Below are 51,793 nucleotides of genomic sequence, written 5' to 3'. Positions count from 1 at the left end.
CCTCCCGCCGCGGGGGGCCGCCCGGGCCGCCCCCGCGGGGCCCCCACCGCCTTCTTCTTCGTACCAATAGGCACGAAGCCGGCAGCCCGTTGACATGATCGCCGTCTGCGCCGCCTGGTGGTCACGGAAGGTCCGCGGACACGACCCCCAGAGGACACAAACCGCGATCATGCCGGGCGCCGGTGGCCCGGGAAGGGACCGCCCTCGGCTCAGGCCGCGAGGCGGTCACTCCTGGTCCGGTAGCCGCGGACGGCGAGCACCCCGCAGCCGACGATCAGGACCCCGGACCAGACCAGCGCCTCGATCACCGGGCGGGTGGTGGCGCCGCCATGCGCGAGGGCCCGCATCGCCTCGATGACCACGGAGAACGGGTTCACCCGGGCGATCGGCTGCACCCAGCCCGGCAGATCGGACCGCTGCACCATGCCGGTGGAGAGGAACGAGCAGACGAGCAGGAGCGGGTTGAGCACGGCGACGACGGTCTCGGAGTCCCGGGCGCGCATCGCCACCAGCAGCCCGAGGAAGCCGAGCCCGAGCCCGAACACGAGCGGCAGCAGGAGAAAGCCGATCGCCGCCCACGGCCCCGCCGTGAACCGGAAACCGAGCGGCACGCCCACCACGACGACCACGGCGATCGTGATGGCGCTGCGCGCGGTGTCCGCGAGGACCCGTCCAGCCAGTGGCGCCAGCGCCGAGACGGGCATCGTGCGAATCCTCGCGTCGAAGCCGTCGCGTAGGTCGGTGACGGTAGCGGCGGCGGTGAACGGGGAGGCGAACGCGATGCCCATGAGGACGAACAGCGGCAGGCTGACATCTACGTAGTCGTCGTACCCGGCGCCCGGATAGACGATCTTCGCGAAGCTCACGGTTATCAGCAGGAGAAGGATCAGCGGGAAGAAGACGGCCAGCACGAACGTCGCCGGGTCACGCAGCATCAGCCGCAGCGCGCGTCCGGCCATGGCCAGGGTGTCCCCCACCGGGGCGGGACGAGGAAGCGCGACCTGGCTCACGCGGCGGCCCTCCCGAGTGCCCGGCTCGCTCCCAGCACGCCGACCACGCCCAGCCCGAGCAGCCAGGCTCCGGCGATGAGCAGCGGCCGGGCGAGCGCCGCGTCGTGCGCGGTCAGTGCCCGCAGCGCGTCGGCGACGCGGCTCACGGGCTGCTGCTCGACGACCGGACGCAGCCACGACGGGAACGCGGCGGCCGGCGTGAACGCGCTGGACAGCAGCATGAACGGGAAGTAGATCAGGTTCGTCGCGGTGGTCACGGCCTCCAGCCGGCGGATCGCGAGCCCCAGCGCGATGAAGCAGGTGACCAGGGCGGCGGCGAACGCCAGCATGACGACCGGGAAGCCGAGCGCCTTCCACGGCCCGCCGTGGAACCGGAAGCCGAGCGCGGCGCCGATCGCCAGCAGCACGCCGAGCGAGAGGAGCGAGCGGGTCAGCTCGGCCGCGAGCAGCCCGAGCGCGGGCGCCGGCCGGCTGACGGACATGGTCCTCAGCCGGCGCAGCGTGCCGCCCAGCGCGTCCTCGGCAGCGAGGATGGCGCTCGACATCCCGGTGAAGAACACCGCCTGGATGACGACGGCGGGCAGCAGGTAGTCGATGTAGTCGAGGCCGCCGCGCCGCATCACCCGGCTGAATACGGTGAAGAACAGCAGCGCGAACACGAGCGGCAGCACGATGGCGCTGATGATCGACGCGGGGCGGCGGCTCATCAGGCGCAGGTGCCGCTCGGCGAGCACCGCGACGTCGGTGGCGAACGCCGGCCGGGGCCGTGTGCCCGCCACGCCCGGTGGCGGCGGCCCGGCCAGCGTCCCCGCCACGGCGGCCGGGATGGTCGAGGTCATGAGGCGACCTCGGCGGTCGGCCGCGCTGGCCGGCCGGCCTCGTCGGAGGCCGCGGCCTCACCGTCGGCCTGAGCGTCCGGGGTGGCCGGGTGCCCAGTCAGCGCCAGGAACACGTCGTCCAGGGTCGGGCGGCGCAGGCCGATGTCGTCGATCCGCGCGATGGGCAGGCCACCGTGGCGGGCCTCGTCCAGCTCACGGACGACGGCGACCAGCGTCTCGGGGCCGGTCGCGGGCAGGCTCACCCCGTCGGGTAGGGCACTCACCGGGCCGAGGGTCCCGAGCGTCTCGGAGACCAGTTGGCGGTCGGCCGCGTCGGCGACGGCGATGTGGCACACCGCGCCGCCGACCCGCCGCTTGAGCTCCGCGGCCGTACCCTCGGCGACCACCCGGCCCCGGTCGATGATGGTGACGCGGTCGGCGAGCTCGTCCGCCTCCTCGAGGTACTGGGTGGTGAGCAGGATGGTGATCCCGCCTGCGCGCAGCTCGCGGACGGCCTCCCACAGGGCGAGCCGGCTGCGCGGGTCGAGCCCGGTCGTCGGCTCGTCGAGGAACAGCACGGCCGGCTCGCGGGTGATCGACGCGGCCAGGTCGAGGCGGCGGCGCGTCCCGCCGGACAGCGTGCCGGTGCGCTGGTCGGCCGCCTCGGTCAGCGTGAACCGCTCCAGCAGCTCGGCGGCCCGCCGACGGGCCTCGGCCCGGCCGAGCTTCATCAGCCGGCCGAACAGCACGAGGTTCTCGCGCGCGGTCAGCCCGCTGTCGAGAGCCGCGAACTGGCCGGTCACGCCGATCGCCGCCCGGACGAGTGCCGGCTGTTCGACCACGTCGTAGCCGGCGACCGTGGCGCGCCCAGCGTCCGGGCTCAGCAGCGTGGTCAGCACGTTGATGGCCGTCGTCTTGCCAGCCCCGTTGGGTCCGAGCAGCCCGAGGATCGTGCCGGCCTCGACCCGCAGGGACAGCCCGTCGAGTGCCCGGATGTCGCCGAAGGTCTTCACGAGCCCGTCGGCCTCGACCGCCGCGGTCACGGTTCGGCCCGCTGACGCGACGTCGGGTGGCAGGTCGCCATCTGTCGTCCTTCCTGACGTGAGTACTGGCTGGTGCGGGTCATCCGGCAGTCGTCACCGACCACGCGGGAGGCGCGGGCCGGTCGGGTCCCCTCCATTGCTCCGTGCCGCGCGCTGTGGTGAGATGCCGAAGATATGGAAGGTAAGGCTAACTTAAGGCAAGAGGGCCGCGCCTTCCACACCTGGGCCGAGGCGGACGGAACACGAGGAGCGGGATGTCGATCCACCAGGTAGGTCCGGGCACGAGACCGACGGCCCCGCAATCGCCCCGACCCCGGCCGAGGCCGAGGCCGAGGCCGGGGTCGGGGCTGGGGCTGGGGCGGCCGTGGTGGCTGGCGTGACCGAGCAGGTGACCGGCGCGAACCGGGTCGCCCTGCGCGACCGGGCACCCCTCGGCGACGGTGTCCACACTCCAGCCGCGCTGGACGCGCTGATGGGGCGCGCGCGGGCGGCGGGCGAGTCCACGGACCACTGGGATCAGGCACGCGTCGACCAGGTGGTACGCGCCGTCGGACGGGCGTGCTACCGCGAGGACCTCGTCCGGGCGCTCTGCACGCTGGTCGTCGCCGGCACCCGCATGGGGACCACCGAGGACCTGGTCGAACTGCACCGACTGCGCGTCCTGGGGACGATGCGCGACCTGCACGGCCAGCGGACGGTCGGCGTGATCGCGCGGGACGACGAACGGCGCACCGCGACGTGGGCCAAGCCGCTGGGGGTGGTCGCCCTGGTCACGCCGGCGACCGCGCCCTGCACGGCGTTGGCGACCGGCGTGCTGTCCCTGCTCAAGACCCGCAACAGCGTCGTCGTCACCCCCCATCCGGCGACCGCCGAGCCCCTGGCTCGCATGGTCGAGGCCGTCCGGCACGCGCTGCGCGAGGTCGGCGCCGAGGAGGACCTGGTGCAGCTGGTCGTCGGCGCCGACCGGAACGGAAGCCGGGAACTCATGCGCGCGGCCGACTTCGTGGTGGCGACCGGCGGGGCCGGGACCGTCACGCGCGTCTACACCAGCGGCACACCCGCCGTCTCCTCCGGGCCCGGCAACGCGACCGCGGTCGTCGACGAGTACGCCGACCTGGACACCGCCGCCGAACTGATCAACAAGGGTGCCTGCTTCAACAACGGGACGTCCTGCTCCTCCGAGAGCAACGCACTGGTCGACGCGCGGGCGCTGGGCGCCTTCCGGGAGCGGCTGCGCGCCGGCGGAGCGCTGCTGCTGTCGGACGAGGAGGCGGTCCGGCTGGAGCGCCACCTGTGGCCGGACGGCCGGCCGGATCGTCTCCTGGTCGGCCGGAGCGCGGTCGAGATCGCGCGCGCGTGCGGCATTCCCGTCCCCACCGGCCGTGCGGTCACGACACTCGTCGCCACGATGCCGGCGGTGGAGCCGGGCCGGCCGCTGTTCACCGAGAAGCTGGCACCCGTGCTCACGCTCGCGCCCTACCGCACGTTCGACGGCGCCGTCCGCGACGTCCAGGACGTCCTCGCGCACAGCGGACGCGGCCACAGCTGCGCCCTGCACACCGGCGACGGCCCGGTGGCCGAGGCCAGGGTCGACCGGCTCGCCCGCGCCACGAAGGTCTGCCGCGTGCTCGTCAACCAGTCGACCATGGGCAACGCCGGCAGCTTCGGCAACGGCATGGAGTTCACGTCGGTCGTGTCGACCGGGTCCTGGGGCGGCTGTGGCGTCTCGGAGAACGTGACCTGGCGCCACCTGTTCAACCGCACGACGGTGTCCCACCCCCGGCCGACCCGCGTCCCGAGCCCCGCCGAATTGTTCGACGACCCGAACCCGGCGGCCACCCCGCTTGATCCGTGGTAATCGGGCGCCGCTCGATCCAGCGCACCGGCTGCCGGACGGCGGGCCGCCAGACACCCGCCAGCCGGCGGCCGCAGCAGGTTAACGGCGTCATGGACGAGCAGCCCTGTGAGCCAATCAAGGCGGTCATGGCCTATCGGAAGATGACGGATCGCGGCGGAACTGTTTCCTTAAAGCACGAACCGCGCCTTCTCCTGTTTGAGGATCTGGAATGAGTTCATCCAGCGGACGCCTGGCAACCGGCCGGTGTAGGTACGATACGCGTTAGCCGGCTCGCCAGGCGGAGCCCTGTCGTCTGGCCTTCGTCTCCGACGGGCTCACACCGTGCATGCCCGAGGTGCGCGACCGTCAGGTCTCGAAGCCCTCTGGGGGTGCCTGCATATCAAGGGCGTCCACGCTCAGTGCGTAGTCGTCGGGATGCTGCGCCAGATGGTTCGCCGCCTCGTACAGGGCAGGGAGTGCCGCGAAGTCCTTCGACCGACCCGCCGTCTCCTTGGAGCGGATGATGTCCTCGAGGCTCGCGACATAGATCGAAACACCGAACTCGGCGACGTCATAGCGCCGAGCATTTCGCATGATCGCATCGAAGGGGCCGACACCCGGAAGCTCGATCAGCACATCAATAGCACCGTACCGAATTCTATACATCGCGAAATACTCCGCGTAGAACTCCTCTGGCCTCACCTCGGGGTGGGACACATACTCAGTCGAGTTCGCGGTCTTCTTCAGCGTCGCGACGCCGCTGAGCGCGGCCGCGAGTCGAGCCAGGTTCCCGGGATCGGGATCGGGAACGACGTCCAGATCACCAGTGACGTACGGCGTTCCCTGCAGCCTCGCACCCACCCCACCGACAATGATGTAACGGACACGGTGCTCGGCGAGCATGCCAAGCATCCTCGGCAGTTCGAGCTGGAGCGAAGCTGTCGACTCCTCAGCCGTCACTCGACAACCAGCCGGGCACTGGCAAACACCGCATGTTCCGCCATCAGCATCCGCAGGCGCTGCTCCGGCGGCACCGAGAGGATCGCCTTCACCTGGACCAGAAGCCCAGGATCCGACTGCCAGGTCTCCCTGGTCAACGTCCTGAAGAGATCCTGGGCGCGTACGCGAGCCTGCGCCGCCCGCTCGCGTAGGTAGACAGCCCGCTCGACAGGGTCCTGGGGCGGGTCAAAGGGATCATCCAGGCTCATCGCCGAACCTCCCACGCGACCGGCATCGGACTGCCACAAGAGTGCCCCACGGCGCACAACCACCCCACGGCCTGACCCGCACGGACGACACTACCAGCAACGCCGCGACGGAGATCAACGAGCACGCCCGGCCGACGTCGCGGGTGAGAAGCGCCTGCTCCTCGGGCCACCCTACGCGTGATCGATGATCTAGCACTCGGACGCGGCATCGCGGCGACACGGCAGATGGGCCTCGGGTCAATGCGGCCAACCATGTCGGACCTGTCGGATAATCTTGGACGGTGCGCGGCGGGTGAGCCGGTGCCCGAGAACAGGCGTGGACAGCATCAGAAGGCAAGCCCGCGCTACGGAATGCCTCCTCGCTGAGGCACGGCCGGCGGCCGCCGGCCGTGCCCGGATGGCGGCGGTCGGCGCGGGAAGTGGCTCGCCGGGATCGCCGCGGTCGAGATGGGGGCTCGATGGCCGACGGGTGGGTACCTCCGAGTGAGCCCATCGAGTGGGACATCGCGATCCCGACCGATGACGTCTCCATCGCCCGGCGGCGGCGTACGCTGGCGCCGATTCAGGTGCTGACGGACATCGAGCGCACCAAGTCGAGCTTGGACGGGGATTTCTGGTCCCGCTACGACCTGTTCACCGTCGCGCTGGCCGTCATCGACCAGGTCGCGCTCGCCATGGGCATCTCGGCGGGCCGGACCTGGGACGAGACCGTCGAGTACGCCGTGGCGCAGGCGACGCGCCAGGTGCCCGACGGCACACCCGAACAGTGGCGGGTCGTCGCGGAACGGGTCGTCGTCTCCCTGGTGACGACCGACGTCGAGACCGTTCCCTACCTCGTCCACGCGGCCGGCGGCGCGACCTGGCTCGCGCAGCGTTTCCGGCTGCTCTACGCGCAGGCGAGCCCGGAGGGCGGGGAGCACCTGCGGGCCTCCGAGCAGGCCATCAATATCTTCATCGACGCGCTCGACCTGGACATCGAAGCGGCTCAGATCGCCAACGAGGCGCAGCTGCGGGCCCTCATCGGCCGTGGTGCGATCGAGTCCGCGGTCGCGATCGCCCGCCACGCCCGGTATCGGAGTATCCAGCTCCAGGAACGGGTCCGCCGGATCGTCGCGGACACGCTCATCGACCCCGACGCGCATGACTGGGCCGACGACGTGCCGGTCGTCCTGGACACGGCGCTGCGACATGTGGCCGAGCGCCTCACCGCGGAGACGGAGCTGCTCGACGCGGTCGCCGACCGGCGAGGTGACGTCACCGACACCGCCCGGCTTGCCTCCGCGAACCAGCTCGTGGAGATCCTCCGCGAGTGCCGGCATCGGCACAATGAACTGCACAGCCATCTGATCGGGGCGCGTGGGCGGCTTCGGGAGGCCCTCGACGACCGGTTCGCCCGGCCGGCCGGCGCCGCGCACCTGGCGAACATCGGGTCCGACCTGCTCGATCCTTACCTCCTTCGCCCCACCGACCAGGCAGCGGCGATAGCTCCCCGGCTGCTGGCCACGGTGGGCGGGATCGCGGCGCGCTGGTGGCCGTCGCTCGCGACGCTCGTCGACGAGCTGTGCGCCGCGGCGCGCGAGCCAGGGCAGGGCGACGAGATCGAGGAGCCGCAGTTCGACGAGTCCGCGGAACGGGCCTGGTGGGAGTCGTACGAGGACACGGTCGACGCCATGCTCGACGGGGTCGAGGAACCGATCCGGCTGTCCCAGCTGCTGGCCCGCGTCGACGAGATCGCGGCCGCGGCGCAGGACGACGAGGGCGAGCCGCTGGACCCGTCGGTGCTCGCCGCGGCGACCGTGCACGCGGCGCATCGCGCGTGGACGACCCGGTTGGCGGGGCGTGCCAACGGGGAGCGCGTCCTGCTCGCCGTCGACACGGGGAACGCCCTCGACACCAACAAGATCCGCTCGGCTGACCTGCTGCTCGTCCCGGCGACGGTGACCGCCGACATCGACGCTCCGCAGCCGGCCGCGGCGCGCGCGGCCACGCCGGACCTGCCCTGGCAGTCGGACGGAGCGTCCGACCATCCCGACGACCTGGAACCTGACAACCTGGAAGCGGAGATGGCTGGATGACCCTCGCAGCTGACGCCCTCGACCTCGGCCGGCTCCTCGCCTGGTCCGCACGCCCGCGGGAAAGCCCCGCCCGGCACGACGACTATCACCGGGTGGTCACCCGCTACCTGCAGGATCCCGACTTCGCGCAGGCGGCCGACGCCCTGTTCACCGGCGCGGGCCTCCAGGTGATCGTGACCGCCGCCGACGGTGTGATCGTCACGGCGGAGGCCACGTCGCCGCTGCGTCTCCCCGTCGGCGACGTCGTGAAGCGGGCCTCGCCCCATCACCGTGCCGTAGTCGGCGCGGTGGTGCTCGCGGTCGCCCGCACCGCCTATCCAGAGCCGTCGATGCTGAGCGATCCCGACCGGGTCGCCGTCTTCACGGCCCAGTCGGTCGTCGACACGCTCGACCGGGCCGCGCAGGCGCACGCGGAACGCAACGGCCAGGACGGCGAGCTCGACGAGGACCGTGTCGAGATGTGGCGCCGGTGGCAGGCGCTCGCGGCCGCGCGCCCGAACGCGCGGCGCAGGTCGGTGAGCGACCGTCAGGGCGTGGTCGCCCGGGTGTGCCGGGTGCTCACCGAGGCGGGCTATCTGACGGCCCGTGGCGAGACCGACGGCGGGACGTGGATGAGTCGTCCCCGTTTCCGGCACGCGGTCGCCGAGCTGTGCGTGGATTCGGACCTGTACGCCCTGGTCAACGGGTTCGCCGAGCAGGAGCCCGACCGGCTGGACCCGGCGAGCGGCCCGGAGCAGGCGGACCCCGACGGCGACGACGACGGGCTGGGCTAGGCGATGAGCTCCGCCCGTGGTGAGCAGGCCGGGTTCTCCTGGGACGAGCCGGAGGCGCCGTCCGGGCCGGCGGCGCTGCCGACCCCGCCGCTGCGGCTGCGCCGTGTGCATCTGCGTGGTGTCGGCCCGGACGGGGCTCGGTTCGATCCGCTGGACCTGGACTTCACCGCCCGCGACGGGGCGGCATCAAGGGTGCTGTTGTCGCTGACGAACACCGGTGGCAAGTCGACGCTGATCACGCTGGTGTCCAGCCTCGTCGTACCGGCCGCCCGTGCCCAGGTCGGCGGCAAGAACCTCGGCGACTACGTGCTGACCGGCGACACGTCGCATGTGATCTGCGAGTGGGAGGACGCGACCAGCCGTAGCCGCACCGTGACCGGCACGGTGATGGAGTGGCGCGACGGCCGTCGTCAGCCCGGCCACAAACAGCGGTCGACGACGCAGATGCGCCGCGCCTGGTACCTGTTCCGCACAGGGCCCGGCGACTACGGCGTCGACGACCTGCCCTTTGTCACCGATGGCCGGCGGACGACGTTCGAGGCCTTCGTCGGGCAGGTCTCCAGCGCCCTGTCGGCGCGGCCGCGCGCCCAGTGGGCGATGACGCAGACCCAGCAGGAATGGACCGAGACGCTGGAACGGCTCACCAGCATCGACCCGGTGCTGTTCGGTTACCAGATGCGGATGAACGACTCAGAGGCCGGCGCCGAGAAGCTGCTCGCCACGTTCGACTCGCCGGACAACGTCATCCGGTTCTTCGTCGCCGCGCTCAACGACGACCGCGAGCTAGCCGACTTCACCAGCACTCTCGCGCCGTATGCCGCCCTCGCCGTCCAGCGGCCAGGTCTGGAGGCACTGGCCGAGTTCGGCGCGCGGATCGGGCCGCGGGTCGAGATCGTCGGAGCACGTGCGGGCGCCGCGGAGGAGGCCGGTGGCCACACGGTACGGGCACGGCTCGCGGGCGGGGAGCACGCGGCGGCGCTCGACAACCGGGTCGACCGCGACCGACGCTCGCTCACGGAACTGGAGAGGTCGGCGCAGGCCGCGGTCGTGGCGCTCCAATCCGCCCGCCGCGAATACGGCCAGATCAGTGACATCCGCCTGCAGCTACTCCTGGAGGACGCCAGGGCGCGCCTCGCCAGCGCGGGCGAGACCGTCGAGCGCACGACGGCCGTGGCCCGCGCCGCGGCGGCGCAGGCCGACGCCTGGGAGGCCGTCGACCTCGTGCTCGACATCGCCCAGGCACGGACCGCCCGCGACGCGGCCCAGGCCGCATACGACGCGGCCGACGCCGGTCTGGAGCCGCTGCGGGCCGGCGCGCGGGACGCGAAGGCCGCGCTGGCCGGTCGCCTGCAGGCGCTCGCGGACGAGGCGCTGAGCAGCGCACGGACCGCCGACACCGAGGCCAAGGCCGCCGACGACGCCGCCGAGCAGGCGGTGACACGACGCACCGACGCCGGGCGCCGCGCGGACGACGCGAAGCGCCAGCTGGCCACGATCGACGAGGAGCGGGCGGCGGCCCAGACCGCGACCAGCGCCGCGGTCACGGCCGGCTGGCTGCACGACGGGGAGCGCCCGCAGCTGTGCCAGCGCCGGTGGGCGGACGCCGTCACGTCCGCCGAGGAGCAGGCGACGGCCTGGGACAAAGCAGCCGACGACGCGGAGAAGGCCCACCAGGCCGCGGTCACGGCCCTCGACGCGCTCGACCGCCGGCTCGGGGGCCTGCGCGCCGAGGCCGCCGACGCCGAGCGGACGCTGCGGGACTTCGACGACGACGTCGCCGGCCTCGCCGCTCACGAGACGCTGCGGGTACTCGTCGACGAGGGCCTGCGTGGCACCGACGAGGTGGCGCGGGCAGCGGCCGCGGCGGACGCCGCCGCCCGCAGTGCCGACCTGCGCGCCGCCGAACAGGAACGGCTGGCCGCCGAGGCGTCCGCCGAGCTCACCCACCTGGACGGAACAGGCACCGCGCCCGCCGGGGCAGATGCCCTCGCGGTCCTGGCCGCACTGGTCGACGCGCATGTCGGCGCGGTCACCGGCCTGGAGTGGATCGAGCACAACGTCGTCGACGCCGACGCCCGCCCGGCCTTCATCGCGGCCAACGCAGAGCTCGCCGGCGGCGTGGTCGTCCTCGACGCGGCCCGGTTCGACGCCGCCGCGTCGTCACTGGCCACCTCCGAGCTAGTCACGCGGACGCCGGTCACCGTCGTCACAGTGCCACAGTCCGCCGCGGCGGAGGCCGCGCTGACACCTGACGAGTCGCGTCGACACGTCGTCCTCCCCCATCGCGCGACCTGGGACCGGGCCTGGGCCCGGACCCGGCGCGACGAGCTGGAGACCGTCCGCTCCGCGGCCGCGGCGGCGGCGGGCATGGCCCGCGCGGCGGCGAGCGACCACCGGCGTGCTGCGGCGGCTGGCCAGCAGTTCGTCGCCCGCTGGCCCGGAGCGGACCGCGACGAGCTGGCGCGGCGTTCCCGCACCGCGGCCGACGAGGTCAACGCCGCCGAGGGCCAGCAGGAGACACTGCGTGCCGACCGGGACGGACATCTCGCACAGGCCGCCGACGCGCGCCAGCAGCGCGACGACGCCCGGGCCCGTGGCGTCACGGCCCACGCGAACGAGCAGGCCGCACAGCGGCTCATGACGGTCTGCACGCAGGCCGACCAGGCAGCCGAACGGCGGCCCGCGGCCGAACGGGACCGCCAGCGTGCCCTACGGGACGCCGACGACGCCCAGGAGGCCGAACGGTCGGCGCGCACCCGGTCCAAGGCGGCGACGGAGCTGGCCGCGCGGACCCGGGCAAGCCGCGACCCATGGCTGCGGGAACGGGCCGAGCTCGGCGTCGACGTGGCAGCCCCCGACCCAGGCGGCAGCCTCGAGGTCGTCCGGCGCGGCTGGACCGCCCTGCGTGACGAGCTCCACGACGCCGAGCGGGGCCTGGTGGAGGCCGGAGTCCTCGAGCGCGCCGGCCGGCACCTGGGCGAGCTGCAAGCTCGTCTGCCTCGGCACACCCCCGCGGCCATCGAGCGTGCCGAGGTCCTCGCCGGGACGATCGAGGCCTCGTCCGCCGAGTTGCGGACCGCCGCCCAGCGGCAGGCACGGCGGGACGCCAGCACCGCCGAGTCCGACCAGCTGCGCGCCGAGAGCGACCAGCGCGCAGCCGCCGCGACGGAGCGGTCGGCACGGCCCGCGGACCGGCCCAACCACGTCGACCTGGCCAACGTCCCGGAATGGCGGCCCGCGGACCCGGCGAATATCTTCGCGATCCTGGAACGCCTGGAGATCCGCAACGCCGAGCTGCTGGCCGCGCGGGAGGCCGCCGAGCGGGCCGAGACCGACGCCCGCGAGCTCCACGACCTCGTCGCCGCGGACGTGTCCGCCCTGGCCGACACCTCGGCGATGTGGACCGCCGACAAACCGCCGACCGTCGCGCTCTTCGACGCGACGAAGGACGCCGCCCGCACCCGCATGCGTGACCTGATCGCGACCCTGAACTCAGCGGAGAAGGCGGAGCGGCAGGCCCGCGACGCGCTGCGCGACGCGGTCGCAGACACCCGCGCCGCGGTCGCCGACCCACGCTGGCGCGACCTCGACGCCCCCGTCGCCATCCGCCTGCGCTCGCTGCGCGACGGCGAGCTGGTCACCGAGGCCACGGCCCTCACTCGGAAGATCGACATCATGACCCGGTCGGCGCGCGGCGACCTCGACTCCCTCGACACGCACCGGACCGTGATCCGGGACGGGCTGGTGTCGCTGTGCCGCGACCAGCGGCGCCTCCTGCGGGAGGTATCACGCTCATCGCGACTCCCCGACGGTCTCGGCGAGCTGTCCCTACGGCCCGCGGTGAAGATCCTTTTTGACGAGGCGCCGGCCGACGCCGCGGTCGCGAAGCTCTCCCAGCGGGTCGATGCCTGGGCCGTTGAGCTCGCCACGAACCCGAAACGCGCCTCATCGTCCGAGGTACGCGCCCGATGGCTCGCCGACGCGGTCCGTGACACCGTCATCGACCGTCCCAAGGCCGGCCCGTGGACCGTGGAAATCCTCAAGCCGCGCATCGACGGGAAAGTGCTGTACTGCCCGCCGGACCGCATCCCCCACGAGTTCTCCGGCGGCCAGGTCCTCACCCTCGCAGTGCTGGTCTACTGCGCTTTGTCCGGCGTCCGCTCCGCCCACCGCCCCGGCGGCGCCCGACCGCCCGGAACGCTGATCCTCGACAACCCGTTCGGCGCCGCGTCCGCCGAGGCATTGATCGCGATGCAGCACCGCCTCGCCGCGCACACCGGCCTACAACTGGTCTGCGCGACCGGGCTCAACGACGCCGGCGTCGACGCCGCGTTCACCGGCCCAGGATCGGTGATCGTCAAGCTGCGCAACGACGGTGACCTGCGACGCAACCTGTCGTTCCTGCGCCTGCGCGCCACCGTCGTCGACGGCATCGACATCGCCACCGCCCTCACCTCGGGACGCGACGTCGACGCGCAACGGAACTGGGTCGACGCGAGCGCCTACCGGATCGGCGGGTGAGCCGATGCTCGTCCGACAGACCGAAGTCGACGCGCTGCGCTCGGCACTGGTCGAACGCGACCAGGTGCGGGTACCGCTGGAAGCGTTGTGGCCGCTCTGGGCGATGGCCGCCCCACGCCTGGTCGGGAACGTCGGCCAGGTTGAGGGACTGTTCGTCGCGTTGAAAGCGCTGGAAGAGGCCGGCGTCGTCACCCTGCCCCTGCACGCCTGGGACACCACTACCAGGCCGGCGCTGCCTAAATCAATCACCGTTCCGGGCGCGCGGAAAGCCCCCGGCCAGCGGCCCTGGACCCGTTTCCCGTGGTGCGCCCGGATGGGCTGGGCCGCCTCGCTGCCGGCGCTCTCCGACGCCCAGTTCCGTGACCTCACTGCTGTCAACGACTGGCTCGTCCGCGCCGAGGCCTCGGGCGAGCCGCCGCAACAAGTGCTCCTGCGCTACCGGTCGGTCGAGCTGTTCGGCGACGAGAAACGGCTCGAAGCCCTCGCCCGGACAGAACTGTTCGGACCAGGACGACTCAGCCTCGGCCTCCTGCGCTGCCGACGTGTACCGGCGCCGCTGCCTGCCGCCGCGGTCGGACCAGGCACGGACCTGCTGGTCGTCGAGAACAGCGACACCTACTGGACCGCGGTCGACGTCCTCTCCGCCGCCGACAGACACCCCGTCGGCGCGGTGGCCTGGGGATCCGGGAAAACATTCCCCTCGCAGGTCGCCGCGCTCACGGTCGACGTCGCCGGCCGCGGCCCGGTGCAGGGGACCGTCTGGTACTGGGGCGACCTCGACCCCGCGGGCGTCACCACGGCCGCCGACGCGGCCGCCGCGGGCGCTGCCCACGAAATACTCGTCCGCCCGGCCGAGAGCCTGTGGGCAGCTATGGCGGACCGCCCGGTGCAGAACTCCGGTGGAGTTCCGTGGCCCCCCGACCTGGGGCGAGACTGGCTGGGGCCCGCGCTCTGGGCCCGCCTCAGCACGGTCCGGGACACATCGGGACGCGTCGCCCAGGAATCCGTACCAGCCGAAAGTCTCGCCGCCTGGGCGACAGGCCTCGGCCGCCCGCGGCGCTGAGGCCCGGTCCGGCACCGGACAGATAGCCAGGCGTTCCCCCAAACACGCTCCCGCGTGGCCACACTCTGTCCACAGCTCGAGGCACGGCGCCACTGAATTTCGTCCCCGACCCCGCCCCGCCGCAAGGCTCAGGAGCGGCGACGCCAGCGCGGGTTCAGAACTCGAACCATTACCCCACCGCCGGCCACTCTCACCAGTGAGCTCGTTCTCCCAGATCAGACGGAGGCAGGCCGGTGACGAACGCCCATTCCACTCCCCGCCCAGCCCGAGAACACAGCGGATGCTATCCGTGACGCAGTGGTGCTGATCTCCGCCGCTGTCGCCAACAGCAGACCCAGCCCCTACCAGCCAGCCACCGACCGCCACAACAGCCACCCCAGCGACCCCACCTCGAACGCAAGATCACGCCCACCCGGGGGGCTCGCAGATTATTAACGCGCTGTTTTGATCTTCGGTGTGAGGTTGATGGGACTGCCGCAGCCGGCCGGCGCAGCGGTCTGGGCTACCCATCAGCATGATCGATTGGTGTCTCGAGGTGTCCTACCGGTCCCTGCTTCCAGGGCTGCGACCACGATCGCGATCATGTCGACAGACGATGCGCGGCGACCGATGGTGCGAGAATCGGGTCATGGTTGAGCGGGACATCGCCGTGGTGGTCGTACGGCTCGCGGACTCATCTCCGCGCGAGGCGCACGACCTCGTGGTCGCCAACCCGTGGCTGTTTGACAGCGGCGTCGACGAGGCGATTGATGCCCTGCTGACCGTGGCCCGCCGGCAGGGCGACGGGCGTCGCGCCGAGAGACTGGAGCGAGGGCGAAGCGCGCTGCGGCGGTGCCGGGAATACGGAGCCGAGCGGGCGCTGATACGTGACGTTCTCGACCGCATCGAGTCGCTCGGCCCCACGGAGCTGGCCGACGCAGTGCGCGTGGTGACGGACGAGGACCTTCAGGCAGAGCTGCGCCGACGGATCGACGGGGCGATCGACATCGGCGATGTGCTCGCGTGGGATCACTGGCTGAGTGTGAGCATCGCGCTGGAACAGGCCGGCGGTCCACATTCGTCCCAGGTTGTCGCACCGGCCGGCATCGCGTGGGACGACGCCGAGCGCGACGTCTGGTGGGCGAGGCAGTTCCTCGATGAGCACGACGTCGAAGGGCAGCGGCAGATGCTGCGGGACGGGACGCTGCCGCTATCGCGGTCACGGCTCGAGCGGGTTCGGCTACGGTTTCGGGCCGCGCACCTGATCGCGGCACGTGAGCGGGATGCGCTCGAGGTCATCCACCTGCGCCGGAGTCTCGCCATGGCGCAGGTGGCAGCCGAGGCCGATCGGGATCCGGGCCTCGCCGAGGAGGTCCTCGCAGGGCGCCAGGACGTATTCGTCGAGGGGTACGTCCTGTGAACGTCGAAGGGCTGGTACTGCACGCGGAGGCGCTCATGGGCGTCGCAGACGAGCAGGACGTCCCGTGGCCGGAGCGCACCGCCGCGTTCGAGGAGGGCGCCAGCATCCTCATGGACGCGACGACCATGTCGGATGAGGTGGGGCACCTGGACCGTCTGCTCTACGTCGGCGACGGAGTCGTCACCACGCCATTGTTACGAGGCGAGCGCCTCGCCCCGCCGAGTCCCGATCTGATCAGCGCCTATCTGTGGATGGCCGAGGCCAACCTGGAGCTGTTCGAGTTCCGGATGCGGGTCACCGACCTGAGACAGGCCGCGACCGCGCTGCGAACCGCGGCCGACCTCCAAACCCTCCAGGGCGAGAACGACCCGGTTGTGGGCATGCGGTGCGCTGTCGTACAAGCGCGCCTCGCGGCCTACCGTACAGAGACTTTTGAAACGGACGGGGACCTGGCGGCGGCGACCGAGGCCCTGGACGCGGCCGGTGCCGACAACGCGGTCGCCGCCGGCTGGCTGGCCCGGTGCCTCCGGCTGCAGGCGGCTGCCTGCGCCGACCCGGAAGGCACCTTGCGCGGTGCGGTGCGGCTGCTGCAACAGGTGCTCCAGGCGCCGCTGCCGCAAACCCCCGTCCTGCCATGGCTAGAGGCCGCCTGGGGTGCCGACCTGGCGCGCTGCCAACTGGACATCTACGCGCTCACCGGCCTGCAGACCGACCTGAACATCGCCTTCAACTGGGCAACGCAGGCATTGGAGAAGCAGCGATCATCGGTACCGGCTGGCTGCGCGATGGCGCGAGCCGCGCGCATCGCGCTCGGCACCAAGATTCCCGTCGGCATCGAGGACGTCGAAGAGTGGCACGACGCGCTCATCCTGCTAGGCGGGCGGAACTGGCACGGCTGGCTGCTGGCGAGGGAGTACGCCGCCTGGTGCGGGAACGCCGGTCGGCCGGAAGGTGTCGTCCAGGCACGGTACGTCTACGACACCGCCCTCCAGACGGCCGAGGCCGAGTCGGGTCCGGCGGAACGTCGTACCTGGCTGCGCGAGATTGCCGCCCTCGCACCGCTGGTCACAGATCGGCTGTTCGCCGATGACACACCGGGAGCCACGGGCTACCGACTCGAACGCGGGCGGGCGTTGATCCTCCGCGAGCGGTTCGCCGACGAGTACACCGAGCTTCGCGAGGTCATCGCCGCCGGAATGGGGGGCCTCGCCTCGGAGCTGCGAGAAGCGTTGAACGCAACCAGGTCCGAGCGTATCGGCGTGCGCGGCCGCGACATCGCCGCCACCCGGCTGGCGCAGCTGACCGACCAGCTGCGCCGAGTGGTGGGGTTCGAGCGCTTCCGCGGCTGGCTCGAACCCGACGAGGTCGCCGAGTCAGCCGGCGGCGAGCCGCTCATCTACCTCCTGCCCGGGCCCACCGGCGGCTGGATGGTCGGGCACGACCCGGACAGCGGGTGGTTCCATCAGCACCTGCCGCTCTGCCGGACCGACGAGATCCCGGCGTCCGTGCGGCGTTTCCACAAAGTCATCCGCACCGCCACGCTCCCGGCGGGAGCCCGTCGGCATGCGGTGACCGCTGTCAGCAACTGGCTGTGGGACGCCGTCTACGTGCCCCTGCGGCCCCATATTGAGCGCCGAACGTGCCACGTCGTCGCCCACGGCTATCTCGCCAACCTCCCCATCCACGCGGCCCAGCGCGCGGATGGGTCCGCTCCCGCGGCGGTGCACGAGTCCGACATCCGCTACGTTCCCTCGGCGCGGTCGCTGGCGCACTCTCGCCGCACCCTCCAGGACGCTGACCCCCACGACCAGGTGTTCCTCGGCGTGCCGCCACCCAGCGGCGCCGCGATCGCCGCGGCCGAGCGCGAGATGGCCTTGGTCGCGCAGTGGTTCCCTCGGGCCGTCCTTCTTCGGGCCGGGGAACGGTCACGCGCCGACGTGGTCCGGGCTGCCCAGACCGCCGGCTGGCTGCACGCCTCCTGTCATGGCGTCGCGGATGCCAATGACCCGCTGAACTCCGGACTTCTGCTCGCTGGCGAGGAGCGGCTGACCCTGGGAGACCTCGCACGCGCGACCATCGGTCACCTCACTCTCGCCGTGCTGTCCGCCTGCCAAACCGCGGTCCCTGACCCCGAACTACCCAACGAGGAGCTCAGCCTCGCCGCCGGATTCCTCACGGCCGGCTGCGGCGCCGTCGTCGCCTCCTCCTGGCAGGTCCCCGACCAGGCCACCGGCGCGCTGATGACCCACTTCTACCGCGCCTGGCGCCGCGAGGGCCGGACACCGGCCGAGGCGCTGCGCACCGCGCAGCTGCGTCTCGCCGAGACTGGTGAGGACGCCGATGGGACGGCCGTAACCGCCTGGCGTGACCCGTACTTCTGGGCCAGCTTCCGTTACCTCGGCTGGTGAGCTCGGGCCCGCGACAACCGGGCCGTCTGCCTGCCACACTTGGCGCGTGAGCGAGCCCGAGACGCTGACCATCTACCTCCAGGCTGAAGGCGACGCCGACCTCATCGCCGACCAGCTTCGCGCGGCCGCCGCCGAGCTACCCGGCGCCGGCGCAGCCAGCGTCGAGATCGACGACGTCGAGCGCTCGACAGTCGACGTGCTCCAGTCGATCACACTCACCCTCACCGCCGCCGGAGGCGTCGTCGGCGCCACCAACCTCCTCATCGGCCAACTCACCGACCTGATCAAATCAGTGAAGGGTATCCGCGCCGCCTGGCGCGACACTGAAGATGGCCCGGTCCCGATCGACGTCACAGATACCGACAACGCGGACAGCGGCCAGTCGTAGAGCCGTTGGCGGGCGGCGGCGGTGTCGATACCCTGCCCGACGAACCCTGCCCGACGACAAGCAGCCCGATCGCTCGGTGGGCTCCGACCGGCTGGCCGTGCAGCTACCCGAACCGATCAACGACCCGGACCGGCTCACTCATCTCGACATCCGCCGACGTGACCGCCTCGGCGGCATCCTGCACGAGTACGAACATGCAGCCTGACCAGCCCGGACGTATTTGTCGGCAGGTACAGGGACAGGAGGTTCGAGATCCGCGCGGTCTGCCTGATTCCTCATCCGAGGAGGTCAGGCAGGTGTGCCAGACTCGCGGCTACCGGCGCCGCGCGGACCCAGCCAACAGCGCGACCGCGTCGAGCAGGTGGCCGCCGAGGACGTCGAGGTCGGCCGCGGCCAAGACGTTGCCGTTCGCGCGCAGCGTCGTCACGAGCGCCGCGGGCGAGCCGGGGCCTTCGACCGAGCCGACGGCGCAGATGACCTCCAGGTCGTAGCGCAGCGGCAGGTCCGGCTCGGGGTCGGCCGGCAGCAGGTCGTGCAGCGTGCGGTCGGTGACGGCCGCCCAGCCGCCGGCGGCGTCCGGTCGCTGGTCAAACCGGCCGAGGTAGTTGAACTCGATCGGGGAAACCGCCGCCGCGCGCAGCCGCGGATCGTCGCGGACGCTCTGGGCGAGCCCGAAGTCGAATCCCTGGTTCGGCACCGCCGCGAGGCGCCGCGCGGTCGCCGCCGCGGCCCGCCACAGGGCCGCGCCCTCGTCGGCCGCCGGCTCCTCGGCTCCCCCACTCCCCCGCGCGCCGTCGGCCTCGGCCGCGCCGTCGGGCGTGCCCGCGCCGTCGGCCTCGGCCATGCCGTCATGCGCGCCCCCGCCGTCGGGCTCGGGCGTGCCATCGGCCTCGGGCGCCGTGGGCACCCGGAACGGGAAGACGCTGGTGAACCAGCCCACCGTCGCCGACGTGTCGACATCGTTGGCATCGTTCGCCGGGGGGCGGTCGGCTCCCGCCGCCTCGTCGCCGGCCGCCGCGACGAGATGGTCGAACCGACCGTGGGACTCCAGGTCGACGACCACGTCGGGCAGCGCGGCGCGCCAGTGGCGGACCGCCCAGCCCAGCGCGGCGAGCAGCAGCTCGCGCAGGCCGACCTCGCGGCTCACCGCGCCGACCAGGGCCGCGGTCGCCTCCGGTGAGGCCGCGAACGTCGCGACCGTCAGGTCGGCGGCCCGGTCGCGTGCCGGGTCGGTGCGCCGCGAGCCCAGCGGCCGGTCCGCCCCGGCAAGCTCCGCGGCCCAGTAGGGCACCTGGCCCGCGACCTCGTCGGTTTGCGCGCGCCGGCGCGCCAGCTCGCCGAAGCGCCGGTAGCTGGTCAGCTCACCGGTCGCCTCGCTCGGTCGGGCCAGCGCCCGGAGCATGATCGCCCAGGACACCGCGTCGACGGCGAGATGGTGCACGGACAGCTGGAGCAGGTCGGCGTCCGGCAGGTACAGCGCGGCCAGCATCCGCCCACGGCCGGGGTCGACCCGGTCGATGGTGGCCCGGGCCTCGGCGCCGAGCGCGGACGCCGCGTCGCCGGGCACGACCCGCAGCACGTCGGCCGCCTTGACCGCCCCGACCGGATGGGTCTCCAGCGCGTCCCCTGCCGGCGCCAGCGCGGCGCGCAGCATCGGGTGGCGATCGAGCAGCATCTGCAGTGCCGCCTCGACGCCCGCTGTCCCGGTGCCGGGCGGCACCGCCAGCAACTGCGTCTGCGTGAAGCGGCGGAAGGAGCGAAGCTCCAGCAGCCACGTCGCGATCGGCAGCGGCGGCACCGCGCCCAGCCCCTCGTCCGCGAGCCCCGCCGGTCCGTTCGCCCCGCCGGCCGCGGTCCGAGCCGCCAGCGCGTCGGCGGCCTCGGCCAGGTCGCGGATGCCGCGGCTGACCGCCACCAGCCGCGGCGTGAGCACGACACCGACGGCCCGCGCCCTGCTCACCAGCGCGATCATCGAGATGCTGTCGAGCCCCAGGTCCGCGAGGTCCGCGTCGACGCCGGCGGGAGCCGCGCCGAGCAGCTCGGTCGCGACCGCCCACAGCGCGCGTTCGGTCGCGGTGGCCGGCTGCGCCTCGGCCGCCTCGGCCGCACCCACGCCCACGCCGCCCGGACCGCCGGCGGCGAGCGCCTCGAGGGCGCGGGCGTCCACCTTGCCGTTGGCGGTCATCGGCAGCGTGTCGACGAGCACGAACCGCGCGGGCACCAGGTGCGCGGGCAGCCGGTCCGCCAGCTGGGCGCGCAGGGTGGCCGGCGACGGCGAGGCCGGGGCGGCGACGCCGCCGGCCGGGACGACGAAGGCGACGAGGGCCTGGCCGGCGCCTCGCGCCACCGCCCGGACGACGGCCGTCGACACGCCGGGCACCGCGCGCACCGCCGCCTCGATCTCCGCCGGCTCGACCCGGTAGCCCCGGATCTTGACCTGGTCGTCGTCGCGGCCCAGGTACTCCAGCGTGCCCGCCGCCGCGCGGCGCACGACGTCGCCCGTGCGGTACATCCGTTCCCCGGGCTGGAAGGGGTCCGCGACGAAGCGCCCGGCGGTGTGCCCGGGCCGGCCCAGGTAGCCCCTGGTCAGCTGGTCGCCGCCCAGGTAGAGCTCGCCGACCACACCCGAGGGGGCCAGCCGCAGCCGGGAGTCGAGGACGTAGGAGCGCATGCCGGCCACCGGGTGGCCGATGCTCGGCTCGGCGGTGTCGGCGAGCGCGGCCGACGCCGCGTCGACCGTCGTCTCGGTCGGCCCGTAGAAGTTGTGGACGGCCGTGGTCGGCAGCGCGCGCAGCCGGTCCCACACGTCGGGCCCGACCGCGTCGCCGCCGAGTCCCAGCACCGCGAGGGGGCAGCGCTCCCCATCCGGCGTGGCTTCCAGCAGGCCGGCCTGCGCGAGATGGCCGAACATCGACGGCGACGTCTCGATCATGTCGAGGCCGAACCGCCTGACGCCGTCCACGAGCCTGGCCGGGTCGCGCTGTTCCTCCGCGTCGAACACGTGCAGGGCGTGCCCGGCCAGCAGCGCCAGCGTCGGCTGCCAGGACGCGTCGAAGCTCATCGACCAGGCATGGCCGACCCGCAGCGGCCGGCCGAGGCGGCGGGCCGCCGGCTCGTACACGCGGGCGCGGTGGTCGGCGAGCAGGGCGGCGATCCCCCGGTGCGTGCCCACCACGCCCCGGGGCTCGCCCGTCGAGCCGGACGTGAAGATCGTGTAGAGCGCCTGGTCGGGCAGCACCCGCACGGCCGGCCGCTCGGCGGGCCGGCCGGCCACCGACGCGGCCGTCCCCGGGCCGTCCAGGTTCAGGACGGGCACGGCGCGGCCCGGCAGCGCGTCCGCGGCGGCGATCGCGAGCACCGCCGAGGTCCGGTCGACCAGCGTGGCCAGGCGCGCCGCGGGCACCGGCCACTCGACGGGGACCGACGTGCCGCCGGCCAGCGCCACCGCCAGCAGCGCCACGACGAAGCGCGGGCCGCGCGGCAGCGCGATGACGACCGCGTCCTCCTGGCCGACGCCGCGCGCGCCCAGCTCGTACGCGAGCCGCGCGGCGGCCGCGCCGAGCTCGCCATAGCCCAGCCGGCCGGGTTCGGCGCCCCCGCTCGGGTCCGCGTGCGCCGCGGGCCCGGTGGACCAGGTCATGGCCAGCGCCGCTGGCGTGTCCTGGACGTGCCGCCAGAACAGGTCGCCGACGGTCGCCGGCTCGTCGCGCCCCGCGTCCGCCGAGCCGGCCGTCCTGCCCGCCTCGGCGGGCGCGGGCGGGCCGGTAGGAGTGCGCTGTGCACCGCCCTCATCAGACTCGGCATCGGCGTCCGGGCCGCGAGACGGCTTCGCCGGAGTGAGCAGGATGGTGCGTTCGCCGGGCAGCAGGATGTCGAGCGTGTCCGGGTCGGCGTCGGCGTGGCCGGGCAGTGAACGCAGGACCTGGAGCAGCCGCTCGCCGAGCTGGCCCGGGTCGATGGTGGGCAGGAGGTCGGCGCGGTGCTCCAGCACGACGCGCAGCTCGCCGTCGGCGAGGTAGGGCACCAGCGTGAGCGGGTAGTGGGTGAGGCTGTCCAGCCGCAGCGGCGTGAACACCACCCCGTCCGGTGCGCGCACGACGTCCGCCATCGACCCGCGCGGGGCGTTCTGGAACACCATCAGGGTGTCGAACAGCTCGGGATGGCCGGACAGGCGTTGCAGCGCGGCGAGGCCGACGCCGCCGTGCGCCCGCATGCCGACCACCCGGCGCTGCAGGTCGACGCAGCCCTGCCGGACGGTGTGGGCGGTGTCGAGCCGCGCCCGGACCGGCACGGTGTTGATGAACAGGCCAACCATGTCCTCGACGCCGGTGAGCTGTTCGGGCCGGCCGGCGACGGTCGCCCCGAACACCACGTCGCGGCGGTCGGTGAGCCGGCCGAGCAGCACCGCCCAGGCGAACTGGGCGAGCGTGTTGACGGTGAGCCCGCTCTCACGCGCCCAGCCCACCAGCCGCGCGGTGTCGGCGGCGTCCATGCCGACCTCGACCGACACCGGCAGCGCGGCGGCCGTGCCGCGGCGGCCGGGGGCGAGGATCGACGGCTCGGCCAGCCCGCCGAGGTAGTCACGCCAGGCGGACCGGGCCAAGCCCGGGTCCTGGCGCCCGAGCCAGGCCACGTAGTCGCGGTACGGCCGGACCGCCGGCAGGTGGTCGGTCCGGCCGTCACCGAGGTAGCCGGCGACCAGGTCGCGCAGCATGGTCGGCACCGACCAGCCGTCGACGACGATGTGGTGCACCGTCCCGATCAGCCGGTGATGGCCCGGCTCGGTCGTGGCGAGGGCGAAGCGCATCGCGGGGCCGGCGGCGAGGTCGAACGGGACGCGGCGCTCCCGGTCGGCGAGCGCGTCGAGCTCGGTGCGCGCGCAGGTCACCTCCCGCCAGGCAGGCGCGGCGCCGTCCGGCACGATCTGCACCGGGTGCGGCAGGTCGCGGTCCCAGAACGACACCCGCAGGTTCGGGTGCCGGTCCAGCAGCGCCACCGTGGCGCGCCGCAGCCGGTCGACGTCGAGAGGCCCGTCGATGTCGGCGACGAACTGGATCGTGTACGGGTCGACGGCGCCCGGCTCGCGGGCCTGCGCGAGCGCGTACAGCCCGGTCTGCAGCGGGGTCAGCGTGAGGACGTCGACGATCCGGCGGCGCGACGCGTCAGTCGTGCTCGCGTCGGTCGTGCTCGCCTCGGCGGTGCTCATCGGGCCCTCCAGGCGCGCTCGAGCGCGGCGAGATCGGTCGCGTCCAGCCCGGACGCGCTCATCGGGTCGGTCTCGGGCGCGAGCCAGTCGTCCAGCCCGTCGCTGTCCGGGCCGCCCGGCTCGCCGTCACCGGGCGCCGTGCTGTCGGCGCGGGCCGCGTCGATCGCGGCGGCGACAGCCTCGACCGTCTCGTGCTCGAACAGCAGCCTGGGCTCCAGGGGCAGGCCGGCCTCCCGCGCCTTCGCGGACACCTGGATCGAGACGATGCTGTCGCCGCCGAGGGCGAAGAACCGGTCCGAGCGGCCGACCCGCGGCACGTCCAGCACCTCGGCGAGGATCGCGGCCAGGGCGCGTTCGGTGTCGGTCATGAGCTCGTCGGCGACCGCCGTCGCCGCCAGGTCCGGCGCGGGCAGGTCCGGTCGGTTGATCTTCCCGGACCTGGTCAGCGGCAGCTCCGCCAGGACGACCACCGCGGCGGGCACCGCGTAGCTCGGCAGCCGTTCGGCGACGTGTGCCCGGACCAGGTCCGCGAAGGCCCGGTCATCCGCGCCGCCGGCCGGTGGAGCCCCGCCGGGCGTGTCGACGGCCGAGGTGTCGACGGTCCACGAGTCGACGGCATTCGCCGCGTCCGCCGGTGACGCCGCGGTGGCGCTGGTGGCGGCGCGGACGACGTAGCCCACGATGGCGTCGGCGCCGTGCAGCGGGTGCAGGCGCGCGGCGGCGGCACCGACGCCGGGCGCGGCCCGCAGCGCCGCCTCCACCTCGCCGAGCTCGATCCGGAAGCCGCGGATCTTGACCTGGTGGTCCACCCTGCCGGCGAAGCGCAGCCGCCCTTCCGCGTCCCACCAGCCGCGGTCGCCGGTGCGGTAGAGCCGTCCGCCCGGCTCGGTGGCGAACGGGTCCGCGACGAACCGGCTGGCGGTCAGGCCGGGGCGCCGCCAGTAGCCGCGGGCGAGCTGCGCGCCGGACACGCAGACCTCCCCCACCGTGCCCGGCGGCACAGGGCACAGGAGGTCGTCGAGGACCACGATCCGCGTGCCGGGGACCGGCCGCCCGGCGGCGAGCCGGCCGGGCATGACGGTCGCGCGCACGATCGCCCCGGCCGTCTCGGTCGTCCCGTACGAGTTCACCAGGTGGCTCTCGGGCGCCGCCGCGGCGAGCCGGTCCAGCAGCGGGTCCAGCAGCGGCTCGCCGCTGCAGACCCAGCGGCGCACCGAGCCGACCGCGTCGGGAGCCGTGTCGACGAGCGCGCTGACGGCGCTGGCCACCATCGTCACCTGGCCGACCGGGTGTGCCCGCAGGAGCCCAGCCAGCGCGGACAGGTCCCGGGCCTGCTCGTCGTCGGCGAGCAGCAGCTCGGCGCCCGCCGCGACGGCGGCGAGCAGCTCCAGCGGGCCGTCGAGAAAGCTCAGCGCGCCCTGCGCGAGGCGCACGTCCGGTTCGTCGACGGGATACCGCCGGGGCTGCCAGGCGAGCCGGTTCGCCATGGCGCGCTGGGTGCCGACGACACCCTTGGGCAGGCCGGTGGACCCGGAGGTGAACAACAGGTAGGCCGCATGGTCGCCACGCAGGCCTAGCTCGCCCGGCGGATCGGCGTCGGCGATGGCGGCCTGGGTGGCCGGGTCGTCGAGCACGACGCGCGGCGTGCCCACGGCCTTGGCCCCGGCGCCGGGGGCGGGCAGCAGGTCGGCGACCGCCTCGGTGGTGAGCACACAGACGGCCTCGGCGTCGGCGAGCATGAAGGCGAGCCGCTCGGCCGGGAGGCGCAGGTCGAGCGGGAGGAAGGCCGCGCCGGACTTCATCACGGCGACCAGCGCCACGAGCATGTCGAGCGTGCGGGGCAGCGCGACGGCGACGAAGGTGTCCGGCCCGGCGCCGAGCGTGCGCAGGTGGCCGGCGAGCCGGTCGGCGCGCTCGTGCAGCGTCGCGTGGTCGATCGTCGCCCCACCGCACCGCACCAGCCCCCCGGCGGGCGCGGCGCGGCGCGCCTGTTCGAGCAACTCGGGCACGGTCGCGGGTACGGGCTCGACCGCCAGCTCGGGCTCCGGGTCGGGCCAGCTCCACGCGTCCAGCGAGGCACGCTCCCGCGGGGACAGCACGTCGATCGCGGGAAGCGGGCTGTCGGGGGTGGTCGCGAGCGCGTCGAGCACCCGCAGCAGGCGGTCGGCCATGGTCCGCACGGTGGCCTGGTCGTACAGCTCGACGCGGTAGTTGATCCCGCCGCCGAAGCCGTCACCGTCGGCGTAGAAGTCGAACGTCAGGTCGAACTTGGCCGTCGCGTCGACCGGGGCCTCCGTGCGCAGCGTCGTGCCGCGCTCGTCCAGCGCCGTGCTGGTCAGCCCGGACTCGCGCAGGTGCACCAGCACCTGGAACAGCGGGTGGCGGGCCGTGGTGCGCGCCGGGTTGACCGCGTCCACCAGCCGTTCGAACGGGAGGTCCTGGTGGGCGAGGGCCGCGAGCGCGAGCGCCCGGGTCCGCCGTAGCAGCTCCCGCCCCGTCGGCGCGCCCGACAGGTCGTTGCGCAGGACCAGGGTGTTCACGAACATGCCGACGGTCCGCCCGACCTCTGGGCGGGTGCGGCCGGCGACGGGCGTGCCCAGCGGGATGTCGGTGCCGGCGCCGAGCGCGCGCAGGGTGAGCGCCACGGCGGTCTGCAGCACCATGAACTCGGTCGCGTCCGTCTCCCGCGCGAGCTGGGCCAGCCGCTGGCGCAGCGCCGGCGGCACCCGCAGCGCCACCGTGTCGCCCTGGTCGGACTGGACGCGGGGCCGGGGCCGGTCGCGGCCCACTGCGGTGTCCTCGGGCAGGTCCGCGAGCGCCTGGCGCCAGAACGCGACCTGCTCCTCCTCGAGGGTGGGCCGGCCGCCGTCCTCCCGGCTCGGCCGCGCCGCCTCGTCCGAAGGCTCTTCCGGCACCCGCGGAGTGAACATCTCGCGTTGCCACAGGGCGTAGTCGACGTACTGGACGGGCAGCGGGTCCCAGCCCGGCGCGGCACGGGCGACGCGGGCCCGGTAGGCGGTGACCATGTCCTGGAACAGGACCGGCGCCGACCACTCGTCGGCCGCGATGTGGTGGACGACCACGCTCAGCCAGTGCAGCCGGGGCCCGACCCGCAGCACGGTCGCCCGGATCGGCGGCGCGGCCGACAGGTTGAACAGGTGCCCGGCGAGACTCGCCAGCTGGTCGCGCAGCGCCCCGCGCGGATCCGGCTCCCCCGTCAGGTCGACCACCGGCACGTCCAGCGGGAGCGCCGGCCAGATCTCCTGGTGAGGCACCCCGTCGGCCTCCGGGTAGACGGTGCGCAGCACCTCGTGCCGGTCGGTCACGTCGCGCAGCGCCGCGGCCAGGGCGTCGACGTCGAGCTCGCCGTCGACGCGGGCGGTGAACGGGATGTTGTAGGTGCCGCGCGGACCCTCGACCCGGTAGCCGACCCACTGCCGCAGCTGGGCGTAGGACAGCGGCGGCCGTTCGGGCCGGTGCGGGTGGGCGACGATCGGCGGCAGTTCCGGGCGGTCGGGGGTGACGCCGGCGAGCCGTGCGTCGACCAGGGCGGCGAGACCGGCAGGGGTCGGCGCCTCGAACGCGTCGGCGAGCCGCAGGCGCACCCCGGTCCGCGCCTCGACGGCGGACAGCAGTGACGTCGCCAGCAGCGAGTGCCCGCCGAGCTCGAAGAACCCGGCGTCCACGCCGACGCGGTCGCGCCCGAGCGTCTCGGCGAACGCCGCGCACATGAGCTTCTCGGTCTCGGTCGACGGCTCGCGGTCCGACTGGCCCGAGGACAGGTCCGGGACGGGCAGCGCGGCCCGGTCGGCCTTGCCGTTCGCGGTGACGGGGATCTGCCCCATCCGGACGAACGCGGCCGGCACCATGTGGGCGGGCAGCGCGCGGGAGAGGTGGTCGCGCAGCTGTCCCTCAAGCCCGCCGGGGCCGGACCAGTCCCGCTCCCAGCGCTCGGCGGACCGGTTGCTGGCGGGCACCACATAGGCGACGAGAACTGTCCCCAGGCGCTCGGCCTCCGTGGCCAGGACGACGCACTGGCGCACCTCGGGGTGGCGGGCGAGCACGGCCTGGATCTCCCCGAGCTCGACGCGGAACCCGCGGATCTTCACCTGCTCGTCGGCGCGGCCGGCGAACTCCAGCTCGCCGCCGGCGTTCCAACGGCCCAGGTCACCGGTGCGGTAGAGCCGCCCGCCGCCCGGCCGGACGGGGTCGGCGATGAACCGCGACGCGGTCAGGCCCGGCCTGCCCAGGTAGCCGCGGGCGAGCTGGCCACCGCCGATGTAGATCTCCCCGACAGTGCCGGGCGGCACGAGCCGCAGGCGCTCGTCGAGGACGTAGACCTGGGTGTCCGCCTTGGGCACGCCGATCGGCACCGTGCGGGTGCCCTGCGGCGCGTCCACGACGTAGCGGGTCGCGGCGAGCGTGGTCTCGGTCGGGCCGTAGAAGTTGTGCAGGCTGGCGTCGAAGGTGCGCCGGAACCGGTCGGCCAGCTCCCCCGGCAGCGCCTCACCGCCGATCGGCACCAGGCGCAGCGACTTCCAGTCCGCGGTGCCCGGCAGGCTGAGGAACAGGTCGAGCAGCGAGGGGACGAAGTGCATCCAGCTGATGCGCTGCTCCTCGAGCAGCCCGGTCAGGTATGGCAGGTCCTGCAGTCCGCCGAGACGCGGCAGGACGAGGCGCGCGCCAGCGCACAGCGGCCCGAACAGCTCGCCGACCGAGACGTCGAAGCTGGGCGAGGCCACCTGCAGCAGCGCGTCGTTGGCGCCGACCGAGTACTCCTGCCTCAGCCAGGAGAAGTGGCCGCAGATGGCCGCGTGCGAGACGGGTACGCCCTTCGGCGCCCCCGTCGAGCCGGACGTGTAGATGACGTACGCCGTGTTGTCCGGCAGCAGCGGGCGGACCCGGTCGGCGTCGGTGGGCTCGGTGGCGGGCAGCCCCGGGTCGTCCAGGTCCAGCGGCCCGTCCAGGACGAGGCGCGGTCTCGCGTCGGCCAGCATGTACTCGATGCGGTCCGCTGGGTACTCGGGGTCGACGGGCAGGTAGGCGGCGCCGCTGGCGACGACGCCGAGCGTCGCGACGACCATGTCCAGGCCGCGGGGGTAGCGCAGCGCGACGACGTCCTCGGTGCCGATTCCCTGCCGGATCAGCCGGTGCGCGAGCCGGTAGGCGCGGGCGGTCAGCTCGGCATAGGTGAGGGTGGCCTCGTCGGCGACGACCGCCGGGGCGTGCGGGGTGCGCCGAGCCTGCTCGGCGACGAAGGCCGGCAGCGTCGGCGCCACCATCGTGACGGGACGGCCGGTCGAGAAGCCCAGCAGCTCGGCGTGGCGCCGATCGCTCAGCACCCGCAGGTCGCCGACGGCGGTGCCCGGCCCGCGGACAGCCGCGCCGAGCAGGACGACGAGCTCCTCGAGCAGGCGGCTCGCCATCTGGTCGGGCAGGACGCCCGGCTGGTAGGTGGCCTCCAGCAGCCAGGAGTCGTCGGCGGTCGGCTGTGCCATCACCTCGAACGGCAGCTGCGCGACGGCGCCGTGCAGGTCGAGCCGCTCGGAACGCAGACCGGGCACGGTGAGCCCCGTCCACGCGCCGGAGCGGGCGCCGAACCCGACGCGCGCGAGCGTGTCCAGCCCGCCGCCCCGGTTGGCGAGCGCCTCGGCGACGATGCGTTCCAGGCCGACGCCCTGGTGCGCGAACGCCCCGGCGCACACGTCCCGGGTGTGCTCGACGAGCGCCTGGAACGAGCCGGCGCCGGCGACCTGGATCCGCAGCGGGAGCGTGTTGCCGAAGTAACCGAGCGCGCCCGCGGCGCGCTGGCTCGGCCGGTCGACGACGGGGGTGACGACGACCAGGTCCGTCGCGCCGGTGACGCGGTGGGTCAACGCGGCGAACGCGGCGGTGAGCACGGCGAACGGGGTGGCGCGCAGCGACCGAGCGAGGGAGCGGACCTGGGCGGCGACGTCGGCGGGCACCTCCGCCTGGCGGTGCCCGCTCGCGCCCGGCGTGCTGGCCGTGGCGGCGGAGCCGGGTGCGGCGGCGGCCGTCCGCGTGAGCTCGCCCGGGAGTTCGAAGGGCTCGATCGATCCCGCGAGCGCGTCGTGCCAGTAGGCCAGGTCCGCGGCGGCGGAATCGGCGCCGGGACGCGCGGACGGGTCGAGAACCTGCAGGTCCAGGTACTGGGCCGGCGAGGTCGGGCCGGTGGCGCCGGTGGCGTACGCCTGGGAGAGGTCGGCGAAGAACGGCTCCCAGCAGTCGTCGTCCCAGGCGATGTGATGCGCGACCAGCAGCAGGACGTGCTCGTCGTCGCCGGTGCGCAGCAGGGTCAGCCGCAGCGGCGCGTCGCGGGTGAGGTCGAACGGACGGGTGAACTCGCCGGCCGCGAGCCCGCGCACCCGAGCCTCCCGGGCGTCCGCCGGCAGCGCGCGCAGGTCGTCCGCGGCGAGCGGGAGCGCGGGTGCCGCCTGGACGGTCTGGAACGGGGTGCCGTCGGCGTCCGCGTGGTACGTGGTGCGCAGGATCTCGTGCCGCTCGGCGACGGCGGCCGCGGCACGTGCCAGCCGGTCCCGGTCGAGCTCGCCGGCCAGCCGCATGGCCACGCCCACGTTCAGGTCGGCGCGGCCGGCGTCGACCTGGTGCAGGAACCACATGCGCCGCTGGCCGGATGACAGCGGGTAGCGGTCGTCGCCGCCGCGCCTCGCGGGCGCCGCGACGGCCGGCTCCTGGTCGGTCAGGCCGCGCTCGGTCAGGGTTCGGCGCAGCAGCGCGCGCCTGCGGTCGGTGTCGTTCCCCATGCCTCGTCGGCCTCCCGAGTCGCGCAGTCAGCAATGTCAGGTCGTCTTTGGTGCGGCGGCGGTACTGGTGGCCGGCTGCCGCCTGGCCGTCGGGCCGCGTGGCCGAAGAAGAGCGCGGCCCGACGGCCAGTGGGCGGGTGCAGGGCCCCGCGGGCCGGCGTACCGGCGGGCTCGCGCGCCGGTCAGTCGACGGGTGCGGATGACTCGAGGCTCTGGTACGCGGGGGGCGCGTCGTTCTGGTCGCGCGGCCAGGCGAAGAGCACGATCGTGCGGGGGGGCATGTGGTGCAGGCCGAGCTCCTGGCAGCCGGCCCCCTTGCAGACCAGCCGGGCAGGGGTGTTGCGGTGGTCCGGTTCGAACACGACCCGGCGGCACCGCGGCTCCGCTTGGAAGACGCCCTCGACGAGGCTGCGCAGCCCGTGTTCGACGCCTCGGGCGGGCATGGCCGAGCGCATCACGACGGCGGCGTGCAGTCCCAGGTCCCACGGGTCGCTGTCGTAGAAGGTGGAGATCGTGTCGCGGGAGGCCCGGTACAGCTCCAGGTAGCCGACTGTCGTGTCCTCGTAGCTCAGCATCAGAGGCCGGGAGAAGTCGCTGTCCAGCTGCGCCCGCAGGTAGCGCCGCCAGCGGTCCGCCGGCCAGGCGGAGTTCCAGGTGTGGATGAGCAGGTCGCGGCTCATCCACTCCGACACCAGCTCGGCATCGGCTTCGGGGTCGGCGAGCCGCACCACGAACGGGGCCGGCATCACCGGCAGGGGCGGGGCGGGAACCGCGAGGACCTCGGGAGGGAGGCCTGTAACCCGTAGCCGAGGCAGCAGGTTGTCCTCGCCGGACTCGGCGGTCGCCGTATCGGCGGGCGCGGGTTGGGCGGGCATGTCTGATGTCCTCCATCGGGATCGGTACCTGGCGGTGGCCGCGGCCGGCCTCACTGGCCGGAGCCGTGACGGGAGCGGATGGTCGGTGGCCGGGCGGTGGCCGTGTCGTGGCGCCGTCCCGGCCACCTGGGCCAGGGCAGGCCGCCTGAGGGCGTGGGCGTGCGCCCCGCGCCGGTTTCCAGGCGCGCCGGGACGTGCAGGTCAGAGATGGTCAGCGGTGGTGCGGTGGGCACCGGCGATCGGCGCTGTCAGCGGCCGATCAGTACGTCTCCTGCCTGGGACGGGCCGGCACCAGCGCCGCGAAGGAGGAGAAGTCGAGCCCGGCGTTGCCGGACCGGATGTTCTCCGCGAGCAGGTCCAGGACGCGCAGCGCCGAGCGCGGCGGGGCACCGATCCGGTTGCCGTGCGCCCAGGCGAGGTCGATGTCCTTGTGCATCAGGGCGGTGGTGAAGTCGGGCCGCCAGTCGTTGGAGGCCGGGCTCTGGGGCGCGACCCCCGGTACTGGAAAGCGGGAGCGGGCGATGAAGCTGTCGCCGGTGGAGTGGCCGAGCACGTCGTGCAGCGCCTGGGGGTCCACACCGGAGCGCTGGGCCAGCTCCGCGCACTCGGCCAGCGTGAGCAGCTGGGCGCACACCAGCACCTGGTTGCAGAGCTTGACGACCTGGCCGGCGCCGACGTCGCCCGCCAGCGCGACGTAGCCGGCGTAGGCGTCGATGACCGGTCGCACGGTCTCGAACTCGTCCGCCTCGCCGCCGACCATGACCGCGAGCGTGCCCGCCTCGGCGCCCTGCGGACCGCCCGAGACCGGCGCGTCGAGATAGTGGCCGCCCCCCTTGCGGACGAGCTCGCCCAGTCGCGCCTCGGTGTCGGGGCCGACGGTCGAGTGGTCGACGATCGTGCGGCCGCGGACGACCGGCAGGCATTCGACGACGACCGAGCGGACCGCCTCGTCGTCCGGCAGGCACAGGAAGGTGATCTCCGATCGCGCCACGACGTCGGCGGCGGTCGGCAGCGGCTCGGCCCCGAGAGCGGCGAGTTCCCGCACGGGCCCGGGAGACCGGGACGCGCACGCCAGCTCATGCCCCGCGGCCAGCAGCCGCCTGGCCATGGGCCGCCCCATCGTGCCGAGCCCGATGAACCCAGTTTTCACCGCACCTCCCATATCGGTCCGAGGTGCCTTAGGTTAACCTAACCAAACCAAAGTAACCACCCTCTGGGCTGGCTACCTACCCGTCCGCCTACCCGTCCGCGCGCCTCGGTGCCGGCCCGGCTTTCGGTCACGCCTCGCCGCCGACGGCTCAGACCTCGAGCTCGACGCGCTCGCGGACGGCCGGGTCGGTCGGGTCGGCACCCGCGGCAAGCTCCGACTGGTAACGGACGAGGTCGGCCCCGTCACGGGCCTCGCTGTCCAGACCGGCCTTCCAGTAGGCGGTGGCGTGCAGGTCGTCCGCCGAGACGGCGAATTCCCCCAGCACCCATCGGCGCAGTGCCCTGACCACGCCCGCCTCCGCCGCGAGCCAGGCCTGCACCCGCCCACCCGGTCGTTCGTGCAGCCGCACCGTCTGCTCCAGCGGCGAGCCCGCGCCGGCGGGCGAACCGCCGGACACGGCGCGGACGCGGACGTTGTCGCGCGTGGGCACGAGCGCCGCGTCATCCTCATCGTCGACGGCGAGGTAGACCGACGCCTCGACATCCGGGGGCAGCGACTCGACGATGGCCGCCACGGCGGGCAGCGCGCTCGAGTCCGCGACGATCAGATGGCGGGTCACCCCCTGCGCGGCGTAGAAATCACGCCGCATCCCGACGAGGCCGAAGGCGTCGCCCGGGCAAACGCGGTCCAGCCAGGATCGGACCAGCCCGCCGGCGTGGAGCATGGTGTCGAACTCGAGGCTGCGCGCCGCCGGGTCAAAACGACGGACGGTGAACGCCCGGTACTGCGGTGCGCGGCCCGCGGACCGCCAGCGAGGCAGGCCGTACGCGTCCCATTCGACGTCGTCGGCCGTCGAGCGACCGTCCGGAGGAAGCATGGCCTTGAACGCGTCAGCGGCCATGACCTCGCGGTACGCGTCGAGACCGTCGCCGTGGACCGTGACCCTGGCGAAGCCGGGAGACAGCGCGACCACCGACTCGACCCGGACGACACAGACGATCCGCGAGGATCCGTCCCGAGTGATGCGCCGGATCTCCTGTCGGATCCCCGCCACGATGCCCCACCTCCTACCCAACCGGATAATAAGGGAAGCCTAACCTAAGTTGTCCGCCGCGCGGAAGTCCTGGTCCGCGCATCGTCGAGCCGGTCGGCGGCCCGACGGTGACGGTTGGTATACGCCGCACGAGCTGCCCACGGACGCCGGCGTGCTGGCCGCGCGGACGCGCCCGTTCGTCCGCTTGTTCCGGACGCTGTCCGTTGCCGTCAGCTGATAGCGGCGGAGAACGCCCGATAACCCTCGACGTCCGGCTTCATCGCCGCCGCGACGAGCTCCCAGAGGACTTCGTCGGTGCCTCCGCCGACGCGGGCGAGCTTCATGTCACGCCACCAGCGCGCCAACGGCGTCTCGTCGGTGAGGAACGCCGAGCCACCGAAGATATGCATGCATTCACCGATGACCTCCTCGCCAAGGCGGGCCGCTGACACCTTCATCGCCGCCGCGGTGCGGAGGTCCAGCTGCCCGCCGGCGGCGATCCCGGTCAGCGCGTACCGAAGCATGTCCACCCGCGCCTGCAGGTCCGCCACCCGCAGCCGCAACGCCTGGTGGTCGATCAGCTTCTTGCCGAACTGGGTACGCTCCTGCATTCTGGCCAGCGTGATGCCCAGCACCTGATCGCAGGATGCGGCGACCTGCCCGGCGACGGAAAGACGCTCGTGGGCCAGCCCCCAGCTCACCACTGCCAGGCCCGTCCCGGCCCGAGCGATCAGATGGTCGGCCGGCACCCAGGTGTCGATCTCCACGGCCGACGTCTCGAGCGGCCCGGCGCTCACCGTGGCGTAGGGCGGCATGATGGTGACCTTGCCGGTGGGTACCAGCACGAGGGCGACGCTGCCGTGCCGGCTCGATGGATCATGGTTCACGCTGCGGGCGACGACCAGGATGTAGTCGGCGAGTGGTGACAGCGAGACGAACTTCTTGCGGCCCTTCACCCGCAACCCGTCACCCTCGGTGCACACCTCCGTTTCGACGATCTGCAGGTCGGATCCACCGGACGACTCGGAGGCGGCCAGGCAGAGCACTGCTTCACCGCGGATCGCCTGTTCTGCCACCGACTTCAGCATCGCGGATCGGCCGAAGCGGCGCATGATCGAGATCGCCGAGTCGTGCAGGCTGACGCCGACACTGACCCCTGCCGATCCCAGCCGGCCGAGTGTGTAGGACAACTCGTTGAGCTTGGCGAGGTCGGGAGTGGTGCGATCACCCCATTTCTCGGCGAAGACCCCGGCGGCCCCCATCCGTCGCAGCAACAGGCGCGGGAACCGCCGGGTGGCCTCCGCCTCGGCCACCCACTCTCGCACCTGGTCGTCGAATACGGACTTCAGCAGGTCCCGGTAGCCTTCGACCGACGCGTCAACCGTCATTCCAACATCCCGACTCGAGTAGTTTCCTGGTCTCCAGGCGGCGCAGCTTGCCGGAGGTGGTCAGCGGCAGCGCACTGGGTCTCACGAACACCACGTCGGCCGGGACGACACCGCACTCGGAGGCCACCGCGGCGATCACCTCGCGGCGGGCGGACTCGGGGTCGCCGCCGCGGAACTCGGCTACGATCACCAACCCGGGGCGGGCTGACGCCCCGTCAAGCGCCACCGCCACCACACGGCCGCCGCGGACACCGCGCACACTCGCCACGCACCGCTCGATCTCCACGGGAAACAGGTTGCGACCAGCGACGACGACGATTTCCTTGGCCCGGCCACAGATCACCGGACGGTCGCCGACGAGGTAGCCAAGGTCGCCGGTGGGAAACCATTCACCGTCGCCGAGCGGCGCGTGCCCCAGATAGCCCGTCATCATCGACGTGCCGCGGATCTCGACGTGTCCTACATCCCGATTGTCGATCCGGGGGATGTCGACACCATTCGCCTCGACGATGCGGACCTGCATCCCGCCCAGCGGCCCGCCGAGTATCGCGTATCGACGGCGGACGGGGTGACCACCATCCTCGGGTGAGGTGACGGTCACCTCGTCGTACTGCGCGCCCTCGCCGGGCGCGGGCATGGTGACCGCGCATGTCGATTCGGCCATGCCGTAGGCCGGCGCGGCCGCGTCGCGGTCGAGCCCGAACTTGGCCGCCACGTCGAGGAAGGCGTCGAACGCGTCCGCGTCAATCGGTTCGCCACCGCTGATCACGTATCGCAGGTGCGACAGGTCGGCGTTCTCGACCCGGCGCCCGTACCTACCCACGATGTCGTAGGCGAAGTTGGGCGCCGCGGTGATGGTGGCCCGGGACTCGGTGAGCCACTGCAGCCACTTGAAAGGTGCCGTCACGAAGGCGGAACTGGGCGCGATCCACAGTGGAGTACCGGTGGCCATGGCGACGATCACGACGATCAGCCCCATGTCGTGGTACATGGGCAGCCAGCTCAGTTCGACGTCGTGGGTGGGACGCAGTTCGAGACGCGCGACCAGCTCCGCGATGTTGCTGCGGACGGCCGCGGCCGACATGACCGCCGTCTTGGGTTCGCCGGTCGAGCCGGCGGTGCCCTGCAGCACGGCCGCGGCGTCGGGACCGACGTGACGCCCGACGAAGCCAGTGATGTCGGCGTCTCGCCCGTACTGTTCGACCCGCGCGATCCGCAGCCGCCCGTCGACCTTCGACAGCGGCGTGAGCTGCTTGCCGGAACCGAGCACGGTGCCCACACCGATGCCGACGAACCGTGCGTAGGTGCTTTGGGCCCAACGCTGCTCGTCGGCGCCCCGGATCGGACCGGGGAGAATGGACACCGCGACCCCGGCCAACCAGGCGCCCTGAATGGCCGCGATCAGATCCACGGTCGGGGCCCCAATCAGGCCGACGGCGCTCGGTTCGCGGCCTTCGCTCTCGGTGAGGATCTGCGTGGCGATCTGTTCGGCGCGGGCATGGACCTCTCGCCACGGGCGGGTTTCCCATGCGCCGGACGCCGCGTCGAGCACCGACAGCGTCCCGTCTCCGGCGCGCATCGCTCGGCTGACCGTCGTGGCCAGATCACTCGACCTGGCGATCTCGTCCAGATTGCCGTTCGCCTGCGCCACGCTCGCCTGCGCCACGCTTAGACTCGCTTCGCGAGGACGGCGTCCTCCAGGTCGGCCACCGTCTCGCAGTTCAGCATCTCCTCCTCGGACAACACCACGCCGAACGTGTCCTCGATCGCTACCATCCCCACGGCGAAGGCGACCGAGTCGAGGCCGACCTCGTCGATAAGGTGCGACTCCCGGGTGATGCGCGAGGTGTCCACCTGCAGGTCGATCCGCAGGATCTGCTCCATCTCCGGACTCAACGCATCGGACATTCCGGCTCCTTGTCGTTCGTTGCGAAATTGCCGTTCATCGAGTCTGGTATTCGCTGGCCCGTGTGCTGACTGCCGCAGGTGGGTGTCCGGCTGTTTCCAGAACGTCGCGCAGGGACGCGTCTCCCAGAAACCGAGACACCGGAATCCCCCCGGATAGCTGACCCAGATCTCTCTGGCGAGGCGGCCGGCGGCACGGGCCGTGCCGGCGAGCTCTAGCGTTACGAAGGTGAGGCTAACCTAACTTTCTCGCGAAGGCTAGCCCGAGCCCCCGTATTTGCGCGTAACCTCGCCCCTTCCGACCATGATCGGAAATCCGGCTCACACGGCCCGGCCTGCGCCGATGCGCGACCAGGAGATTTCGGTCATGATGGGAAGCTCAGGCTGGCCGCAGCGTTGCGTCCGCCGGCCGAAAACACGTGTCGCGTCGTTTCACCCCGCTGCCGCAAGCCGCCATCCCCGTGCACGGTCTCGCTGTCGACAGAACTGTGCGTAGCGCCCTTCGCGCCTGATGAGCTCGGTGTGGGTGCCACGGTCGACAATCTGGCCATCCTCGACCACCAGGATCTGGTCGGCGTGCGCGACGGTGGACAGTTTGTGCGCGACGACCACCACGGTCTTGCCCTCGATGAGTTCTCGAATCCCACGGACCACGACTGCCTCGTTGTACGGGTCCAGCGCACTGGTCGCCTCGTCGAGCAGCACGATCGGGGCGTTCTTGAGCAGCGCCCGCGCGATCGAGATCCGTTGCCGTTCGCCACCCGAAACGTTCGCCCCGCGCTCACCGACCACGGTCGACCAGCCGTCGGGCAGCCGCTCGACGATCTCGTCTACCGCGGCGATCCGGGCGGCCTCGCGGACCTCGGCGTCGGTGGCGTCCGGCCGGCCGATCCGGATGTTGTCCTCGATCGTCTGGTTGAACAGGTAGACGTCCTGGAACACCGGCGAGATCTGCGCCATGAGGGTCTCCAACGACATCTCGCGCACATCCTGACCGCCGATCCGGATGACCCCGGTGTCGACGTCGTAGAACCGGGCGGCCAGGCGGAGCATCGTCGTCTTGCCCGAGCCACTGGGCCCCACGATGGCTGTCGTCGTGCCGGCCGGAACGACGAAGGACTGGTCGCGGGCCACCCGGGTACCCGGCTCGTAGCCGAACCCGACGTTGTCGAAGGTGATCGAGTTGTCCGCGGGTCGCGCGTCGATCTCCGGGTCGCGGAGCTCCTCGGCTTCCAGCAGATCGTGCACTCGATCCACCGCGGCGGAGGCGGCCCGGACGGCGGTCCCGACGTGGGCGAGCTGGGTCAGCGGATCGATGAAACGCGCGGTCACCACGATGAGCGCGATCGCCGACGCCGCGGAGACATCGCCCGCCGTGGCCCAGGAGACCACCAGGTAGACCAGGATGAGGAAGACCAGCTGCACGACCAGCGTGAAGGCCACAAGGCCCGGCACGGCCGCCGCGGTCAGCGCCTTCGAAGCGCGTCGCTGCTTGACCAGGGCGATGTCCAGAGCGCGGGTGCCGCTGCCGACCGCGCCGAACGCGCGAAGCGCCGACTGGGCGACGGCGAACTCCAGCACACGTGCGTTGGCCTCGGCCGCGGCGCGATGCATCCGGTCGTCCGCGCCGCGGTAGGAGCGCCCGGCGAGGGCGTTGACCACGGCCATCACCGGCAGCCCGAGGAGCATGGCCGCACCGAGGCGCCAGTCGACGAACAGCAGTCCAACCGCGATGCCCAGGGGGACCGCGATGCTGGTGATCAGAACGGCGAGCAGGTGGGCGAAGATGCCGAGGACCTCGCGGACCTCGCCCACCACGACCCGCGCGACGGCGGCGGAGTCGCGACCGGTGAACCAGCCCAGCGGAAGCGTGCTCAGGTGGTCGCCGAGGCGGGTGGAGACACCGCGCAGCATGCCGACACCGATGCGCAGGCCCTGCATGAACTGCAGGTAGGCACCGATCGCGGCGATGGCGACCGCGCCCGCCATCACCGCCAGCCAGATCGACGCCGTGCCCCAATCGCGGTCCAGGAACCCCTCGAGCAGCGGGACCAGCACCACGTACGCCGCGGCCTGGGCGACGCTGTAGACGCCGAGCGCGCTCAGATACGCCGGCAACGGCCGGCGGGCGTCAGCAGGCACCAGGGCCATGGCCTTGCGGATCATCTCAGACCAGCTCCTCGTGCGTGCCCCGCTCGGCGAGGAGCGCCATCGCCTCCTCGTTCGCCTGCCACAGCCGCTGGTACAGCCCGCCGGACTGTCGCAATGTCGTGTGGTCACCGCGTTCGACGATCCGCCCGTCGGACAGGACCAGGATCTGGTCGACCTCGGTGATGGTGTGCAGCCGATGGGCGATCACCAGCACCGTGCGGTCGGCGATCAGCGAGGCGAGGGCATCCTGGACGGCCGCCTCGGCCTCCGGGTCGGCGTAGGCAGTGGCCTCGTCCAGTACCAGCACCCGGCTGTCGGCGAGCAGCGTGCGGGCGACCGACAGACGTTGTGCCTCGCCACCGGAGAGGATCGCGTCCACCCCGATCTCCGAGTCGTACCCTCGGGGGAGCGCCACGATGCGGTCGTGGATCTGTGCGGTGCGGGCCGCGTCCTCGAGCTCGGCCGGTGTGGCAGCAGGCCGTGCCAGTCGAAGGTTGTCGGCCACCGTACCGCGGATGAGGTGCACCTCCTGCAGGACGAACCCGACAGTGCGGTAGAGCTCCTCCAGGGGCAGCTCCCGGACGTCGCGCCCGTCGATCAGGATCGCGCCGTCGGTCACGTCGTAGAACCGGGCGAGCAGGCGCGCCAAGGTGGACTTGCCCGACCCGCTCGGGCCGACCAGGGCGGTCACGGTACCCGGGGCGAGCTCGACGTTCACATCGCGCAGCACCGGCTGGCCCTTCCGGTATCCGAAACCGACGTCGCGGAACTGGACATGCCCCGGACCGGGTGCCACCGCTTCGCGCCCATCCTCGTCACGCTCCACCGGCGTGGCGAGTTCGGGCAGGCGCTGCAGCTCGCGTAGGCGGGTCGCCGCGGAGGCCCCTTCACGTAGCGCCTGGGCGCCATACGCCAACCCGAGCAGGCTCGCGCCGAGCCCGACGCCGACGAGCAGGAACGGAACCAGATCCATCGGCTCGACCCAGCCGGCAGCGGCCATCCCGACCGCCGCGGCCGTGACCACAAGGGTCAGGAACACCGGCGCCAGCAGGATGTCCGCCGAAGACTGGATGCGGGTCATCGGCAGCTTCCAGGCGCTCAGCGCATCGGCGTACCGGTCGACGGCATCCTGAAAGCCCTTGTGCGCCTTGCGGGTCTGGCCGAAGGCACGGACCACCGAGATGCCGTCGACGAACTCGACCGTGGTGACCTCCACGGCCTGTTCACCGCGGTTGAACAGGCCCAGGCGCGCGTTGTGGGCCGGACTCATCATGGCGTTCAGCGCGAACAGGTAGGCGATCACCGGGACCAGGAGAACCAGGGTCAGCTTCCAGTCGACGACGAACAGGTAGACGACGGTGACCAGGGGCGTCACCGTCGCGTTCACGTACTCGAGGCGCGCATGGGCGATGAGATAGTGCAGCGCCTCGACGTCGTCGGCCAGCAGCCGCTTGACCCGCACGGAACTGCGTTCGGTGAACCACCCCAGGGGCACCCGGGAAAGCTTGGCGGCCAACTGCCGGCGCAGCGACAGCTGGAAGCCCGCGTCGATCTGGTGCGCCCAGACCAGTCCGATCACCTGCAGTAGCCCACGAAACGCCAGGACGAGAAAGGCCGCGACCACCAGACCGGTCACCGTGCCGGTGTCCACCGGCTCCCGCGAGAGCCGCCGACACGCCTCGACGATCAGGACGAGGGGCACCACCGCGCAGACCGCCGCCACGGCGACCAGCAGTCCAGCCAGGGAGATCGAACGGCTGACCGGCGCCAGCAGCTGCTTGGCCGCCGCCTTGTCCCGTCGGGCCTGTTGCTTGAGGGCCGCCCGGTCCGGCGGCGGATTCGCGGACGGCGGCGACAGCGCCCATCCGCCGGAGGACGGCCGCACCGCCGCCGACGCAGTCCGCGGCCGCGCCCCGGCTTCGACCTCGGCGCTCAGCGAACTCCGCGCCATCACCAGCCCCCCATTTCTCGGCCAGTGCCCTGACCGTGTCACGTGCCGTCTCGCCGTGGCGGATCCCCGCGAAGCGGGGCGGTCGCGTCACGCGTCAGCCGGGCGGCCGCGAGGACGGCTCCTGGAGCAGCAGGACGGGACGGCACGCGGCCCCATCCATCGACACTCAACCCAAAATTAGCTTAACCTAACCTAACTTGCCCGCTCGCCCGCCTGCTCGGGACCGACGTTCGCCTGGTCGTCGGCGTCGCGCCGACGAGCGTCGGGGGTCTTCGCCGCCGTAGGTCTGGCATCGTGGGCTCGGCCTCGCCGAGGAACGTCGGCGAGGCCGTTCAGTCCGTCGTCGTCGCGAGGGCTCGACGCTGGTCCCGCCCGGTGCTCTCGTGTTCGGCGCGATGCTTCCTGCTGCCGCCGTCCCCGCGAACGGACCGCCCGGCAACCCCGGCGTTCGGGGCACGAGTTGGGGCAACCCCCACATCTTCCAGACGCAAGTTAGGTCAGGTTACCCTAAGCGCCATGAGCAAAGGCTTCAACGGTCTGGTCCTCAAGGCGTTCGGTGGTAGCGACTACCGGCTCACGGTGACCTCCAGCCGGCAGATCACCGACTCCTACCTCCGGCTGGGCTTCACCGGTGGCGGCCTGCTCGCCGATCACCCCATCCATCCCACGCAGTGGATCCGCCTGTGGTTCGCAGACGACACCGGGGCCCTGCAACAGCGCGGTTACACGCTGGTGGACCCGGACGCCGACAACGACACCTTCGACATCGAGTTCGCGATCCACGAGGGACCCGCGGCCCGATGGGCGCGGCAGGCCCAGCCCGGTACCGAGATCGAGGCGACCGTGATGGGCTCGAAATTCAGACTCCCTGATCCGCTCCCGTCGGAGTTCATCATCTTCGGCGACACCGCGTCGCTGCCGGCAATCAACTCACTGCTCGACGCGATCGGCGACACGCCGGCCCGAGTCTGGCTGGAGTGGCAACACGAATCCGACAAGGACATCCCGGTGCATGCGAGCGACATGGCCACCGTCACCTGGCTCGAACGGATCAACGACGGTCAACTCCTGCGCGAGGCCGCCGAACAGATCACCTGTCCGCCCGACGCTTTCGCATGGATCGGCTGCGACGGCCTGACCACACGATCGATCACGCAAACAATCCGCGGCCAGCGCGCGCTGCCGAAGCACTCCATCAAGGCGCAGGCGTACTGGAAGTAACGCGATACATGTCCCCGGATGGTGGCCGTTCCGCATCCTGGTTGGCGGCCATCTCCTCGGCGGGACCGCGTGGGTGACCTGGCTCAGCCATCCGGACGGCCGGCTCCGCCCGTCCCACCGCGCCCGCCCGCCCGCGTACAGCCGGATGGCGACCAGGCCCAGCCCGGGTCGCGCCATGACGCGTCCAGGCCCGGCGCGGGTCGCCAGACGCGTTCGCGAGGTCAGGAATCGTCGGCGGGATTCGCGGCCTGGCCTGGCCGGATGAGGCCGCATTCGTAGACGTAGACGACGGCCTGTACGCGGTCTCGCAGCCGTAGCTTGGCCAGGACGCGGGCGACGTGTGTCTTAACGGTGCCCTCGCCGATGTACAGGGCTCCCGCTATCTCCTGGTTGGACAGCCCCCGGGCGACCAGTCCGAGAACTTCCCGCTCGCGGCCGGTCAGCGTCGCCAGCTCGGGCGGAACCTGCGCGTCGGGTGGGGGGCCGGAGAGAAAACGTTCGATGAGTCGACGGGTGGTCTCCGGCCCGAGCAGCGCGTCGCCGCCGGCCACGACCCGGACCGCTTCCACCAGCCGGATCGGCGGGTCGGTCTTGAGCAGGAAACCGGCGGCTCCGGCGCGCAGCGCCGCGTACACATATTCGTCGAGCCCGTAAGTGGTGAGCATGACGATCCTGCCGCGGGCTCCGGCGCGGACCAGCCGGCGGGTCGTTTCGATGCCGTCCAGGACCGGCATCCGGATGTCCATGATGACGACGTCGGGATCGAGCGCGGCGGTCAGCGTGATGGCTTCCCGACCGTCGGCCGCCTCGCCGACGACCTCGATGTCGTCATGGCATTCCAGAATCGTGCGCAGGCCGGTACGGACGACGGCCTGGTCGTCGACGAGAAGCACCCGGGTCATCGGGCGGTGGGGAACGACGCTCGCACCGTCCAGCCCCCGGACTCGCCGCGGCCGGCCTCGAACCGCCCGCCGAAGACCGCCACCCGTTCCTTCAGCCCGGTGAGGCCGTGCCTGCCGCCCGTGCCCTGCCGGCCGTCGGCGCCGTCGTCGGAGACCTCGACCTCCAGGTCGTGCGGCCGATATCGCAGCACGACGGCCACCTGGGCTTTCCCGGCGTGCTTGAGCGCGTTGGTCAGGCTCTCCTGAACGACCCGGTACGCCGACAGCTCGACCGCGGCGGGCAGCCTGTCGGGCGGCCCCTCGGTCACGACCCGGACCGGCAGCCCGAGCGCCCGGGTGGTCGCGACCAGCCGGTCGAGGTCGGCCAGCGTGGGCTGGGGGTCCAGCGGGGCCCGCGTGTCGTCGCGGATGAGGCCGACGAGCGTCCCCATCTCCCCGATCGCCTCCTGCCCGGTGGCGCGAATCAACGCCAGTGCCGCCCGTGCCTTGGCGGGATCACGTTCGAGGACCTGCTCGACGACGCCGGCCTGGAGCACCACGATGCCCAGACCGTGGGAGATGATGTCATGGAGCTCGCGGGCGATCCGGCGGCGTTCCGCCGCGACGGCGACGGCGGCGAGCTGTTCCTGCTCCTGTTCCAGTGCGTGCGCCCGCTGTTCCAGCAGGCGGCTACGCCCGCGTAGCGCGCGTACGGTCAACCCCACGGTGAACGGCAGGGCGACCGCCACGGCGGCGAACACCATGTCCGGGTACGCGTCGCCGGAAGGCTGACGCAGGCCCATCGCGGCGGCGAAGCACACCATGACGGCACCGGCATACGGCGGATTCGTGCCGTGCACCCCGACCGAATAGGCCGCGACGAGCGCGACAAGCAGCGACCAGCCATTCTCGTAATGGCCGAAGACCACCAGGATGGCCGTCAACGGGGCCATGATCCCGGTAAATGCCAGCAGCGGCCGGCGCCGTCGCAAGGCCAGACATCCGGCCGAGATCAGCGCCAGGACCGCGATTGCCGGACGGGACGCGTCCGGCGGCCAGTCTGGTCCCTTGAGCGCGTCGAACAGGCCATTGCCGGCCACCGCGGCGGCCAGGACGACGTCCGCCGCGGGTGCCCGCACGAAACGGCGGACGGTTCGAACGACCCAGGCTCCCCGCATACCCGCACCTTAGCGAGATCGACCAGGCAGGACGTCTGCCTTGCGGCAGACCCCGCCTCCCCCGCCCGGGCACGCAAGACCCGCCTTGATACTGACGACGGCGAAGCAACCATTTCCTAGCGTGCACGGTATCGCCTGACCAACCCAGGCGGCGTGTGGCCCGCCGGAGCCGGCCAGGTTTCCGACCGGCCAGGGATTTCAACCGTCCTGAGTTTTCGACCGGCCGGGGGTTTCGGCCGGCCGGGGGTTTCGGCCGGCCGAGCGCCGGCTTCGCGATGACCGACCGGCCTGGGCCACACCCGGCCATCCGGCTGCTCCAGCCCGCCCGCACCGCGTCGAAAGGTAGTCACATCATGGAAATGTTCGCCCGCGCCGGCTCGTGGGCCACGATCGTCGGCGGCGTATTGCTCGCGATCGGCGCGTTTCTCAACCTTCTGCCGCCCGACTACGCCTCGAACGAGTTTTCCCAGGAGGTCACGACCGGTGCCTTCGCGCTGACCGCCGCGCTGCGCCTGCTCGGGATCGTGCTGCTCACCTGGGGCGTCGTCGCGCTCTACGCGCGACAGGCCGACCGACTCCGGGCCTTCGGCCTCGTCGCCGTCGCGCTGACGATGGCCGCCCTCGTCCTCAACGGCGGCATCGTGTTCGCCGATCTGTTCATCGCGCCCTCCATCGCCGAGCAGGCGCCCGCGATCCTCGACGGCAACGCAGGTGGCCGGCTCGGGCTCGGCTTCCTGCTGGCCTGGGTCAGCAACCTGGCCTTCCTACTGCTCGGGATCGCCACCCTGCGCGCGAAGGTCCTCGCTCGCTGGGCCGGCTGGGCACTGGTCGTCGTCGGCCTGTGCCCCGCGCTTCCGCTTTCCGGCACGGAGACGGTCATCGGACTCGGCCTGGCCGCCGCCGGGCTCGCCACCCTGCGGCCTCGGACCGCGCCCGTGGCGGCGGCCGTCCCCACAGCCTGACGGGCCTTGCCCGGCGACCTCCCTCGGCTGGTGAGGCGCGGCACGCATGGTCCACCGGCGCTTGCCGGTGTCCGCCCGGGGGGACGGACACCGGCAGGCGCCTCGGCGTCTAGGCCGACGCCTGGGCGCTGACCGGCTGGTCGCCGGCGGCCCGGTCGCGGGGGCGGGACGGCAGCAGCGTGAAGGCGGCCAGCGCGGCGACGCCGATGAGGATGCCGGCGATGAGGAAGGCGCGGTCGTAGCCGGTGGTGACGGCGGCCGGGCTGGCCGGGTCGGCCTGGTGGCGGGTGACGGTGGCCGCGACGGTGACGAGCACCGCCAGGCCGATGCTTCCCCCGCACTGCCGGGCCGCGTTCAGCAGGCCCGAGGCCAGCCCGGCCTCCTCGCGCGCGACGCCGGTGGTGCCGGCGGCCGTGTTAGTGACCATGCACAGCCCGAGGCCCACCGAGGTGACCAGGGAGGGGCCGAGCAGGTCCGCGGCGAAGCTGCCGTCCGGGCTGACCCAGCCGAACCAGCCCATCCCGACCGCGCCCAGCGCCAGCCCGCTGACCAGCAGCGGGCGCGGACCGACCCGGGACATCAGGCGCCCGGCCACGATCGTGCCGGCGATCACGCCCAGGGCGAAGGGCACGAACGCCAGCCCCGTCCGCAGTGGGCTGTATTCGAGCACGCCCTGCAGGTACAGCGAGGCGAAGTAGAACGCGCCGAACTGGCCGCAGGCGACGAGAAAGATGACGACACAGGCCACCGACAGCGACCGGGTCCGCAGGATCCCCAACCGGACCAGCGGCGCGGCGACCCGCCGCTCGACGAGCACGAACGCCACCGCGAGCACCGCCGCGACCCCGAGCGTGCCGAGCGTCCGCGACGAGCCCCACGCGTAGGTGTCTGTGCGCACCACCCCGTAGACCAGCACCACCATCGCGGCCGTGGCCAGCACCGCGCCGGCGACGTCCAGGCGGGGCCGACGGGCCGTGCGCAGGTTGCCGATGCAGGTCGCGGCGAGCGGGATGGCGACCGCGGCGATCGGGACGTTGACGAACAGGACCCACCGCCAGTTCAGGTACTCGGTGAGCACGCCGCCCAGCAGGACGCCGACCGCGCTGCCGGCGCCCGCCACGGCGCCCCAGACCGCGAGCGCCCGGTGCCGCGCCGCCCCCTCGGCGAAGGTGGTGGTGATGACGGTGAGGCTGACCGGCAGCAGCACCGCGCCGGCCACACCCTGCGCGGCCCGCGCCGCGATCAGTTCCCCCGGGTTCTGGGCGAGCCCGCCGAGCAGTGACGTGATCCCGAACAGGCCCAGCCCGGCGACGGCCGCGCGGCGCTGGCCGGCCAGGTCGGCGAGCCGGCCGCCGAGCAGCAGCAGCCCGCCGAAGGTGAGCGTGTAGGCGTTCACCACCCATTGCAGGCCGCTCTCACTGAACCCCAGGTCGGCGCGGATGGACGGCAGCGCGACGTTCACCACCGAGATGTCGAGCACCACCATCAGCTGACAGAGGCAGACGACCGCGAGCACGAGCCCTGCCCGCGCGGGTACGGGCGCGGGCGCGGCCTCGCTGGCGCCGGGCCCGGACTCGGGCTCAACGGCGTGCTGGCTCGCCACGGCGGTGTCGGGTGGCTCCGAGATGGACATGGCGCCTCTCTTCGGCGGAGTGCGGCGGAAGAAAACCGGTCTCAGGTCTATTGGACAGCGTCCAGTTAGGCTAACCTAACCTGAAACTTGTTGATCGACAAGGGCGGGCGTTCACCCGGGCACCCGCGAGACGAAGGGGGAAACCGATGGCCGAGACGCCACCGGCCACGGCCGGGCCGCGGGCCACTGCCGCCGGGCGGGCCGACGCCGACGCCGACGCGGCCGCCGAGACCGAGGCCCCGACAGGGCCGTCGACACCGTCCGGCGGGCAGGACCCTCCGCCCGCGGCTCTGGGCACCCTGCTCGGACCGGTACGCGGGCGGCTGGTCGTCGCGGCGGTGTGCCAGGCCGCCGGCTCCGTGGCGGCGGTCGTTCCGTACGTGTGCATCGGCGAGCTGGCGAGCACCCTGCTGCGCGCCCCGGTCGACCACGGCCGGGCGTGGACGATCGTGCTCGTGGCGGTCGCCGCGTTCGTGGCGCGCTTCGCGCTGGTCGGCGCGGCCGGGGCGATCAGCCACCACGCCGACAACGACCTGACGTTCGACCTGCGCACGCGCCTGGCGCGACGGCTGGGACGGGCCCAGCTGGGCTGGTTCGACCAGCGCTCCAGCGGCGTCGTGAAGACGGCGGTGCAGGACCAGGTGTCGGCCCTGCACACGCTCGTGGCCCACGCCGCGAACGACTTCGTCGGCGCCGCCGTCACGCCGCTGGTGGTGCTCGGCTACCTGTTCTGGGCGGACTGGCGGCTCGCGCTGGTCACGCTGGTGCCGCTGGTGTTCTTCGCGTTCTCCTACGGGCGGATGACGAAGGGCTACGGCGAGCAGATGGCCACCTACGTCGCGGCGCTCGGGCGGATCAACGCCGCCGCGGTGGAGTTCGTACGCGGCATCGCCGTGGTGAAGGCCTTCGGGCAGGCGCGGCGGGCGCACGCCCGGTTCCTGCGCGAGACAGACGCGTTCGCCGACGCCTTCGAGGGCTGGACGAAGCCCATGCTGCGGCCGTTCGCGATCACGATGGCCGCGGTCTCCGGGCCGACGATGCTGCTGGTGATCCTCGGTGCCGGCATCGGGTTCACCCAGGCCGGCTGGTGCGCGCCCGCCGACGTGGTGCCCTTCGTCGTTCTGGGCATCGGGCTCGCCGGGCCGCTGCTGAACCTGGAGCACTCCGCCACGGCGCTGCAGTTTGCCCGCGGCGCCGCCACCGCCATCGCCTCCCTGTTGGCGACCCCGGTCGTCACCGAGCCGGAACGGCCGCGCGAGCCGGCGGGACACCGGGTCGAGCTGCGGGACGTGTCGTTCGGTTACGACGACCGCGTCCGCGTCCTCGACGGCGTCGACGCGGTGCTCGAGCCGGGCACGGTGACGGCGCTCGTCGGCCCGTCCGGCGCGGGCAAGTCGACGCTGGCCAGCCTGCTGCCCCGCTTCGCCGACCCGGACCGCGGCGCCGTCCTGCTGGGCGGCGTGGACGTGCGGGACGTCGGCACCGAGCGGCTGTACCGGCAGGTCGGGTTCGTGACGCAGGACGTCGGGCTGCTGCGGGTCAGCGTGCGCGACAACATCGCGCTGGCCCGGCCGGGAACGACCCGCGAACGGGTCGTCGAGGCCGCCATCGCGGCCCAGGTCCACGACGTGATCAGCGTGCTGCCCCGCGGCTACGACTCGGTGATAGGCGAGGACGCCCATCTCTCGGGCGGCGAGGCACAGCGGGTCACGATCGCCCGTGCCCTGGTGGCCGACACCCCCGTCCTCGTCCTCGACGAGGCGACCTCGTGGGCGGACCCGGAGTCGGAGGCCGCGATCCAGGACGCGCTGTCCGCCGTGGCCGCCGGGCGCACGGTGCTGGTGATCGCGCACCGCCTGGCCAGCATCACCGCCGCCGACCAGATCCTGGTCCTCGACACGGGACGGGTCGTCGAGCGCGGCCGGCACCCGGAGCTGGTCGCGGCCGGCGGCCGCTACGCCCAGCTGTGGGCGGCCCAGACGACAGGCACCACGACGACGGACACGCCGAACGACGGCGGCAGGACCGACACGGACAGGACCGACACGGACAGGACCGACACGGAGGTGGCGCGGTGATCCGGCAGCTGGGCAGGGTGCTCGGTTCCGAGCACCGCGGCGACTACCTGCGCTACCTCGCCGCCCTCGTCCTCTACAACGTGCTGCAGGGCGTGGCCTACGTGCTGCTGGTGCCGGTGCTGCGCGACCTGCTACGCGGCGACACCGGCGGCGCCGCGCGCTGGTTCGCGGTGCTCGCCTCGGTGGTGGTGGTCGGCTGGCTGGCGTCCTACGTCCAGCAGCAGCTGGGGTTCCGGCTCGGGCACCTGCTCGCGCGCACCCTGCACCACCGGCTGGGCGACCACCTGACCGACCTGCCGATCGGCTGGTTCAGCGGCAACCGCGTCGGCGCCATCGGGCAGCTGACCTGCAAGGGCATCGTCGACATCATGGGACTGCCCGCGCACATGTTCCAGCCGATCGTCTCGGCCGCGGTCACCCCGCTCACCGTCGTCGCCGGCGTCCTGATCCTCGACTGGCGGCTCGGGCTGGGCGCGCTGGCCGCCGTCCCGCTGGTGTTCGCGGTGTTCTCGTGGGCCGCGCGGCGCGCCGCCAGCGTCGACGAGCAGCTGCACGCCACCGGCGTCGAGGCCGCCGACCGCGTCGTCGAGTTCGCCCGCCTGCAGCCGGTGCTGCGCGGCGCCGGGCGGTCCGGCGACGGCTACGCCCAGCTCGACGACGCGCTGCGCGCGCAGCACGCCGCCGGTCGCCGCCAGCTCGGCCGCACCCTGCCAGCGCTTGGCGCGAACGCCCTCACCGTCCAGCTCGTGTTCACCGCGCTCATCCTGCTCGGCACGGCCCTCGCCCTACGTGACAGCGACCGGACGGCCGAGCTGGTCGCCCTGCTGGTGCTGCTGGCCCGGTTCGCCGAGCCGCTGGCCGCCGCGGCCGAGTACGGCGCCACGCTGCGCGCGGCCAGGGCAAGCCTCACCCGCATCGACGAGGTCCTGGCGACCGCTCCCCTGCCCGAGCCCGACCGCCCCACCCCGGTCGACGGGCACCGCGTCGATGTCGACGACGTCAGCTTCGGGTATGACCACGACCGCCCGGTCCTGTCCGGGATCAGCTTCACCGCCGAGGCCGGCACCACGACGGCCATCGTGGGATCGTCCGGGGCCGGCAAGACCACCCTGCTGTGGCTGCTCGCCCGCTTCCTCGACGTCGACGCCGGCGGCATCGGCGTCGGCGGCGTCGACCTGCGGGCGCTGACCGCGGAGCAGCGCGGCGCCCTGGTCGCGCCGGTCTTCCAGGACGTCTACCTCTTCGAGGGCAGCATCGCCGACAACATCCGGCTGGCCCGCCCCGACGCCACCGACGCCGAGCTGCGCGAGGCGGCCCGGCTCGCCCGCGTCGACGAGATCGTCGACCGGCTGCCGGACGGCTGGGAGACCCAGGTCGGCGAGGGCGGCGCCTCGCTGTCCGGAGGGGAGCGCCAGCGGGTCTCGATCGCCCGCGCCCTGCTCAAGGACGCCCCGATCGTGCTGCTCGACGAGGCCACCGCCGCCGTCGACCCGGAGAACGAGGCCGCGATCACCTCCGCGTTGGCCGCCCTCACGCTGGCCCGCACGGTGTTCGTCGTCGCCCACCGGCTCACCACCGTCGCCCACGCCGACCAGATCCTCGTCCTGGACGGCGGCCGCATCGCCGAGCGCGGCACCCACGCCGAGCTGCTGGCGAACGACGGCCGCTACGCCGCGTTCTGGCGGCAACGCCAGCGCGCGGCGGGTTGGCACCTCGGCACCCGTGTCGCCGCCGGAGCGGCCACCGGCGGGGACTGAGCCGTCGCCACAACCGAGCCGACGGCCGGGACCGACCGGCCCGGCGGTCGGTCTCCCCGCGGCCGGTCTCCAGCAGTCGGTGCCGACGGTCGGTCCATCGGCCGGCCCCCGCGGCCGGTCTCGGGTCCGGCCTCGGCCGGGTGTGGGAACGTGACATCTGTGGCGGAGCGCGGTCGAGGAACGGACGTCGGTACCAGGGTCAGGCTCACCCCGGACCGGGTGATCGACGCCGCGCTGGAACTGACCCGGGAGCGCGGCCTGGACGGCTGGAGCATCCGCGACCTCGCCCACGCCCTCGAGGTCTGGCCGAACACGATCGCCTACCACGTCGGCGACCGGGAGGCGATTCTGGACGCCGTCGTGGAGCGGGTCGTGGCGATGATGCCGAACCCGCCCGCCGACCTCGGCTGGCAGGACTGGTTCCGCGCGTTCCTCTACCCCAGCCGGGGCATCGTCGGCCGCTACGTCGGGGTCGCCCGCCGGCTGTGCCGGGACGGTGCCACCGTCCCGTCCGCCCTACCGATCATGGATCGGGGCATCGGTCTGCTTGCCGCCGCGGGGTTCGGCGACCGTGCGCCGCTCGCCTACGCCACGCTGCTCAACAGCGCCATCCTGCTCGTCGCCCTCGACGACGACCGCGCTCTCGCCGGGCACGGTCGTGCCGCCGCCGCGACCACTCTCCAGACCATGGCCGCGCCGCCGGGCGCCGGCGCGGGCTGGGCCACGATGCAGCCCTGGCTGCGGTCCTGGGCGCAGGATCCGGACGCCAGCCGCGCCACGCTCTACCGGTACACCATCGAATGCCTGCTCTCCGGCCTCGAGGCCGACCTGCGCGCGGGCGCGGGACAGGCGAGTGGCACGGACCCACGAGAAGGCTCGGCGGACTCCGTCATGACGGAGTCACCCGGATCGTGACGTAGGCCGCGACACCGCCCCCGGGCGAGCGCGGGAGCAGCCGGCGCCCACAGCGGCGAGCAGAGCCGCGCCCACGGCGACGAACGGGACGGGCCTGGTGGCGGGGGGGGGGGGGGGGGGGGGGGGGGGGGGGGGGGGGGCGGGCCGGCCCGAGGGGCCGCGGGCCGGGGGGGGGGGGGGG

The 51,793-nt window shown here is 72.9% G+C and carries 33 protein-coding genes; 15 read left to right on the top strand and 18 right to left on the bottom strand.

Going from position 1 to position 51,793, the window contains the following annotated elements; genetic code table 11:
* Positions 1 to 209: 209 nt before the first annotated feature.
* The 3 genes from QOZ89_RS07585 to QOZ89_RS07575 are packed head-to-tail and all read right to left on the bottom strand — an operon-like array spanning position 210 to position 2,871.
* Entirely contained in the window at positions 210 to 1,010 is an 801-nt protein-coding gene (locus QOZ89_RS07585) for an ABC transporter permease (protein WP_083419236.1), read from the bottom strand.
* The gene (locus QOZ89_RS07580) at positions 1,007 to 1,849 is read right to left on the bottom strand and encodes an ABC transporter permease (protein WP_071051122.1); all 843 of its coding nucleotides are present in this window, start codon (positions 1,847 to 1,849) and stop codon (positions 1,007 to 1,009) included. Before QOZ89_RS07580 ends, QOZ89_RS07585 begins: the two co-directional genes overlap by 4 nt.
* Positions 1,846 to 2,871, bottom strand: coding sequence for an ATP-binding cassette domain-containing protein (locus QOZ89_RS07575; protein WP_312623385.1), 1,026 nt, complete (start codon positions 2,869 to 2,871; stop codon positions 1,846 to 1,848). The genes QOZ89_RS07580 and QOZ89_RS07575 overlap by 4 nt, the downstream gene beginning before the upstream one ends.
* A 376-nt stretch (positions 2,872 to 3,247) precedes the next feature.
* On the opposite strand from QOZ89_RS07575, the gene QOZ89_RS07570 reads away from it, so the two are divergent.
* Both QOZ89_RS07570 and QOZ89_RS07565 read left to right on the top strand, forming a co-directional pair.
* Positions 3,248 to 4,729, top strand: coding sequence for an aldehyde dehydrogenase family protein (locus tag QOZ89_RS07570; protein ID WP_312623384.1), 1,482 nt, complete (start codon positions 3,248 to 3,250; stop codon positions 4,727 to 4,729).
* A gap of 89 nt (positions 4,730 to 4,818) precedes the next feature.
* On the top strand, positions 4,819 to 4,941 hold the full coding sequence (locus tag QOZ89_RS07565; RefSeq protein ID WP_312623383.1) for a hypothetical protein: 123 nt from the start codon (positions 4,819 to 4,821) through the stop codon (positions 4,939 to 4,941).
* A 133-nt stretch (positions 4,942 to 5,074) separates the two neighbouring features.
* On the opposite strand, the gene QOZ89_RS07560 is transcribed toward QOZ89_RS07565, so the two are convergent.
* Together QOZ89_RS07560 and QOZ89_RS07555 are read right to left on the bottom strand one after the other, a co-directional pair.
* On the bottom strand, positions 5,075 to 5,668 hold the full coding sequence (locus QOZ89_RS07560) for a hypothetical protein (protein WP_241842004.1): 594 nt from the start codon (positions 5,666 to 5,668) through the stop codon (positions 5,075 to 5,077).
* A complete protein-coding gene (locus QOZ89_RS07555) occupies positions 5,665 to 5,916 on the bottom strand; it encodes a hypothetical protein (RefSeq protein ID WP_198543397.1) in 252 nt (83 codons plus the stop codon). Before QOZ89_RS07555 ends, QOZ89_RS07560 begins: the two co-directional genes overlap by 4 nt.
* 458 nt (positions 5,917 to 6,374) lie before the next feature.
* On the opposite strand from QOZ89_RS07555, the gene QOZ89_RS07550 reads away from it, so the two are divergent.
* The 8 genes from QOZ89_RS07550 to QOZ89_RS07515 all read left to right on the top strand — a co-directional run bounded on the left by QOZ89_RS07550 (position 6,375) and on the right by QOZ89_RS07515 (position 18,748).
* A complete protein-coding gene (locus QOZ89_RS07550; protein WP_312623382.1) occupies positions 6,375 to 7,991 on the top strand; it encodes a hypothetical protein in 1,617 nt (538 codons plus the stop codon).
* Positions 7,988 to 8,764 carry a hypothetical protein gene (locus QOZ89_RS07545; RefSeq protein WP_312623381.1) on the top strand — a complete coding sequence of 259 codons (777 nt, stop codon included), beginning with the start codon at positions 7,988 to 7,990 and terminating at the stop codon, positions 8,762 to 8,764. Before QOZ89_RS07550 ends, QOZ89_RS07545 begins: the two co-directional genes overlap by 4 nt.
* A gap of 3 nt (positions 8,765 to 8,767) precedes the next feature.
* Positions 8,768 to 13,285: a hypothetical protein gene (locus QOZ89_RS07540; protein ID WP_312623380.1), complete on the top strand. Its 4,518-nt coding sequence runs from the start codon at positions 8,768 to 8,770 to the stop codon at positions 13,283 to 13,285.
* A gap of 4 nt (positions 13,286 to 13,289) precedes the next feature.
* Positions 13,290 to 14,348 carry a hypothetical protein gene (locus tag QOZ89_RS07535; protein ID WP_071051104.1) on the top strand — a complete coding sequence of 353 codons (1,059 nt, stop codon included), beginning with the start codon at positions 13,290 to 13,292 and terminating at the stop codon, positions 14,346 to 14,348.
* 700 nt (positions 14,349 to 15,048) lie between these two features.
* A complete protein-coding gene (locus QOZ89_RS07530; protein WP_131804109.1) occupies positions 15,049 to 15,747 on the top strand; it encodes a hypothetical protein in 699 nt (232 codons plus the stop codon).
* Positions 15,744 to 18,155: a CHAT domain-containing protein gene (locus tag QOZ89_RS07525; protein WP_312623379.1), complete on the top strand. Its 2,412-nt coding sequence runs from the start codon at positions 15,744 to 15,746 to the stop codon at positions 18,153 to 18,155. The genes QOZ89_RS07530 and QOZ89_RS07525 overlap by 4 nt, the downstream gene beginning before the upstream one ends.
* Positions 18,156 to 18,201: 46 nt before the next feature.
* Entirely contained in the window at positions 18,202 to 18,543 is a 342-nt protein-coding gene (locus tag QOZ89_RS07520; RefSeq protein WP_071051101.1) for a hypothetical protein, read from the top strand.
* Positions 18,544 to 18,619: 76 nt separating this feature from the next.
* Positions 18,620 to 18,748: a hypothetical protein gene (locus QOZ89_RS07515; RefSeq protein ID WP_274536579.1), complete on the top strand. Its 129-nt coding sequence runs from the start codon at positions 18,620 to 18,622 to the stop codon at positions 18,746 to 18,748.
* A gap of 108 nt (positions 18,749 to 18,856) precedes the next feature.
* On the opposite strand, the gene QOZ89_RS07510 is transcribed toward QOZ89_RS07515, so the two are convergent.
* The 10 genes from QOZ89_RS07510 to QOZ89_RS07465 all read right to left on the bottom strand — a co-directional run bounded on the left by QOZ89_RS07510 (position 18,857) and on the right by QOZ89_RS07465 (position 40,987).
* Positions 18,857 to 23,749: a non-ribosomal peptide synthetase gene (locus QOZ89_RS07510; protein ID WP_312623378.1), complete on the bottom strand. Its 4,893-nt coding sequence runs from the start codon at positions 23,747 to 23,749 to the stop codon at positions 18,857 to 18,859.
* The gene (locus QOZ89_RS07505) at positions 23,746 to 30,534 is read right to left on the bottom strand and encodes a non-ribosomal peptide synthetase (protein ID WP_312623377.1); all 6,789 of its coding nucleotides are present in this window, start codon (positions 30,532 to 30,534) and stop codon (positions 23,746 to 23,748) included. Before QOZ89_RS07505 ends, QOZ89_RS07510 begins: the two co-directional genes overlap by 4 nt.
* A gap of 182 nt (positions 30,535 to 30,716) precedes the next feature.
* Positions 30,717 to 31,409 (bottom strand): GNAT family N-acetyltransferase, encoded by a 693-nt coding sequence (locus QOZ89_RS07500; RefSeq protein ID WP_071051098.1) that lies wholly within the window; start codon positions 31,407 to 31,409, stop codon positions 30,717 to 30,719.
* 259 nt (positions 31,410 to 31,668) lie between these two features.
* Complete coding sequence (locus tag QOZ89_RS07495; RefSeq protein WP_071051097.1) at positions 31,669 to 32,559, bottom strand: NAD(P)-dependent oxidoreductase; 891 nt, start codon at positions 32,557 to 32,559, stop codon at positions 31,669 to 31,671.
* A 148-nt stretch (positions 32,560 to 32,707) separates the two neighbouring features.
* The gene (locus tag QOZ89_RS07490) at positions 32,708 to 33,613 is read right to left on the bottom strand and encodes a siderophore-interacting protein (protein WP_312623376.1); all 906 of its coding nucleotides are present in this window, start codon (positions 33,611 to 33,613) and stop codon (positions 32,708 to 32,710) included.
* A gap of 209 nt (positions 33,614 to 33,822) precedes the next feature.
* On the bottom strand, positions 33,823 to 34,980 hold the full coding sequence (locus tag QOZ89_RS07485; protein WP_071051095.1) for an acyl-CoA dehydrogenase family protein: 1,158 nt from the start codon (positions 34,978 to 34,980) through the stop codon (positions 33,823 to 33,825).
* Entirely contained in the window at positions 34,970 to 36,646 is a 1,677-nt protein-coding gene (gene mbtM, locus QOZ89_RS07480; protein WP_312623375.1) for a long-chain-fatty acid--ACP ligase MbtM, read from the bottom strand. Before mbtM ends, QOZ89_RS07485 begins: the two co-directional genes overlap by 11 nt.
* Positions 36,647 to 36,648: 2 nt before the next feature.
* Positions 36,649 to 36,888, bottom strand: a complete 240-nt coding sequence (locus QOZ89_RS07475) for an acyl carrier protein (protein ID WP_071051094.1) — start codon at positions 36,886 to 36,888, stop codon at positions 36,649 to 36,651.
* A 429-nt stretch (positions 36,889 to 37,317) separates the two neighbouring features.
* Complete coding sequence (locus tag QOZ89_RS07470; RefSeq protein ID WP_312623374.1) at positions 37,318 to 39,051, bottom strand: ABC transporter ATP-binding protein; 1,734 nt, start codon at positions 39,049 to 39,051, stop codon at positions 37,318 to 37,320.
* A 1-nt stretch (position 39,052) separates the two neighbouring features.
* Positions 39,053 to 40,987: an ABC transporter ATP-binding protein gene (locus QOZ89_RS07465; RefSeq protein ID WP_083419231.1), complete on the bottom strand. Its 1,935-nt coding sequence runs from the start codon at positions 40,985 to 40,987 to the stop codon at positions 39,053 to 39,055.
* 579 nt (positions 40,988 to 41,566) lie between these two features.
* On the opposite strand from QOZ89_RS07465, the gene QOZ89_RS07460 reads away from it, so the two are divergent.
* Positions 41,567 to 42,208: an SIP domain-containing protein gene (locus tag QOZ89_RS07460; protein ID WP_312623373.1), complete on the top strand. Its 642-nt coding sequence runs from the start codon at positions 41,567 to 41,569 to the stop codon at positions 42,206 to 42,208.
* A 221-nt stretch (positions 42,209 to 42,429) separates the two neighbouring features.
* Here the strand turns inward: QOZ89_RS07460 and QOZ89_RS07455 are convergent, their stop codons facing one another.
* Complete coding sequence (locus QOZ89_RS07455; RefSeq protein WP_312623372.1) at positions 42,430 to 43,110, bottom strand: response regulator; 681 nt, start codon at positions 43,108 to 43,110, stop codon at positions 42,430 to 42,432.
* Positions 43,107 to 44,267 (bottom strand): sensor histidine kinase, encoded by a 1,161-nt coding sequence (locus QOZ89_RS07450; RefSeq protein ID WP_312623371.1) that lies wholly within the window; start codon positions 44,265 to 44,267, stop codon positions 43,107 to 43,109. The genes QOZ89_RS07455 and QOZ89_RS07450 overlap by 4 nt, the downstream gene beginning before the upstream one ends.
* Before the next feature lie 353 nt (positions 44,268 to 44,620).
* On the opposite strand from QOZ89_RS07450, the gene QOZ89_RS07445 reads away from it, so the two are divergent.
* On the top strand, positions 44,621 to 45,229 hold the full coding sequence (locus tag QOZ89_RS07445; protein ID WP_312623370.1) for a hypothetical protein: 609 nt from the start codon (positions 44,621 to 44,623) through the stop codon (positions 45,227 to 45,229).
* Between the two features lie 109 nt (positions 45,230 to 45,338).
* Here the strand turns inward: QOZ89_RS07445 and QOZ89_RS07440 are convergent, their stop codons facing one another.
* A complete protein-coding gene (locus tag QOZ89_RS07440; RefSeq protein ID WP_083419230.1) occupies positions 45,339 to 46,862 on the bottom strand; it encodes an MFS transporter in 1,524 nt (507 codons plus the stop codon).
* Positions 46,863 to 47,008: 146 nt separating this feature from the next.
* Between QOZ89_RS07440 and QOZ89_RS07435 the strand changes: the two genes are divergently transcribed.
* From QOZ89_RS07435 to QOZ89_RS07425, 3 genes are all read left to right on the top strand, one after another.
* Positions 47,009 to 48,940, top strand: coding sequence for an ABC transporter ATP-binding protein (locus QOZ89_RS07435; RefSeq protein ID WP_312623368.1), 1,932 nt, complete (start codon positions 47,009 to 47,011; stop codon positions 48,938 to 48,940).
* Positions 48,937 to 50,697: an ABC transporter ATP-binding protein gene (locus QOZ89_RS07430; RefSeq protein ID WP_071051088.1), complete on the top strand. Its 1,761-nt coding sequence runs from the start codon at positions 48,937 to 48,939 to the stop codon at positions 50,695 to 50,697. The genes QOZ89_RS07435 and QOZ89_RS07430 overlap by 4 nt, the downstream gene beginning before the upstream one ends.
* Positions 50,698 to 50,856: 159 nt before the next feature.
* Entirely contained in the window at positions 50,857 to 51,612 is a 756-nt protein-coding gene (locus QOZ89_RS07425) for a TetR family transcriptional regulator (RefSeq protein WP_083419228.1), read from the top strand.
* Positions 51,613 to 51,793: the final 181 nt, after the last annotated feature.

The sequence above is a fragment of the Pseudofrankia coriaricola genome, assembly GCF_032027725.1.
In the GTDB taxonomy this organism is placed as follows: Bacteria; Actinomycetota; Actinomycetes; order Frankiales; family Frankiaceae; genus Pseudofrankia.
This window is presented reverse-complemented; position numbering and strand designations above follow the sequence as displayed.

What these genes read in the sequence shown, in the direction of transcription:
- QOZ89_RS07550 (WP_312623382.1), top strand. Translation starts at nt 6,375, where the DNA reads ATGGCCGACGGGTGGGTACCTCCGAGTGAGCCCATCGAGTGGGACATC.
- QOZ89_RS07440 (WP_083419230.1), bottom strand. Translation starts at nt 46,862, where the DNA reads ATGTCCATCTCGGAGCCACCCGACACCGCCGTGGCGAGCCAGCACGCC.
- QOZ89_RS07485 (WP_071051095.1), bottom strand. Translation starts at nt 34,980, where the DNA reads ATGACGGTTGACGCGTCGGTCGAAGGCTACCGGGACCTGCTGAAGTCC.
- QOZ89_RS07510 (WP_312623378.1), bottom strand. Translation starts at nt 23,749, where the DNA reads ATGAGCACCGCCGAGGCGAGCACGACCGACGCGAGCACGACTGACGCG.
- QOZ89_RS07540 (WP_312623380.1), top strand. Translation starts at nt 8,768, where the DNA reads ATGAGCTCCGCCCGTGGTGAGCAGGCCGGGTTCTCCTGGGACGAGCCG.
- QOZ89_RS07475 (WP_071051094.1), bottom strand. Translation starts at nt 36,888, where the DNA reads ATGTCCGATGCGTTGAGTCCGGAGATGGAGCAGATCCTGCGGATCGAC.
- QOZ89_RS07545 (WP_312623381.1), top strand. Translation starts at nt 7,988, where the DNA reads ATGACCCTCGCAGCTGACGCCCTCGACCTCGGCCGGCTCCTCGCCTGG.
- QOZ89_RS07445 (WP_312623370.1), top strand. Translation starts at nt 44,621, where the DNA reads ATGGAAATGTTCGCCCGCGCCGGCTCGTGGGCCACGATCGTCGGCGGC.
- QOZ89_RS07470 (WP_312623374.1), bottom strand. Translation starts at nt 39,051, where the DNA reads ATGATCCGCAAGGCCATGGCCCTGGTGCCTGCTGACGCCCGCCGGCCG.
- QOZ89_RS07555 (WP_198543397.1), bottom strand. Translation starts at nt 5,916, where the DNA reads ATGAGCCTGGATGATCCCTTTGACCCGCCCCAGGACCCTGTCGAGCGG.
- QOZ89_RS07450 (WP_312623371.1), bottom strand. Translation starts at nt 44,267, where the DNA reads ATGCGGGGAGCCTGGGTCGTTCGAACCGTCCGCCGTTTCGTGCGGGCA.
- QOZ89_RS07535 (WP_071051104.1), top strand. Translation starts at nt 13,290, where the DNA reads ATGCTCGTCCGACAGACCGAAGTCGACGCGCTGCGCTCGGCACTGGTC.
- QOZ89_RS07565 (WP_312623383.1), top strand. Translation starts at nt 4,819, where the DNA reads ATGGACGAGCAGCCCTGTGAGCCAATCAAGGCGGTCATGGCCTATCGG.
- QOZ89_RS07500 (WP_071051098.1), bottom strand. Translation starts at nt 31,409, where the DNA reads ATGCCCGCCCAACCCGCGCCCGCCGATACGGCGACCGCCGAGTCCGGC.
- QOZ89_RS07465 (WP_083419231.1), bottom strand. Translation starts at nt 40,987, where the DNA reads ATGGCGCGGAGTTCGCTGAGCGCCGAGGTCGAAGCCGGGGCGCGGCCG.
- QOZ89_RS07455 (WP_312623372.1), bottom strand. Translation starts at nt 43,110, where the DNA reads ATGACCCGGGTGCTTCTCGTCGACGACCAGGCCGTCGTCCGTACCGGC.
- QOZ89_RS07505 (WP_312623377.1), bottom strand. Translation starts at nt 30,534, where the DNA reads ATGGGGAACGACACCGACCGCAGGCGCGCGCTGCTGCGCCGAACCCTG.
- QOZ89_RS07435 (WP_312623368.1), top strand. Translation starts at nt 47,009, where the DNA reads ATGGCCGAGACGCCACCGGCCACGGCCGGGCCGCGGGCCACTGCCGCC.
- QOZ89_RS07580 (WP_071051122.1), bottom strand. Translation starts at nt 1,849, where the DNA reads ATGACCTCGACCATCCCGGCCGCCGTGGCGGGGACGCTGGCCGGGCCG.